Here is a 40,959-nt window from a genome sequence, read left to right as displayed (position 1 = left end):
CGCACCGAACTCCACGACGCCTTCGTCTCCCTGGCCTGCAGCCTCATCTGCTGGAGACGCCTCAACAAGCCCGAATCATGATCGTGTTACGAGCTCTTAGCGGGTCGGTCGGTCACCAAGGGCGCCATGATGACCCGTCCGGTGCGGCGGAGATGAGGAGCCGCTCCTCCAAGGCCGAAGGCCGGCCGCCTGGTCCCCGCCTGCTGACCGATGTCCGCCGGCCCTGCTGCGCCGGAGAACTCGCCGAAGCGGCATCGCTCAACCTGCCGTACGTCTCCAGGCTGCTTGGCGACTCTGTCAGCTTCGACAGCCCTTCGCGGCGGCGACCCGCGCTCGCCGGACCTCGAACGTCTCGTCCAGGACACGGGCGGGGCGCTGGGCGACTCGCCCCTCGCCATCGTTGATGGGCTGTTCGCCCGCCACGTCGTACTGCGGAAGGCGACCATGCGTTTCGATGTCTTCGTCGAGCTTTCCTGCCGACTTCCGCCGCGAGCGCAGGTGCCTACGGGACGGCTTCCCTCTTGAAGCCCTCATCTACCTCGACCACGACCACCGGCGGGCTGCTCACGACCAGCACATCGAACCCCTACGCGACGCCTGTGGCATGGTCGTGGACGAGGGCCTTCCCCGCCGAGGTGCTTGCACATCAGGTCTAGCGATGGCCGACAAAGAACGACCCCACAACTCGTGACCGGGCAGCTGCTCGGCCTCGACGAACCGCCCACGCCGGGTGCGCTCCTGTTATGTGGTCAAACCGTGACAGGGATCACGGTGATCAGCCCCACCGAGTTCGAGGCAGCCCACTACGCTGACACAGAACCAGGAGCCGACTGATCACCGGCCAGCAAAGCACCGGCAGGAAAGTCGGAACGGTTCACCACCTGACACGATGCGCGTATGTTCGATTTTGGCATTGAGGGATACCGGCCGCTCTGGCTGAACGGCCCCGGTCTGGTGGCGCGGACGCACGGGCCTCGCCTCCACGCGCTGAGAGGCCGTCCCCTGACGAGGGTCTGGACGGTGTGGGACCTCGCGGACGACGAATGGTTCCCTGACTGCCCAGTGCTGCTGGACTTCGATGGCGTGCAAGTGGAGGTCAATCACCAGAAATTCGATGACCTCTCCCTGACATGGAACACGATCACCCCCTCCCGTCCGGTCAGCTGGACCGGATTCGACCTGGAGTGGCGCCCTGATGCACTGCCCGACCTGCAGGCGATCCGCGGTATGACTCTGCAGGGTGCCGAACTGCTCGAATGGATCCTGGACAACGTCGCAGGCAGCACCACGGACGTGAGCTTCGTCTTCCCCAACGCCCGACTGACAGTGTTCAACGCCCTCGATGAGAACGGCCTGACCTTCGCTCCCCCTGGCCCGGACCAGCGGGTGCGCGCTTCGCCCTGAAGTACCAACGCCTTGCGGCTCGACGGCGGCCCCGACATCAGAGCAATGTGAATGTGCTCAAGGACGTACGGGCGAACGGGCTCTGTCGCAGAACGTGTGACGCCGTGGATCTCGTGGCCCTCGGCGCTGGGCAACGGTGGCGTCGACGTACGCGTCGTCCACAGCACGATGGCGTTGAGGACCAGGTGTCGGCGTATTCAGGACCACTGCTGGCGGTGCGGAGATTCCGTCCAGGGCTACCCGGACCACGAGGGCGAAGAAGTCGTCCTCGACGTTCGTGAAGCACCCACCCACCTCGTACCCGAAGAACTCCGCTGGAGACGTTGAGGCACAGCACCTCGTCGGCCCGTGCGGCGGACTCGTAGAGCATCTTCCACTGCGTCTTCTCCCGCAGCGTGACGTCGAGGCGCCACAAAGCGGCGATCTGGTTCTCCGCGAGGGCCTTGGTGCGGCCGGGGGGCGCCGGCCGCCGCTCGATGCCGATCGTCGGGTCGCCTTCGATCCAGCCCTGGCGCTGCCACCAGCCGATCGCCTTGCGCGTAATGGAAGGCTCCCGGTTGACGGTGTCGGCGTCCATCTCGTCCGCCCGCGCCGCCGCCAGCTCGGCCAGCACCTCCTGCAGTGTCACGATTTCGAGCACGAGGGAGTACGCACACGACGCACCCCGGACTTTCTGGCGGTGATGCCTGGCGGAGGCTGGTGGTTGCTCGACGTCCGCCCGGAGCGGCTGATCGGGCCGCTCGACGCTTTGATGTTCGCGGCGGCCCGGCACGTGGCCGAGGCCGTCGGATGGCGGTACTCCGTGGTGGCCGGCTGGCGTCCGCACGTCCACAGCGATCTGGACTTGTCGTCCCAGCGACGCCCGCAGTCGTCGGCAGCACTGGCTACAGCGGCGGCGCGGGCTGGGGCTGGGGCCAGCGTTACCGACCCCCAACACCGCTGACGACGAACTCCACCTCGCCGAACAGCTCCTCACCGGCCTCGACCTCGGCGCCACCAGCTTCACAGTGAGGATCGCTGGGCTCGTCTGTGACGCGGGCGTCCTCTACAAGATGCGACGGACTTCCTCATAGACAGCCAGTCGATCCTCTCGACTGACTTCCGGCATGACGTAGCGGTGAGAGCGAACCTGCTGAAGGAATTCATCAGGGAGTGAAAGGTGGTAAGTGGCCACATAGAACCACAAATCTCCGCGCCACACCCATTCCCCGTCAGTGAGAATGTTGTCCCCGCCCAGGATTCGCTCATCGGATCCGAGCACATCATTCACCGATCCCATGAAGGATAGGATCTCGTAGCCGCCATCGAGGTATTCGAGGAGGGCGGACTCGTCAGCCTCGCCAGACTCTCGAACGAGATCCCGAACACTCGCCTTCGATTCACCTGCCTTCGCCGACCAAAACTCGTCACAGAAACCGAGGATCTTCATATTTATTCCCACCTTCCGTTTTCACTGGGTCATCGGGAGGAACGTGCGCCAGTACCCTCCATCAAAAATTTCAGGCTCCTGGCCAGGTCCGAGGTCCCTGCTGACGCCCACCTTGTTGGTGGGTGCCTTCACTGGCACACCGAGTTCGTTTGCCACGCTTTGAGCAGCGGCCACCTCTGTCAACTCTGGCCGGATGGTTCCTGTGTGACATGATATGAGACGAATGGGGCCGCCGTCATAGTGTGGATTGTTTCGGATGGCTTCAGCGATATGAGTGGGGCTCGTGTCTCCTGCTGAGAATCCCTTGCCCGCAGCGTTCACCCGGCCCGGCTCGAAATATCCGCCGTTGTTTCCATGGATAACCACATCATGGTAGCCGGGTTTCGGCTTGACGAGGTCGAAGTTTACCAAAGTGCTCGAGTCGTATCCTATGGCCGTCGATCCCTGTCGGTAGTAAACAGGGTCTCCAGTTGCCATGTAGGAATCGCCGGGTATTTCGGGAGCTACTGGCTTGGTTGACTTGGGCGAGTTCCATGCCCGCCAGTCCTTCCGCGTGGCCATGGCCTCGCCAAAGGTTTTCCCGGCGCCAGCCCTGGCCATTCTAGATCCGGCAACAATCCCCTTGGGTCCGATGAATTCGGGGAAGAGGCGGCCGATGCCTTCGCTGAAGTCGCCCTTGAGGCCTTCGATGATGCCTGCGGGGATGCGTTCGGGGTGGGCAGCGGTGGAGACCAAACCCGCCAGGGTCATGTTGAGGTGCTGCTGGTACTCGGCGGGGTGGGTCAGGTTGTACGGGTCGGCGGGGTTGAGGCCTCGGCCGAAGTTGAGGATGCCCGCGGTGCCTTTGAGCGCTCCGCCCAGGACGTGGGTGAGCTCCAGCGCCTGGGAGCCCTCGTAGTCCATGAACTCGGCCATGATCTGGCGTGCCGTCGACGGCTTGGCCGGGGCGTGTTCCGTGGCGGCGGTGATCGCCCGCTCGGCGGCACGGGCGGCATCGTCGCGCTGGCGACGCGCCTCATCGAGGATCTCCCGGGCCCGTGTGCGGGCTGCCTCGCCCGGGTCGGCGCCAGGCGTAGGGCAGGGGCCTGGGTTCTGACCGGCCTTGACGGCCGCCTCGTACGCCTCGGTTCTGGTCTTGTAGGCCTCGGTGGCTTCTTTGGACGCCTTCATGCCCTGCTGGTAGAGCTCGATGGCCGCTTGAGCCTGAAGCTGAGCCCACATCAGCGTCTCTGCGTAGGCGCCCAGCGTGTTGCCTGCGGCCTCGCACGCGTCGGCGGCGTGGAACCAGTCGGTGGGATGCATCGCGAACTTCTCGCGGAACGCGTCGGCCGCGGCCCCCTTCCAGTGACCGGAGTCGAGGGCCTTCATGCCCTGTCCGACCCGGTTGAAGGCGGCCTGGAAGTCCCTGAGATGGGCCGCCGACTCCCAGATTGCGTCAGGCTTGCCGTGCAGCAGCTCGGCAGCTTCCTGGGTCTGGCCGAGCTGTTTCTCAGGCATGGCGCCCAGGCGGTAGGCGACATCGTCGCCGAAGTCCTCGACCTCGTCCGCCCAGTCGTTCGCACCCACGTAGTCCAGGCCGGCACCAATCCCGTCGGTGGCCACATCGACGCCATGGCCGATGGCCCTCTTGGCGGAGTCCACGCCATGGCCGAGCTTGTCCATGCCCTGGTTGAGCAGCCGGCCGAGGTCGGTCATCAGCGCTCACCGCCGGTCTGGGGCTTGGGTGCCGGGCCGGCGATGTCCTCGACGGTCCGGTCCATTTCATCGCGCAGGCCGACGGCGTCGATGATCTGGTTCGACAGGAGGATGTCAGAGCTGTTCACATCGTGGATGGCGCTCTTCCAAGCGTCCTTGCTCTCATGAGAAGCGTGCTCGTAGGACTCCTTGCTGTGGTCCGCGTCCCGGATCTGGGTATACGGGTTGTCGGCCAGGACCTCGCCCCAGCCCTTACCAGTGATGTCGCCCTCAGAGGCGTAGGGGTTGCCCCAAGCCGCGTTGGTCACCACCTTGAAGGCGCCCTGCGCGTACTGATCCTGCTCGTGCAAAACACCAGCTGACAGGCCGACGTTCTCGGCGAAGTCATTGCCTTGCTGGACAAGGGAGCGCACGCCCCATTCCCACCGTTCACAAAACGTGCCGAAGGCGGACGACAGGCCGTCGTACCCCGTGTCCATCCCCGACAGTGCGATCTTGGCGAAGCCCCGGCCCATGCTGGCCGTGCCCACCATCCCGAGCTCTTTCAGCTCACCCAGCGTCTCCGTGATGCCCTGCGCAATCTGTCCAAGCGCTTCCTTCGAGACATCAAGATCCGGCTGCTCCCCGCTCACGCCGCCACCTGCCCATCCAGCGCCGCCGTATCCGGCACGATGCCCCGAACCGGCGGAAACACCGCACCCTCAGAACCAGCTGCGTTCAACGCAACACCGCACGGGAAGTCGAGAGCCGGCACCAACTCGTCCAGCAACCGCGCCCCGACCACACGCCGGTAGGTCCACTCGTGGCCCGCTTCGCCGCGTGCCTCGGCGAAGCGGGCCAGCTCTTCCTCGCCGGAGAACGCGCAGATCCAGTCCAGACCACCGAGTTGAGCCGTCCACAAACCGCCCGCTTCATCCAGCGGCACGAGCACCACCCGCCCACGGAAATCCGCCAGCCGCAACCGCGCCGCCTCCCGGGCCTCCTCGAGCGGATCACCATCGACTGGTGGGGGAATCACCACCACGGCCGACGGCATCGCCGTGCCTGAGGCCACACGTCCGGCTGCCTCCGCCCGCAGCCGACCCCACTCCTCGTCAAACCCCACCCAAACTCCCCAAACCACGCCGTCACACGCCCACGGCCGCGCGACGACATCCCCTCAAACGCTGATCGAACGTACTTTTGCACGCTGCGAGAGAGACGACCAACTTTGCACGGCCCAGGCGAAGACCGGCCACCGTCACATGGCACGCGTAGCCCCCTCTCGTTGCCGACTGCGGTTTGTCCGGGGTGCCAAAAGACGGCAGCGGCAGGAGGGCGAGGGGCGGCCCGGGCACGCTGGGCCGTCAATTCCGCCGGAGGCGGGCGGGTGCCGTGCTCCCGCCGTCGCGCATGACGGGCGCGTGAGGAGACCGCACCGCCAACTGTGGCCTAGCGGGAGCAGCAGCTGCCGCGATGCGTTGCCGACCGCCCTCGTCGCCGCCCGGGGTGCGGAGCTATCGATGCTGCGGGCCGAGGGGAAGAGCACCACCGCCTCCGCGCTATAGCCGGTGGCAGGCGTCCACGTCCCGCGGCGAGCCCAGGTGCTCGGCGGTGCTGATCCGCAGGAGGGGGTCATCCCCGCGTGCGCGGGGAGCAGAGGGCGATCCGCTCGTCCCCGTACGGGGCGACGGGGTCATCCCCGCGTGCGCGGGGAGCAGTGTGTGGCGATCAGGCCCTTGCCGTGGGCCAGGTTGGTCGCGGGGTCATCCCCGCGTGCGCGGGGAGCAGTTCACGCTCAACGGGGCTGGCGCCGACAACCAGGGGTCATGCCCGCGTGCGCGGGGAGCAGGATTTGCCGCACGACCGGCCCCTGCACCGGGTGGGGTCATCCCCGCGTGCGCGGGGAGCAGGGCCCGATTTTCGGGTTCGTGGGCAGCGCCCAGGGGTCATCCCCGCGTGCGCGGGGAGCAGCTGTCACCGTCACCATCGGGGGTGACGGGCAGGGGGTCATCCCCGCGTGCGCGGGGAGCAGATCACGGTGGAGCACTCCAGCCAGTAGTTCTCGGGGTCATCCCCGGGTGCGCGGGGAGCAGGGCCACGTGTACCTCGCCCGCCGCATCTACGCGGGGTCATCCCCGCGTGCGCGGGGAGCAGTGCTACCTCGGCGTGTACGACTCGGGCGGCACGGGGTCATCCCCGCGTGCGCGGGGAGCAGGAGATCGTCACCGACCCGATCGCAGTCCAGACGGGGTCATCCCCGCGTGCGCGGGGAGCAGAGCTCGCGCGCTTGGTCAAGCAGGCGCGGACGGGGTCATCCCCGCGTGCGCGGGGAGCAGGCTTGCTGAGCAGCTAGTTTAGGCAAGCCGGGACGCGCTCTGGAGTACTTTCACCGATCACGACCTTTCAGGTAAACCGTCAACCGTCCCATATCCGATCCGCGCACGCGGGGATGACCCGGAGGCCGGCTTCACCATGCTCTGGTCCGGTCGCCTGTTCTGGCGGTACTCCCCGGGCAGCGACACACCAGTCTGACCTTCGAGGTGGGCCAGCTCTGCCGGGTTCAAAGGGTCCTCGAGGAAGAACCTGGGCCCTATCGCGCCAAAAGCGCGGTGGGGTCATCCCCGCGTGCGCAGGGAGCAGCTCGTAGGCGTTGACCTGGCAGTACAGGCCGAAGGGGTCATCCGCGCGTGCGCGGGAGCAGCCGTGTCGGTGTGAGGTCTCAGGAGATGCTTGACCGTTTGTCCTCTGGACATGGTTGACACGTTCGGCTGAACGTTCGTCATCTCCCGACGACCGGTGCGGCAGTGGTGCTTCCGTCGGTGGCGTGGACGTACAGCAGTTGGCCGAGTACCGCTACCGAGCCGTCCGTGAGGTGCTCGGCGGGTCTCCGATCGGTGAGGTCGCAGCTCGGTACGGCACCTCGCGTCAGACTCTCTACAGCTGGCGACGGCGGTTCGAGCAGGAAGGCAGGCCCGGCCTGCTGGACCGCTCCCGGCGCCCGCGGAACAGCCCCACCCGCCTGTCCGCCGAGGTGGAAGCCGAGATCTGCGAGCTTCGTCGTCGGCATCCCCGGTGGGGTGCCCGCCGGATCTCCCACGAGTTGGCTGGCCGCGGGCTGGAGCTGGCGCCGTCGCGGGCCACGGTCCACCGGGTGCTGTCCCGCAACGGCCTGGTCCGCACCCAGGAACAGCAGCACCCGCGCAAGTACCGCCGCTGGCAGCGCGAAGCGCCCATGCACCTGTGGCAGATGGACCTGGTCGGAGGGGTTCCGCTGGCCGACGGGCGGGAGTGCAAGATGGTCACCGGTATCGACGACCACTCCCGGTTCGTCGTGATCGCCTCCGTCGTGGCCGTGCCCAGCGCCCGCGCTGTGTGCTCGGCTTTCACCGCCGCGATGCGCCGCTACGGGGTGCCCTTCGAGGTGCTGACGGACAACGGCAAGCAGTTCACCGGCCGTCATACCCGCCCCCAGCCGGTGGAGGTGCTTTTCGAGCGGATCTGCCGGGAGAACGGCATCACCCAGCGGCTGACCAAGCCGCGTTCACCCACCACCACGGGCAAGATCGAGCGCTTTCACCGCACCCTGCGTGAGGAGTTCCTCGATCACGTGGTGCCGTTCGAGTCGCTGGCCGCGGCCCAGGAAGCGATCGATGGCTGGGTGCACGCCTACAACCACCAGCGCCCGCATCAGGCCCTGACTATGGCCACCCCGGTCAGTCTCTTCCGCCCCCATTCTCCCGTTCGCGACGGTGACAAGCATCCTGAACAAGTTGTTCAGCCGGAGTTGTCCATCGAGGTCGTTGAACCGCCGGTTCTGCCGCCGCAGGGGACCGCGGTCGAGTTCGAAGTGCGGGTGCCGCCCAGCGGTGAGATCACCCTGGTGACGGGCAGGCAGCGAGTCGGCATCCACCAGGCACTGGCTGGCAGGACGCTGACCGTCTGGGCGAACCATCGCAGCGTCCACTTCCTCCTCGAAGGGCACCTGGTCACGACGGTCCCGTCCCGGCTGCGGCCGGAGGATCTCGCCTACCTGACCATGCGCTACGGCGCCCGCCCGGCCGGTCCCGAACCCGTCACGTCTGCCCTGCTCAGGGCACGGAGCGGTAAGGCCATCTTGGCCGCCGGCGAGCCGGTCGAGGTCGAGCGAAAGGTCCAGCGGGACGGACTCGTCGGCTTGGCAGGCGGCCGATACCAGGTCGGGTTCGCCCTGGCGGGCCGCACCATCACGCTCCTCCTGGACGGGCACCTCATGCATGCCATCGCCGACAACGCTCTGATGGGGACGTGGCCCTGCCCCGTTCCGGCCGACCGTCTGGGGCAGATCCACGGGGCCCGGACGGCGACGTCACCGTTGCCTCCTCCGCCTCTACCGACCGGTGCCATCCGGGCCCAGCGCAAGGTGCATGCAAGCGGCCGTTTCATGATCAATGGCCAGTTCATCAAGCTCGGCCCGCGGCATGCCGGGAAGATCGTCACCGTCGTCATCGAGGACACCCACTTCCGGATCCTGCACGGCGAAGACGAACTCGCCGTCAGGCCCCGCAAGAACCCCAGACCGATCACCAGGCTCTACGTCAAAGGCATGGGCACCCAGAGAGACCGTCAAGGATCTCCTGACGACAAACCGTCAAGGAAGTCCTGAGACCTCACACCGACACAGCCGCGCATCCACGCGACGGCCTCGCTCGCCTCGGGGTCATCCCCGCATGCGCGGGGAGCAGCGACGTACCGTCACCGGGACCGTAGACGACCTGGGGTCATCCCCGCATGCGCGGGGAGCAGTTCGCATGGGTCACCGCCCACACGTCCGGCTTGGGGTCATCCCCGCATGCGCGGGGAGCAGGTCGGGAGCCGGCACCGCGGGCGGCGGCAGCGGGGGTCATCCCCGCATGCGCGGGGAGCAGTCGGGGAACCGGGTCACGGCCGTCACGCGGCAGGGGTCATCCCCGCATGCGCGGGGAGCAGTGCTGATGTACTGCGTGGTGCCCATCGCGGGCGGGGGTCATCCCCGCATGCGCGGGGAGCAGTCGGCGGGACCGGCTCCAGAAGGATCGAAAACGGGGTCATCCCCGCATGCGCGGGGAGCAGTGGTACCTGTGCCGGGCGGGGAGGGCTCCGTGGGGGTCATCCCCGCATGCGCGGGGAGCAGCGGAGCTGCTCGCGCGTGAACTTCCAGGGCCCGGGGTCATCCCCGCATGCGCGGGGAGCAGCGGTCCCCGTTCGCGGCTGCTTCGTCCACGCGGGGGTCATCCCCGCATGCGCGGGGAGCAGCATCACAGTCAGTATCGAGCAACGGATCGAAGCGGGGTCATCCCCGCATGCGCGGGGAGCAGCACGGAGCGGTGCCTACCAGGGGGACGGCGCTGGGGGTCATCCCCGCATGCGCGGGGAGCAGTGCGGAGCGCGCACTTCGCCTTCCGGCCGCCGGGGGTCATCCCCGCATGCGCGGGGAGCAGTACCTGGTGCTCACCGAGGAGGACGGGGAGCCGGGGTCATCCCCGCATGCGCGGGGAGCAGCTGCTCCCAGACCGGCAGGACGGACGGGACCTGGGGTCATCCCCGCATGCGCGGGGAGCAGACGCACATCACCGTGTCGCACGCGTCCGGGTCGGGGTCATCCCCGCATGCGCGGGGAGCAGAGCACTGAGCAGTGTGCAGATCTAAGCGTGGGGGGTCATCCCCGCATGCGCGGGGAGCAGGCCCCTTCTGGCGGCGCGTTGCTGGCGTTGGCGGGGTCATCCCCGCATGCGCGGGGAGCAGGTCCCGCTGCTGTTCGGGGTGTACGGCGCGCTGGGGTCATCCCCGCATGCGCGGGGAGCAGTGCTCTTCCAGTCGCACGCGGCGAACATGGGTCGGGTCATCCCCGCATGCGCGGGGAGCAGCAGACCCCCTATCCCCAGATCTGTGCAGCGGCGGGGTCATCCCCGCATGCGCGGGGAGCAGCAGACCATGTTCGACAGTAATGAGTCGACCTTGGGGTCATCCCCGCATGCGCGGGGAGCAGGTCTTCATGGACAGCTGCCGGGTGCCGATCGCGGGGTCATCCCCGCATGCGCGGGGAGCAGTCGTGACGCCGCTGAACGTACCGGGCGGGACGGGGGTCATCCCCGCATGCGCGGGGAGCAGTGCGACAGCCACGACCGGGAGCGGCCGAGGACGGGGTCATCCCCGCATGCGCGGGGAGCAGCACGGTGGGCGTGGTGAGCGAGTGCCACCCGTGGGGTCATCCCCGCATGCGCGGGGAGCAGAAGGACAAGCGAATTGTTTTCGCCGACGAGCTGGGGTCATCCCCGCATGCGCGGGGAGCAGCGAAGCCCCCCGGCCCGGCACCAGCGTCCGCTAGGGTCATCCCCGCATGCGCGGGGAGCAGCGGGCGACGAGTCGGGCGGCTCGCTCGGTCGGGGGGTCATCCCCGCATGCGCGGGGAGCAGCTCGGATGCCATTCCCTGAACATGCACATGGTGGGGTCATCCCCGCATGCGCGGGGAGCAGAGCGCCTCGGGCGAAGTCACCATCGGCGACATGGGGTCATCCCCGCATGCGCGGGGAGCAGGCTTCCTGAGCAGCCAGTTTAGGCAAGCCGGGACGCGTTCTGGAGTACTTTCACCGATCACGACCTTTCAGGTAAACCGTCGCATATCCGGCTCTCCGTCGGCTTATGAGAGGCGTTCCAGCGCGTCGACCAGCTGGCTTACAGACACAGCACCGGTCTCGGGGAGGCCGGCCTCCGACCATGCCCGCTGCGCGACGGCCATATCGCCCTCAGCAGCCGCCAGGACGTTCTGCTTCGCACTGTTCTCGTGGGCCGGGTCGGTATCGAGACCATTCCACGACCGGCGGCCGGTGTCGGGCGGCGTCCGTGCGTACTCGTTCGGCCTGCTCCAGCACGGCGATTCGCTCGCGGGTCTTCGCGAGGAGCACGGTAAGGAGGGTCTCCACGGTCCGCAGCCGGTCCAGGTCCGGGGGAGCCAGGCCGGCCCGCCACCGATATCCATGACTATCCCTGTACGTCCGTAGCGGAGGCTCGCTTGGGGGCCATCCGCGCTGCCACGACCTGGCCACGCTCCACTGTCGACCAGAACGGGTGATCGCTCGGTCCGTCGCCCGGCTGGCCACTATGGTGGCGCGCCGTGAGCAGCAAGTACGCCGACCTCGGCCGCTTGGGCCACTGCTGGCGGTGCGGAGATTCCGTCCAGGGCTACCCGGACCACGACGGCGAAGAAGTCGTCCTCGACGTTCGTGAAGCACCCACCCACCTCGTACCCGAAGAACTCCGCTGGAGAGTCAACGGCAACGGCATCGCCCTCCCGCTCGGCTGGACGGACCCCACCGACACCGTCCGCATCCGCCACGAACCCGTCTGCACCGCCAGCGCCCGCCCCGGCCCCAAACCCCTGCGCAACCACCTCAACCGCGCCCATCCCATCGCCCAAGGGGCTGACCACGGCCTTCCAGCTCTGAGACACCGTGTACGGAGGTCCGCGCACCGATTACCCGGCCTCGTGGGCGCCGCCCGGCGAGGCACGTACGGTCATCCCCCGAGACCGCCTGACCGACGGAAGCCAGGACGCCTGGCGTGCCCGCACCAGCGACGGCCAGCTGACCGGCCCCTACACGCAGTGGTGCTACTTCCGCGTGGACCACATCCCGCCGACGGCGGACATGACCACGGACGCGACACCCAAGAAGGCCGGAGAGGAGGCCGTGTTCACGCTGCACGGGTCCGACACCGACACCGGCTCGGGCATCGTCTGCGCCCGCTGGAGTACGAACGGGACCCCGAGCGCCGGCTGGCGCTGCTCGGACGAGGCGACCGACGCCCACATCGTCCGCCTCACCGACGGCACGCTCGACATCAAGCTCAAGCCCGCCACCTGGGGCAGCCAGTCCGTCTACCTCGAGACGATGGACCCGCGGGGAACGTCTCCCAGCCTGCCCGCCTGGACTACTACGCCCAGCCGGCCGCCGCACCCGCATCCTTCGGCGACATCGACGCCGACGGCAAGCCGGACGTCCTGGTCCCCGACGCGGACGGCAACCTGCGCAAGCCCGGCTCCGACCCGCGGGACACCCCCAGTGCGCGTCGCTTGGCCGCCCCCGAGGACATTGGCAGCTGGGCAGGAATCCAGTACACCCACCGGGGAAGCCTGAGCGGCGACCAGGTCGACGACCTGATCGCCCATTCCCCAAGCGGATACGGCCTGTACTTGTTCCGCAACGACGGAGGGGGCCGGTTCACCGAGCAGGGCCCAAAGCTCCTCTGGAAGCCCGAGACCTGCCAGAACACTTCAGGCGCGTTCATAGACTGCGCACAGCACGGCTTCCGCACGGACTGAACGCAGGTCACACAGATCGCGGCGTATGGATCCCCCCGGGGGGACACCGCAGTGGGCGGCATCCTCCCGCATACCTCCCGGCTGTCCATTGAGAATGGCCGCCTGTGGCTGACCCGGAGTGACAGCATCGGCCTGGCCTGGGAGTCCACCCTCCTCTCGCCCAATGACGACAGGTGTGCCGGGTACGAGCACTCACCCCGGGCCCGCGCAGGGGAGCGCGTTCCCGACCCTGTGGACCCGCTCCACGGCAGATGGTGCGATCCGCGCCTTCTCCGTCAGCGGCACCGCCGACGCACCCGACTTCTCCGCCTTCAACGACCCGACGGCGGGGACTGTCCTGGCCACCGTGCCCGCTGCCACGCACCTGCGGATCGGCTCGGACGGCGACCTCACCGGTGACGGCCTGCCCGACTTGTGGTCCGCCGACGCCTCCGGCAAGATCACCGTCTTCCCCGGCACCGGCACCACCGGCCCGCACCCAACGGTGACCGGCTTCGCCCCGATCTCCTGACCGCTGCGCGCCCTCCGACGCCCAACAGCGTTGGAGGGCGCCACGATTGAGCGCCCGACGTTGAGCCGCAGTGGTCCAGCCGACCTCTGACAGCTGGGCCGCCTGCTCGACCACCATCCGCTCAGAGCCGGGCAAGTAGTGGAACAGGACCCCGACGGGGCCGCCAGTAGCTGCAGGCCGTCCAGCGCGGCGATGCGCTGCGCCTGCACGGACGCGGCCTGACGGACGGCCCGCCCGGGCGCTCACCGCCCTTCGGTCACAGCCCGGGCAGAGCTTGCCGGACATGACAGATCGGCAAGCTCTGCAGTGTTCCCTGACACCCCTGTGTTTCGGGACGGCAGCGGCCGCTTCCCCCGACTTCGGAGAGGCGGCCGCTGCGTTGACGCAGGTGAGGGCGTCTACGCGCTCGGGGCGGGAAGAGGCGCCGTGCCGAGGGTGGGGATGGTCCAGCGCTGGGCGGGGCTGCCGTTGCAGTCGAACAGCCAGAGAGGGGTTCCGGGACGGGTGTCGAAGTTGCCGAGGTCGAGGCAACGGCCGGACACCGGGTTGTAGATGCTGTTGTCGGCGCGGGGAAGGAATCGCTGGCTCGAGGCCGCGCTGTCGCAGGTTCGGAGTTCGATGAGTGTGTTGTTCTTCGTTCCCGCGTTCGTGGCGTTGAGGCACTTGCCCTGCGTACGGATGGTGCCGTCGCCGCGGATCTGGAACTTCTGTGCGCCGGAGTCGTTGCAGGCGGCGATCTGGATCTTGTTGCCGTCGTCGGGGCGGTTGAAGTCGTTGTCGACGCAGTTGGCGGCCGAAGCCGTCAGAGCAATCGGGCCGACGGCGTCCGGGGCGGTGGGGGCGACGGAGTACGGGTAGACCGCGAAGTCGCTGATGCCGCCGTCAAGGGCGTCCGCGCTGGCTCCGTCGGCCTTGAACCGGCCGAGTACGAGAGGCCCACTGGCGGCAGGGCTCGTGGAGGGCTGGTGCTGCGCGGTGCCGGCGAGGACCCCGTTGACGTAGAGGCTCATGAGGCCGGTGTCGGCGTTGTAGACGGCCGTCAGGCGGGCCCACGTGTTCGGGGTGAACCGGGCGGCGTCGTTGGCGATGTCGGTGTAGTCGAACGGCCATCCGTCGGCATCGGCGTGAGCCAGGGCGAAGCGCCAGTGCGAGGAGTCGGCATACAAGATGAAGGAACTCGTCCGATTGCCGTCCTGGCTGGCGATGAGCCTCCTCTCGGCCCCGGCCTTGGCCCAGGTGCTGATGGTGAAGCTCTTCGTCGTGTCGACGGCCGAACGGGCGGCCGTGATGTTCGCTTGAGACTCTGAGCCCTTGAAAGCGGCGTAGGTGGCTGCGCGGCCGCCGATCGTGTCGGGCGAGAACGTGATGCCGGTCGTGGTGGCGTCGTTGGTGCCGACCGAATCCCGGGTGATGGTGCCGTTCTGCCCGGTCAGCTTCCACTGCGCGGTCGGCATGTTGAGGTTGCCCATGAAGATCGGGGTCACATCAACGTCGGTAACCGTGGGGTGTGGGACGGTGCCGCCATTCGGGGCGGTACCCGTGCCTTTGAACGCGACGAGTTGCTGGCCTCCATCTACAGCCCACAGGTCGGGGAGGCCGTCGCCGGTGAGGTCGCCGTCGGAGCCGACCCGCGGGTAGCGGGCAGGTTCGAACTTGCCGCCGATCGTGCCTGCAGACGGGTCGGTGAAGCCGCTGAGGTCGGGTTCCTGCGTCGTGCCCCTGACCGGGAAGGCGTGCAGAGTGCCGTCGGCCTTGGATCGCGCCCAGAGAGTTGGCAGGTCTGTGCCCTGTGCACGCCCGGGAGTGATCAACTCGTAGCCGTCCCATCGGGCGTCGTTGGCCGAAAGCAGGATGGATCGGGGCCCGAGCTTGTTTACAGTTCCGGCCGCGGCGAGCCAGAGCCGCCCGTTCTCGACGAAGAGCAGGGAAGTACGCCCCAATGCCCCGTCCTTTGCGGTGTCCCCGGACAGTGAGCCGAAGGCCGCGATCTGCGTCGCCTTGGACCAGTCGGTGCCGTAGCCGTGAGCGGTGCAGTCGATTGCTGCCCCGGCGGGTGTGGCACAGCTGCCGGGCTTGGTCACGGTTACGGGTGCCGTGCCATCGAGACCGCCGGTCGCGTCGTTGAGGTAGACGTACAACTTGGGCTGGCCCGGCTGGTGGGCAAAGAGATCGTCAACGGATTTCTCACCCAGGCTGCCGCGGTGGGTGGTGTGGATGCCATTCCAGCCGTTCCAGCCGGGGGCCAGCTGCGGGCGGGCGCTGGGGGCCGCACCAGGGTCGCTGTCGCCCCCGACCAGGCGCAGCGTGCCGGCGCTGTCGGGCAGGACGATGTCCGCCCTCCTGTCGCCGGTGAGGTCGCCGAAGATCGGGGCAGGGCTGGTCGGGTTGGACGGCACGTAGTAGCTGTAGGCGACGGGCTGGGAGAGGTTGCCGGCGTTGTCCTGGGTCTGCAGGTAGAGGTAGTTGGTACCCCACCGCTGGGGGGTGACCTTGATGGTGGTCTTTCCGTCGGTGAGCTTGGCTATGCCGGTTTCGGTATCGGTGCACTTCCAGTTGACGGCCGCGGCCTTGACCGGGTCCGTGGTCCAGCGGGCGCAGGCCAGGCCCGAGGTGCGCCCGCCGGCTGCCGGTGCGGTATCGGTGCCTGAGAGGGTGAACGTTCCTTCTTCGCCCGCGCGCTTGGGGTGGGCGTCGATCGTGCCTGAGGCGGGGAAGTCGGTGGAGGTGACGGCTGCGGTGGGAGGGGTGCGGTCGACGCGCAGGAAGCACCATTCCGTGGCCGCGCTGGTCAGCGTCCCGTCCGTGGTGCGTGCTGCCCAGCCGTACTGGTGGCCGTCGGTCAGTGCGCCGATGTCGACGGTCGCGTCTCCGTAGTCGCCGTTCCAGCCGGTCTGGGCGTATTCGGTCTTGCCAGTGTCGTCGTCCCAGTATTGGAAGGTCGTCTGGAGCTGGCGCTTGGTGGCCGAGTACGTGGAGGTGGTGAGGGTGACGTTGTTGTTGGCGCCGACCCAGCCGGGGTTGTCCCAGGGGTTCGCGGTGCCGGGCGTGCGGCAGTCGGCGTACGAGGCCGAGTTCGCGAAGCCGGGAGTGGGACGGGTGCGGGGCCACCAGACGGTTGGCGTGATGTCGTACTCGACGACGATGTGCGGGGTGTTCTCGTACCGCTGCCGGTAGTACTTGTTGTACTCGTCGTCAGGGGCGAGGCCGACGGTGATGGTAGGCCACTGGTACCGGGAGGCGTTCTTCACCAGGTCCGTGACGTTGAAGTCGATCTGTCCGGTACCCGACATGCTGGTGTGCCCGACCTGGCTGCAACCCTTCATGGTGGAGCCCGTGCCGCAGGGCTGCCGGTTCCAGCTGGTCGGGTTGCCGATGGCGTTGGTGGAGTACAGGCCCATCGGTGTGCCGGTGCTCGGGCTGGACGAGGAGATCACGGTCGCGGAGAACGTCGCGTTGATGATCTCGGTGTTGTACAGCCTCGAGTCGACCCCGATCTGGAAGTAGGCGCGGGTGCGGCCGATTCCGGTGCACGGCGGGTTGCCGATGTTGTATCCGCAGTAGCCGGTGGCCGGCTTGTCCTGGCCGTACTCGGTGCCGTTGAACTCGTTCGTGTCCGGGTAGGCCTCCTGGACCTGCGCCCAGGCCTGGTTGGGGTTGTCCAGAACCGGATTCCAGCCCGGGTCGATGTACCAGGGGCCTGTGCCCTTGCCCAGCAGATCGGGATCGGGGACGAGCTCGATCCCCTTCGAGTCGGCCGTCGTCCTGACCGGCTTTACGGTGGCACCCGCGCCCGGGCCGTCCGCGGTGGAGGCCGCGGGCGGATCATCGGTGGCCGGGGCGGACTGCGGGGCGTCGGCGCCGGCCGACTTGCTCAGGCGCTGGACGGCGGCCGGAGCCGGTGCGGCGGCCGAGTCCCACATGAAGGAGCTCGGGCTGGTGAAGCGGGTCCGGCCCTTGGCGTCCTTGATGTCGAGGTTGCCTGCGCTGTCGCCGGCGACGGTCAGCCCGTCTGCCTCGACATCCAGCCGCAGCCTCCTGACCGCCGGGTTCGCGGCGGCCTGGGCGGTGCGGACGATCAGGACCTGGCTCCAGCCGCCCTGCCGGTCGGCGCTCAGTCGCAGGTCCACGTCCGGAAGGACGTTGCGATAGAGGGCGCTGTCCGTGACGAGTGCGGGCTTGGGGAGCGCGAACGGGGTCTTGAAGGCGACTTTCCGACCGTCGGCCGTAGCCATGGAGACCATGGGGCCCGTGCCGCCGCCGGAGAAGCTGAGCTTCGAGGAGACCGCGGCCGGTACGACCGCACCGTCTGCGGCGGCGTGGAGCGTGGCGTCGAGGGCGCGCCACTGCCCGTCCGTGCCCTTCGTGCGCTCCGGTAGGGCAGTGGCATCGGTGGTCAGCGTGCCGCTGGGATTGGCGAACGTCTGCGAGCCCGCGGTGGTCAGGTCGGCGACGGCCACCCGCTTTCCGCTGCTCCTGGCCTCGGCGAGGGCCTTGGTGATGGCCGTTTCCTGCGCGCTCGGCGCGGGTTTGGGCGGAGGCGCGGGCCAGGCGGACTGCCCTGGTCCGTGGCCCCGCGAGCCGTCGGCCGCTGCGGGCGGAGCGGCGATCAGGCCAGCTCCGAGCGAGAGTACGGCTGCTCCGGCAACGGGCAGCATCGAGACGCGCAAGGCCCGCCGAGTGCGGCTCCCCATCCTTGGTGTCCGCAATGCTGAAAATGACGATCTCACGTGAAAGCCCCCCTGAGCTGTGAGACGGACAGAAGTCAGCCGCACGATGTCTTCACGTCTGCAATTCTGTCAACGCTTTATGAGATTCCGCTGTCCGCTTTGGGTGGTGAACGCCCGAGGCGCACCTCAAGTGACATGAGTCACGCGTGAGGAATATGAGACTCCGCTGATAAATCGAACGTGCATTTCGTAAGGTGCCTCTGATCTGGGCCTTGCCGGTCCGGGTTCACGCTTCCTGTGTCCTGTGGGGGGATTCGGTTGTCTCGTAGAGGTGGCTCCACTGCACGCTCGCGCACCAGACGGTCGCGCATCGCGGTCGTCGCTGCGCTGTCAGTTCTCTTCTCCGGCCTCGGCCTTCCGGTAGTCGAAGCGGCCGACAAGCCGCCGAAGGTGTGGGTTCCACCCAATACACCGCTGCCGGATGCGAAACCCGTCAAGGGGGCTAATGCCAAGCCTTCGGCCAAGCAGGCGCCGGCTGGCCGGAAATGGTCCCCCGAATCGAACAGCAAGATTCCGGCCGGCGCGGCAAACGTCACCTTGGGTCCCAAGGAAACGGCTCGAGGCGTCACCGGCCCCGGGGCCCTCCAGGCCGGCGAACTTCCTGTCTGGATTGCGCCCGCGAATGGCGTGAATCATTCGGCGAATTTATCTTCTCTCGCCGTTGGAGGATCGGCCACACAATCCGGCCAGGACAGCACACTGCGTGTCGAGGTGAAGGAGACAGCCAAGACCCGGGCCGCCGGAGTCAACGGCGCACTCATCGCCCTCAGCAGCACCGCCGGCACCGGCCCCGCCGGCAAGGTGGAAGTCGGTCTCGACGTCTCGGCATGGGCCAAGGCCGCCGGAGCCAACTGGGCCGACCGCGCCCGTCTCGTTCAGCTGCCCACCTGTGCGCTGACCACTCCCGGCGCCACCGGCTGTACGACCCGTACGCCCCTCGCCTCGCACCGGGACGCCTCCGGGCGCCTGGTCGCCGAGGTGGACGTGCCCAAGAGCTCCTCTGGCTTCGCCGCCGCGCCGAAGAAGAACCAGCCCGGCGGCACCAAGTCGGCATCGCCGACAGCCCCGCAGGTGCTCGCCGCCCAGGACGTGGCGCTCGCGCTGGAGCCGGGCCCCAAGGGCGCCAGCGGTGACTACACCGCCAGCCCGCTGCAGCCGTCCGCCTCCTGGCAGGCCGGGGCGAACGCCGCGAACTTCACCTATGGCTACACCGTCGAGGTACCCAACGGCATCGCCGGAGCCGGGCCGGGAATCTCCCTCGGCTACGACTCCTCCTCCGTCGACGGCCGCACCGCGTCGACGAACGCACAGGCAGGCCTGTTCGGAGAGGGCTGGGACTGGAGCCCCGGCTCGATCTCGCGCTCGTACAAGGGGTGCAAGGACGCGGGCATCAAGGACTCGGGCGACGAGTGCTGGGCCGGAGACATCCTCTCGCTGAACCTGGCCGGCCACGCCGGGCAGATCGTCCGGGACGACACCGCCTGCGTGTACCGCCTCCAGGGCGACGACGGCACCAAGATCGAGCGCCTGACCGATCAGCGCAACGCCGCCTGGAAGGGCGAAGGCTTCAAGGTCACCACGACCGACGGCACCCAGTACTACTTCGGCTCCAACCGCCTGCCCGGCGGCGACGGCACCGACCCCGAGGCCAAGTCCGTCTCCACGGTCCCCGTCTACTTCAACAGCGGCCAGGACAAATGCCTGGGCGCCCAGACCCCGGCCAACGGCACGTGGCAGCAGCTGGGCTGGCAGTGGAACCTCGACTACGTCGTGGACCCGCACCAGAATCTCGTCTCCTACCGCTACGAACAGGAAGACAACTACTACGGGCGCGGCGGCGGCCAGAACAACGGCACCGGCACCAACACGCGGTACCAGCGCGCCAGCTACCCGACCTGGATCGGCTACGGCCAGCGCCTGCCGGAGCAGATCGCGGCCAAGGGCGCGGCCAAGCCCGCCGCCCAGGTGTGGCTTCGCACCACGGAGCGCTGCTTCCCCGATGACGCCCCCGCCTGCGCCCCGGCCCAGCGCACCAAGGCCAACGCGAACTCCTGGCCCGACACACCCGTCGACCAGGAATGCCCGGCCTCCGGCCAGTGCCTGAACCTCTCGCCGACCTACTTCTCCTCCAAGCGCATCAAGCGGATCGACACCGAGGTCCTGGCCGGCACCGGCTACCGCCCCGTCGACTCCTACTTCCTCAACCAGTCCTTCGAGAACCCGGGCGACGGCACCTCCCCGACGCTCTGGCTCGACTCGATCGTGCGCAAGGCGTCCAACGGCCAGCCCGAGAAGGAACTGCCCGCGGTGTCGTTCCAGCCGCGGCAGATCCCCAACCGCGTCGACGGCGTGGTACGGCGCCCAGACGGTACGGACGCCTCGGCACCGAAGTACTACCGCCCGCGCATCGAGAAGATCACCACAGAGACCGGCGGCCTGATCAACGTCGTCTACAAGGAGCCGGAGTGCTCGAGGGTCAAGGGCACCATGCCCTCCTCCGAGGACGCCAACACGATGGCCTGCATGCCGGTCAAGTGGTACCTGCCCAAACAGTCCTACGCGGACCCGGTCAACGACTGGTTCAACAAGATCGTCGTCCAGTCCGTCACCCAGCAGGACATGGTCGCCGGCCAGGTCACCACGGTGACCGACTACGAGTACGGCGGCGGTATCGCCTGGCACCGCAACGACTCCGAGTTCGCCGACCCCAAGACCCGTACGTGGGACCAGTTCCGCGGCTTCGCCACGGTCACCACCCGCACGGGCAACGGCAACGTGGCCGAGGCCCCGCGCACCAAGAGCGTGGCCACCTATCTGCGTGGCATGGACGGCGACGTCCTTGCCAACGGCACCAAGCGCAGCGTCACCGTGCCCGACGCGCAGGGCGGCACCATGAAGGACGAGAACATCCTGTCCGGCCGGGTGCGCCAGACCGAGACGTACGACCGCGACGGCGGAACCGTGGTGGCCGACGAGGTCACCACCCCCTGGGTCGGCAAGGTCACCGCGACCCGCGCCCAGTCCGGAGACCTGCCCGCCATCACCGCCCGCGCCCAGAACACGGCCAAGGTCACCAGCCGCGCGAAGCTGGCGGACGGGAAAACCTGGCGCATCAGCGAGCGCACCTCCGAGTACGACGACACCCTCCTCTCGCGACCGACCAAGGTCGACGACAAAAGCGACCTGTCCCGCCCCGACCAGCGCCTGTGCACCACGTTCGACTACGCCGCCGGCCCCGGCGGCGCCCTCACCCAGCTGGCCTCCCGCACCCTGGTCCTGTCGGGTGCCTGCGGGCAGACGCCGACGGCCGCGAACACCGTCGGCGACACCCTCGCCTCCTTCGACAACCAGCCCGCCGGACAGGCCGGCGCCGCCGGGGACCAGACCGGCACCTCGGTCCTCGAGAAGTACGACGACGCGGGCAAGCCGGTGTACCGGCTCAACTCCACCTCGACGTACGACGCGTACGGCCGCGTCACGAGCAACACCAACAAGATCCGCAAGGACGCCGCTCACCTCGACGGGGCGGTGACCACCACCGAGTACAAGCCGGCCACCGGCTCAGTACCGAGCGAAGTCACCCACACCAACCCGCTCGGCTGGAAGACGACCACCACCCTCGACATCGGCCGCTCGCTGCCGCTGAAGACGACGGACGAGAACCAGCACGTCGCCGAACGCGAGTACGACCAGTTCGGCCGCGTCACCTCCATCTGGCAGCCCGGCCAGGAACGGGCGAAGGGCGCCCTGCCCGTACGCAAGTACTCCTATGCGATGAACGGCACCAACGCGCCGTCCAGCGTCCTGAGCCAAGCGCTCATGAACGACGACTCGTACACGTCCAGCTACACGGTCTACGACGGACTCGGGCGCACCCGCCAGACACAGGCGAACCCTGTTTCCGGTACCCGCGGACGCCTGATCACGGACGCGCTGTTCGACTCACACGGCTGGCAGGTCAAGACCAGCTCCGCCTACTACAACGACGAAGCCGGTCCGTCGGGCACCCTGTTCCTGCCCAACGGCGGAGTCAACCCCGACAGCAAGCTCCCCGCGCAGACTGTCTCCGTTTTCGACGGCCTGGGCCGCAAGACGGCCTCCGTCTTCCAGTCGTACGGCGTGGAACAGTGGCGCTCGAAGACCGAGTACCCGGGCGCCGACGAGGTCCGCACCATCCCGCCGAACGGCGGCTATGCCACCGCGACCATCACCAACGGCACCACCTCGCTCCTGCGCCAGTACAAGTCGAACACGCCCACTGGTCCCTACGACGAGACGACCTACGAGACCAACACGCAAGGCCAGGAGCTGCGGCGCAAGGACTCCGCAGGCAACGAGTGGACCTTCACCTACGACCTCCTCGGCCGCAACGTGAAGACCACCGACCCGGACGCCGGAACCAGCACCACCGTCTACGACGACAGTAAAAACCTCACCACCGTCACCGACGGCAGGAACAAGAGCGCCACCACCGTCACCGACCTCCTCGGCCGCGCCACCGCGACCTACGAGGGCAAGGCCGTCGACCCGGCCAAGCAGGTCGGCGCCTTCACCTACGACACCAAAGCCCTGGGCAAGCCCTCCACGAGCACCCGCTACATCGGCGGAGCCGGCGGCAGCGCCTACATCTCCGAAGTCACCGGCTACGACGGCGGCTACCGCCCTCGCGGCACGAAGACCACCATCCCGGCGGTCGAGAAGGGGCTTGCGGGGACCTACGAGACCAAGAACACCTACGATACGTACGGCCAGTTGGCGAGCACCGAGCTTCCGGGCGTTCCGCAGGCGGGTCTGGGCGTCGAGACGATGACGTTCTCCATGGATGCGGCGGGCAACCTCGCGGCGTTCGACGGCACCATCGGCACGACCCGCTCGCCTTACGTCGTGGACCTGCGGCGTGACCCCTACGGTCACGTCATCCGCACCACGGTTGGCAAGAGCGCCAAGCAGGTCGTCTCAACGATCGGCTACGACATCGCGACCGGGCGGCAGATCCGCTCGACCTTGGACAAGCAGACCGCGGCGACCTCGAGTGTCGACGTAGTCGACTACACCTACAACCAGGTCGGCCAGCTGACCTCGATCGGCAACACGCAGGATGGGTCCACCCGTGACCTGCAGTGCTTCACGCACGACTACCTGGGCCGGCTGACCCAAGCGTGGACCGACACCGGGAGCCAGAGCACCGCTCCCCAGCCCAGCGTCCCCGGCGTCGGCGGCTGCACCAACTCCGGCGGCCCGGCCGTCGAAGGCACCGGCAAGCCCAGCGTGGGCGGACCCGCCCCGTACTGGCAGCAGTACGAGTACGACCTCCTCGGCAACCGCACCAAGCTGGTCAAGAAGGACGTCACCGGCAACGCGGCCAAGGACACCACCGTCACTCAGACCTTCGGCGGCCGCCAGAACACCCCCTCCACCGACCCGAAGACCGGCGGCGGCACGGGCGGCCCGCACGCACTGATGACCTCCACGGAAACCGGCCCGTCCGGCACCAAGGTCACGTCCTATACCTACGACGCGGGCGGCAACACCACCTCGATCACCAGCACCCCTGGCACCAAGAACCTGACCTGGAACGACCAGGGCAAGCTCGACAAGATCACCGGAACCGGTGAGAGCGCCGGCACCAGCTACCTGTACGACACGGGCGGCAACCAGCTCATCCGCCGGGACCCGGGCAGCACGACGCTCAACCTCGGCACCGACCAGGTCACCCTGGACACCGCCACCGGCAAGGTCAGCAACGTCCGCACCTACGCAGCTTCCGGCGGCCTGTCCGTCACCCGCACCACCACCGGCGGTACCTCCACCCTCACCTACCAAAGCTCCGACCACCACGGCACGGGCGGCGTCCAGTTCAACGCGAACGACCTCGCCCACGTCCGCCGCGCGTCCGACCCCTTCGGCAACGAACGCGGCACTCAGCCCGCCCCGGGCGCCTGGGCCGGCGACAAGGGCTTCATCGGCGGCACCAAGGAGAAGTCCACCGGCCTCACCCTGCTGGGCGCCCGCGAGTACGACCCGACAACCGGCCGCTTCATCAGCCCAGACCCCATCCTCGACGCCGGCGACCCGCAGCAGTGGAACGCGTACGCGTACTCCAACAACGATCCGATCAACAAGTCCGACCCCAGCGGCCTCGCATACAAGTGCGAGCAGGGTGAATGCGGCGGAAGCTCGTACATCAAGACGCAGACCCTCTCCGAACACAAGGGCAAAACCCCCGACCCCGACGGGGAACTCAAGAGCGCCACTACGCAGCTCCACAAGACCAAGCAGAGGCGAGACCACCTGATCCACGAGGTCGTCGACCTCATCGGCGACCTGATCGGCTACAACGACGCCCGGGACTGCTTCACCAAGGGCGATGTCATGGCCTGCATCAACACAGCCCTCAACTTCGTCCCGTGGGGCAAAATCGCCAAGGCCATCAAGGTCGGCATCAAGGCATTCAAGATCTACAAAGAGCTGAACAAGGCGTACGACGCCGTCCACGAAGCCGAACGCGGAGTCTCACGCGCAGCAGCAGCCATGAGCCGCGCCAAGACCGCAGCCAAGGAAGCCGGCGAAGCCGAGGCGAAGGCGGCCAAATCGGGTGCGGAGAAAGCAGGCAAGGAAACCGCTACCGACAGCGCAAGCACGGAAAGCAAAGCCGCTCGAGAAGGATCCGACGCCGAGGCGAGCGCAGGGTCCGCCGAATCGCACAGCAGCGGCGGCGCAGACGCTGACACCGCCGTGGCATGCAAGCTCAACAGCTTCCCCACGGGTACCCGCGTCCAGATGGCCGACGGCACCACCAAGGAGATCCAGAACGTCCGTGTCGGCGACACCGTCCTCGCCACCGACCCCCAGACCGGCGAGACCCGTCCCCAGCAGGTGACGGCCACCATCACCACCCCGGACGACAAGGACTTCACCGACCTCACCCTCACCGACGAGGCAAACCCCCGCGCCCCGCCCGTCCAGCTGACCTCCACCCTCCACCACCCGCACTGGAACGAGACCCGCCACCAGTGGGTCGACGCGGGCGAATTCAACCCGGGCGAACAGCTCCGCCGCCCCGACGGCACCACCCTCACCGTCCACTCCAAGCGCAACTACCCGTACGCAGTTACCACGCACAACCTCACCGTCAACGACTTCCATACGTACTATGTGCTGGCAGGCGCCGCACCGGTTCTCGTCCACAACTGTCCTTCTGGAACCCGAGGTCCACAGGGAAAGTTCAAGCCCACACTGGTAGTGGACCGTGCTCAGGGAAACTGGGACATGGAAGCGAGGATCTCGGATGCCAGCGCTCTTCGTGACCAGGTTGCGGGAGCGGCGACGGGGGCGGCGAAGTCACGCACTTACACAGCAGCCGTGCATAGGAGGACTGGTGATATCGCTGTCAGTTGTTCCGGGAATGGAAGCTGTGCGGAGCCGAACATCCTGAATGCAACTGGGTGGGCAGCGAGTGATGTGATCTTTACCCGAGCCATGAGAAGAGAGGATGTCGGTGACGGTTTGGGAAAGACACTGCAGGAGAAGGAAATATGCACTGTTTGCCAGGGGAATTACGGACCGGATAATTTCGTTCCGGGTGTTTTGTCTGATCCCGCTGGATCTTGGATGTTGGGGGCAAGGTGAGGGCTGCTATTATCGAGCTGGAGCGCCATGATTGGGCTTCGCTGCGATGTGGATGTGGAAAGTCTGGCGTTCATATTCCGTCCTCGTTCGCTACTCTTCTCGGGGCTCGCACTCTAGAGGAGACCGTCGGACATACGCTCGATGGTCACCTGGAGCGAGAGGCCATGCTGTTTCAGGTGGCGCCGTACGCGACTCCCGTAATTCTCGCCGCGCTGACCGAGGAGCTACCTTCGTTCATCAGGTCCCATTTCCTGAACATTCTCTGGTATCTGGTTACTGGAGAGTCCCATGCAACCGAAGTGGAAGCAGGGCTGCCAGATCTGGAAATAGAGTGTCGCTCTGCGGTGGGGGAAGGGATCTGGCTGATCTATAAAGAGGCGACATCGGGAGACAGTGAGACGGCCCTGGATATCTTGGAATTCGCGGATCCGGATCCTGTGCGATTTGAGAATTTCCGTTCGATCATTGCCGCGAGGTCGAAGGGGAAGCGTCGATTCTAGGTGTTGCACGACTTCGGGATGCTGGCAGCGAAGCTTAGACGTTATTTCAACCGTCGTGCGTGATGATTGAAGATAGTACGCACCAGGTCAAATGTGGGTGATCAACACTGAAGAACGTCTGGGGTAGGAGCAAGTAAGCTATTTGAACGGCTAAAGAAGCCCCGCCGGAATGCCTTCCCAGCGGGGCTCTTATCCGCGCTGACGGCAACGCTCACGACAACGTCAGCGGACGACGGCTGCGGTGCACGGGTCGTCAGGGTTGTCGTCCTGGCCGAGGGCGTGGCCCAGGGTTTCGATGGCCTGGCGTTGGATCCGCCGCACGGTTGACTTTGGGGGAACCTGGGCAAGCGTTGCGGGCGGGTGAGATGAAGGAGGTATCTGCAAGTGAACTGCTAGCCGCATTCGGGTTCGACTCTGAGGCCAGCAGTCGGGCCAAAAAAGCACTACTTTCTGGAGCGCATTTCAACATCTGATTCGAGCCCATTCCAGCGACGAGGCTCCTGAACATCTGCCGCGCGAGGATGAGCAACTTGCGGCGGCGCGGCAAGCCGACTGTCGGTGCCGCGGAATGCCTTACGGGTCTTGCTAAAATGGGCCAGAGGGGCCTCCTTGTGGCCTACGTGGATGATCGCAAACGAGCTGGATACTACTTTCGACTCTACCCCGACCCACACCCGCTTAAAGAAATCGGATGCTTCGGAGTCAACATCTCCCCCGAAGATGTCCCCATCACTGGTCCCGTATAAGGGGCGGGCAGGCGAAGGTGCGCTCTAGATTTCCGCTCTGCACGGAATGAAGCATTGTCGACCGTCGCATCCTCACAGCTCCCCAGCGGCCCCACCGGATCTGTTCCGGTGGGGCCGCGGTACGTCGCCGTCGTGCACGGTCGCGCCACTCGGCGGTTCAGGGCACCCCGGCTGTTGTAGTTGCGGTTGGTGTTCGCCGGCGCGGCCTTGTTCTTCAAGCGCTCCGCCGTGGCCGGGGACACCTCGAAGTCCCGGCGCGTGTACGTCGGGGTATCGGCCTCGGTGGGTACCGCGTCGCCTGGGTGGAGGATCGTGTGCCGCTCAAGCAGCGGGCGAGGCGCGGCTGCCGGCGGGACGGTGGCGGGCAGCAGGTCCTCATCAACGAGCTCGGCTTCGAGCACCTCGGCGCCCTCGACAGGCGCTTCCATCGTCGGCTCCCCCGTCCGCCCCTGATGCTCGCTCATGGGGCTCTCCCCTGACGATCCTTCCTGGGCAATCTCCCTTGTATAAGGGAATTTATACGAGGGTATGGGGGAGCCTGCCCCAGACTTTGAGGTACGAGTGGTCGCGGCACCAGGCCCAGGCCCCACGCCAGGGAGGTGTACGAGCGGGGCCGTCCGCTGCTGCGGTCAGCCTGACCCGGGGACGACGAGGCCCGCTGGCCGGTGGGTTGCCTGGCACGAGGGCTGAACGGCGCCCCGCCGCGATACCACTGGACCAAGCCATCCCCACGGGCGCAGGGAGGAGGATGCGCCGTGCGGCGGCGTGCCAGGTCGAGGGGGGGGCATCCCCGGACGCGGGGGAGCATGCCTGGTGGGCTCTGCTCGTCGGGCACACCTGGGGTTCATCCCCGCGGGTGCGGGGAGCAGGCCAACATGTTCCAGATCTTTAGGTCTATGTCGGGTTCATCCCCACGTAGGCGGGGAACAGCAGGCCGCTTATCACCACCATCTGCTCGGTGTAGGGGTCATCCCCCCGTGCGCGGGGAGCAGGTCTTCGTCGTCCTGCCGCCCGTTGTCTCTATGGGGTCATCCCTGCGTGGGCGGGGACAGTACAGGTCTGGCAGGTCCTCGATGCGGCACACGGGGTCATCCCCGCGTGCGCGGGGAGCAGCAAGTCCCGTTTCAGACAGCAGTAGTTCGACAGGGGTCATCCCCGCGTACGCGGGAAGTAGGCTTGCTGAGCAGCTAGTTTAGGCAAGCCGGGACGCGTTCTGGAGTACTTTCACCGATCACGACCTTTCAGGTAAATCGTCGCATATCCGATCCGCGCACGCGGGGATGACCCCGAGGACGGCTTCACCATGGCGCGGGTAGCCAGGAACGGGCTCGATCGTGCAGTTCGACGACCCCGGCCGCCGACGTGAGAAACAGCGTTACCTTCCCGCCTGCTGTCATCCCGTCCGTCTGGACTCGCCAACCCTTAGGAACAGGACCCCCGCCGTGAGCAACGCCCTTGCCCGTCTTCTCGAAATCATCCCGGCGCCGAGCCAGCCCCGCCACAAGGATTGGGGCGACGTCGAACGTACCCTCGCGGTCGGGCTTCCCGACGACTACAAGGAGCTCATCGGCGTCTATGGGGGGAGTAACTGGGCCGACTACCTCTACGTCCTGGAGCCCGATGGCCCCAACAAGCACTACGACCTCCTCAAGTGGGCCAAGTACCAGTTCGAGGACCTGGAAGACCTGTGGACAGTCGAGAAGAAGCCTGCAGAACTGGAGACCGAGGGATCCGTGGTCATCCCATGGGCGACCACGGACAACGGAGAAGTCCTGTACTGGCTCGTTCTTCCGGGCGTTGAGCCGAACAAGTGGACCGTCATAGTGAACGAGGTGCGCGGCCCCCGATGGGAACATCACTCCGTATCGTGCACGCAATTCCTCACGTCCGCCCTCACCGGAGAGTTGCGGTCGAACATCCTCTCGTCGTTGTTCCCCCTGGCCACCCATGAATTCCGCCGCCTCGGTCCGGTGTAACGATGCGGCGCGCTGTGCCGACCTCAACGGACTCGACACGGTCCGACGGTACAAGCAGGCGATCGAAACCCGCGAACCGGGAAGTCCGCGGCCTGGAGATCGTGACGAACGGCAAGGACAACGCGGCGTACTGGCAGTCCAGGATGGCGATCACGGGCACCACCTGCTCAACGCGCTACGTGACGTAAGGCAAAGGGAACTCTGTGGCTACCGAACGGAACATCCGCACCAACTTCGCCTTCTACCCGCCCGAAGGGGACGAGGGGGCATGGGGCGCCGGCCTGGAAGACCTGGAGGGGGCTCTGCGGCAGGCGTTCCCGGACACTGTCGTCGAATACAGGGTCTCAGGCGTCCACGACGTCGCTGTCCTCGACTTCGAGATCGAGCTGGCGCCAGGCGTGTGGATCGATGGGAAAGCAGCGATGCCCAAGCCCGACTCCGCCTTCATCACCCTGACCAACGTCACCGCCGACGAAGCGGCAGTCTTCGCGCGGTGGCTCCGGGACTCCTTCGTCCCGCCACCCCGTCTGCTGCGCTTCGCCAGCAGCCTCGCCATGGCCAGCGGTGAGCAGGACCCATGGCCACTGCCGGCAGACGGCGGCGACCAAGAGACCGTCACCGAGCTGAGGCGACACCTCGCTTCCCTCGACGGCACGCAGCACGCGCCGGGCCGCCAGACGCCGCACGAAAGGGCCGCCCCGCTGACAGCGTGGCCCACGCAACTTCCGGGTCGTACCCCGTGGGGGCAAGCTCCCGGCTGCTTCGGGCGCTGGCTGGAATGGCCCGTCTCGACGGCTACAGAGGCCGCTACGTGATCCACTGCCACAATCTCGAGCCGACTTCGACGGTTCCATCACGGAACTCTGCCGCTGAACCCGGTCGCGTTGCAGAGGCGAAACGGACCAGGTCGCTTGAGACACGGGCCACATCGGCAGACATGGGAGAGCAACGTATCCGGCGACCCTTTTCGGACAACGTCCTGTCGCAGTGAAGGGGGCCCATAGGAACACAGTTGCCAGTGCTGGTTCAGGTCGGCTGAGACATCGGCACTGTCCTCGTCTCAGTCAGCGGAGCCAGGCCAAGGAGGCGGCCGGTGCGGTTTCGCGGACGCGCAGGCGGCCAACGTGCGGCCTTTGCAGCAGCCCCAGTGGTGACTTCCTGGGCGGCAATCATCGTCATGGGTCAGCTCCCGCGCAATGAAGTGATCCAGCCGATGTACCGAGCCCACCTTCCCAACCCTCTCTCGGCTGCGGCTGACGCACCTTCACCAGCCCCTGAGACGTTGGCCGACCCTGCGCAGCAGCCGATACGGTGCCTGTGATCGGATAGAGGGAGGGGACAGCCTTCCCCCGAAAACCAAACAGGCCCGGAACGGGCCTGTCGGTCCGTCATCCGGGTGGCCGCCCGGGCCGACGGACGCACACCTGGACCAACGACGGAGAGGTGCGCTCATGGCCAGCGTACGGGGTGTGGCACCGCTGCCGCACCGTCCAAGGCCCCCTGACCGGGGCGGCGGTCTCCACACCGCCCGAGAGGCCGGCCCGCAAAACCAGCCTCTCCTCTGACATATCTGCGGCCGCTCTCCTTTTGCAGAAGGAACGGCCGCCGACTCTCGCCCGAGTCATTGCTCCCCCAGCGATGAACCCAAACCCACTCGCTGTGGATGCTCCAGCCGGCGTGCGCAACCGCGTCGGCTCTGTCACGGGTACGACGCGAGGCCGACATCCGCATTCCGGAGCGGCCGCGCTGCGCCGTACCCGCGCATGGTGCATCCCCACGCGTTCGCCCTAAGGGGGAATGCCCTCGTGCAGCGCCCGTACTCCAGCACATCCATCCACCTCGCCTTGCCCGCTCTCGCCGGCCACACCAGCGCGCCCACCCGAGCCGGGGTGAGCCAGTGAAGAAGCGCAGCGGCCGGCCGGCACGGTTCGCGGCAGTCCCCAACGACACCATCGACGACGCCGTGGCCATGGACCTCGAGGCCCTGGGACTGCTGGCGGTCCTGATCCGGCACCAGGACGGGTGGGACATCCAGTTGGCGACGATCGCCCGGAAGTACGGCTACGGCCGTGACGGGCTCGCGGGCGCCATGGGACAGCTCCAGGTGTCCCGGTACGTCGTCAAGATCCGCATCATGGCCTGGAAAGGCAACGCATGGTCCACCGAAGTGGTGGTGTACGACACCCCGGCCACGGACGCGGAGGTGTCGGCGCTGCTGGAGTCGGTCGAACGAGAGCCCGATGTCCGGCAGGTGCAGCTGATCGAGCCGACGCCCAAGGCCCTGGCCGCGGCCGCCAAGCGGCGGGCGAAGCTGGCGGCGGGGAAGCCTGCGGGCAAGCTCAACATCACCGTTCCCCGACTCCCGGATTCCCGGGAGTCGGGGCTGACCTGCGAGAACGATTCAATTGACCAGGTCGCTCCCGACTCCCGGGATTCCCGGGTGTCGGGGAACGCGGGAGTCATTAAGAAGACTGTCAGCCAGAAGACAACAGAAGACGATCAAGCGCCTGCGGCGCGAGCCGCTGGTGACGCCCGTAGGGCTGGTGCGGGTAGTAGCGCGCGGGCGAGCGCGGGCGGCTCAGCCGCGTCCTGCGGCGCTGGCGCGCCGACCCCGGCGGCTCGGTCGGCGAAGGGCACGAGGACCGGCCGCACCCGTATGTCGGCCGAGCAAACCGCCTCGGTGGCCGAAGTCGAGGCTGCCTGGCCCGAGGCCCTGGCCGGGCTGCTCCCGAAGCACCGCCCGGCCGTGCTCCGGGACACCATCCTGGCCGCCTTGGACGGCGGCCGGACCGCCGAGCAGCTGGCAGACCGGGTGCGGCGCCGGTGGTGGAACCACGGCTACGCCATGGACGCGGCCCGCGGAGGCAAGGGGATCTCCTCCGCGGTCGGCGTGGCGGTCGGCCTGGTCCGGCCGTCCACGGACTGCCCGGACCCTATGTGTGAGGACGGCGCCCGGATCCACCTGGGCCCTCAGGACGTCTGCCCCAAGTGCGAGGAACGCCGGGCTGGGCACCGGGCCTCCCGACGGCAGGGGGTCGTTCCCGGCCCCCGGGCGGCTGCGCCCGCCGCGGTGTGGTGGGAGTGCGAGGGCACCGACGACAGGGGCCGGCCGTGTGAGGCGACCGGAAAGGGCACCCGTCCCGAGGACGGCCTGTGCTGGAAGTGCCATGCCCAGGCCGAGGGCGAGGCCGAGGGGATCGAACGGGCCGTGGCCGGCCTGCGGGCCGAGATGGCGGCGGAGTACGCCGCCCAGGCCGATCGGCTCCGGGCGGCAGCCCGTTGGGACACGATGCTGGCCGACGCGTACGCCGAGCACGCCGGCCGGGAAGCGGCCGGTGCCGCGCAGCGGCAGGCCTGGCAGGCGGCTGAGGAGGAGAGCACTCGGCGCCTGCATGAACAGCAGGCCGTGAACCACCCCGCGCCGGCAGGCCCACAGCAGTCCGACCCACCGGCCGCAGCAGACCCTGTCTAGCGCCTGCTTTCCCCGATGCGTACTTCGCATCCCACCCCCGGGAGCCATGGAAGGCGCCACCCGGCTCCTCGGCAACCTGCATGGAAGACTCGACCTTGTGTAGCAACGAAGGGCAAGAAATGGATGACGACTTCTGCCTGCGCGAGAACATAGGCAGCACGCCGCTCGCGGGAGACCACAGGATCACCTCGGACCGCGTCCAAGAGCACCAGGACGCGACCCTGGAAAACGCCCATTGCCAGGAGTTGAACCACCCCCCTCTCGGAGCATTCACGGAGGTGCCTGATCGCCGTGGCACCGTGATCGAGAGGTGGACCCGTCGCCTCGTGAAATCCGAGCCGACGCCGTTTCACGCCCTTCTCGTGATGGACGGCTCACCGGTCGACGCCCGTTTCGTCGACCCGCTGACCGGCATGCCCGTCCTGCGCAGCCGTGTCTATCCCGTCCCCTGTGGCTCTTCCGAACAGCTGGCCTGGCACCGCTGGGGAGGAAAACCAGTTCAGACCGCGGCTGTCATCGACGCGCTGCTTGACGATCTCGGGGCCACGGTTGACTCCGTCAAGCATCACGCTGTCCCCAAGGGCCTGTCCGAGCTGCTCGGCAGAGATCACATGTACCGCGTGGAGCTCGGTCGTGACGTGCTGCTGGAGGCACGCCGGTCTCCGACGGCCTAGCGCAGCTTGAACGTCAAGCCCTGATGCAGCCGCAGGCCGACCGGCCTGCACTCAGCCCTTAAACAGAGAGGTCTACTCCCACCGTGACGCTGAGCTCCGCGGACCGCCTGAAACTACGCTCGATCGCTGACGACATCATCGGCTGTGCCGCTCTGCGGGAGTACCGCATGGTGGACATGCTGATGGGCGAGGTTGCCCGAAATTGGGGCGAGGACGGCGAAGAGCACGTGACGTTCCTGATGGCACAGGACATCGTCGAGAACGCGGCTCCATCCGCCCGCAACGCGTACGCGAAGGTGACCGCGGGCACCGCCCTGACACCCGAGGACCGGAAGGAGCTTGAAAAGCGCATCCATCGGCAACTCGAGGGCCGTGAGGACATGGAGATGCTCTACGCCCTCACCGAGGATTTCCTGAACGCCGTCTGGCGGGACGAGCCGTCGGACCGCAAACGCGCCGTGTCCGCAGCGCGGGCGTACGGCGGTGCCAGGGCGCTACGAACGATCCTGCTGGCGATAGCGGTCAATCATGCGCCAGAGGCGCAAAGCGGGCCCACTCCCCCGCCGGCCTGACCCGGGGGTTGCGCATTCAAGCGGAAGCATGAGCCTGCTTGGTGCATTTGCTCGGATCGCCCCACTGGATCGAGCCATGCTCATGCCGCATGATCGCGAGTCGAGGTGCAGAAACGGGTGTGAAGCCTGTGCCACGCGGCGCAGGCCTTCGTCGCCCGCGACAGAGGAGCCCCCACTCGTGATTGCCGTCCCGCCCTTGTTCTCCCCCATACCGCCTGCCATCCACCCCTGTCACGCAGAAGTCAACGCACAGACCGCCGACTGGGCGGAGACGTTCGAGATAGGGTCCGTCGACCTGCGCCGCAGGCTGGTGCGGCACGAGATCGGCGTTTTCGCGGCCCGGATACTGCCGCATGGGCGCGAGGAAGTGGTCAGGGTCATCGCGGATTTCGTGATGTGGCTGTTCGGCGTCGACGACGGCTACTGCGAGGAAGGCCCTCTCGGCCAGCGTCCAGGAGACCTTGCAGGAACGATGCATCGGCTGCTGCGGGTGGCACAGAATCCCGAGGCTCCTCTGCTGCTCGACGATCCGCTGGCAAGCGGGTTGCGGGACCTGCGGGCCCGCGTGGACATGTACGGGACGGACAGTCAGGCCGCCCGCTGGGTCGCCAACTTGCGCGAGTACGCCCTGTCCGTCGTCTGGGAGGCGTCCCATCGCCGTGCGAACACGGTCCCGGCCCTGTCGGACTACACCCTGATGCGGCTGTACGACGGTGCGACGACGGTCATCTTCCCGCTGTTGGAGATGGGGCACGGATACGAGCTGCCGCTCAGCGAGCGGGACGACAAGTGCGTCCGGGCCGCCGAGGAGATGGCGTCCTTCGTGATCACGTGGGACAACGACATTGTCTCCGACCACAAGGAGAGGTCGGCGGACGGCTACCACCTGAACGTTCTGCGGGTCCTGGAGGAGGAGGGGCTCGGCCCGCAGGAGGCGATGGCCCGGGCCATCGCCCAGCGTGACCGTGTCCTGGGCGCCTTCATGCGCCTCACCGACCACCTCTCCGCAGTGGGCAGTCCGCAGATGCGGCAGTACACGGCCGGCCTGCGGAGCTTCGTCCGGGGGTCTCTGGACTGGGGCGTCACATCGGTCCGGTACACCACCCCGGACGACCCCGCCGATCTCCCCACGGCCTTCGCCAGGAGACCGACGGACGACAGCCCTGAGCCCTTGGGGATCGACGCGGTGTCGTGGTGGTGGGACGTGGTGCCGGCCGGCCGGCCCCTGCGAGCGGCTCAGCCGCTCGGCCTCTCCGGTATGCGGGGCTGACCGGACAGCAGAGCCCGCCGGCCGGAAGCTCGACGGGAGACTCTTGCCGGCACGTCACTCGCGGGCGACCACAGTCATGGGAATGGAGTCCGCGTGTGCCACGGCTGAGGCGACCTCCCGCGGCGTGTGCCCGGCGACCGGGACCAGCTTCCAGCGGTCCAGGATCGTCGCGATGGCGATCGTCGCCTCTGTCCATACGAACAGGTCGCCGATGCACTTGCGGTTGCCCGCCCCGAACGGGATGTAGGCGCGGCGGCCCGGCCCGGCGGCCTGCCGTTCGGGAAGCCAGCGGTCAGGGTCGAACCGGTCGGGGTTCTCGTACAGGCCGGGATCGCGGTGCAGCGCGTACAGGCTGAAGGCCACCTCGGTACCGCGCGGCAGGGCGACTCCCGCCAGGGTCACCGGCTCGGTCGTCCGCCTCATCAGAAGCGTGACGCCGTGCAGCCGGATCACCTCGTCGATGACGCGGCGCAGCACCTCCAGCCGGGGCACGTGCAGTGCGGTGACGGGGCCGCCACCGACGACCTCGCGGATCTCGGCAACGACCTCCTCTTCCACGTCGGGTCGGGAGGCGAGCTCGTGGAAGGTCCAGGCGAGGGTGGCGGCGGTGGTCTCCGCACCCGCGAAAAGAATCGTGGCCAGCTCGTCCCGCGCCTCCTGGTCCGACAGCCTCGTACCGCTGTCGGGGTCCTGGGCCGTCAGCAGCAGCGACAGCAGGTCGTCGCGGCCCGTGGGATCTGCCGCACGTGCGCGGGTGACCACCTCGTCGATGACCGCGCGGAGTTCGGCGGCCGCACGGTCGAATTCCCTGTTGGCACGTATGGGGAGCCGGTCGAGGATCTTCGGGGAGGCCGCGCGGACCAGGAGGTTCGTGAGCAGGACGGGCAGGTGCTCGCGGACCGCGTTGACGGCCGGAAGGCCAATCTCGGAGGAGAACAGCGTCCGGGACAGGGTCTCCACGGCGTAGCCCGCCATGGCCGGCTCCAGGTCGATGACATCGCCGGGTTTCCAGGACTCGGCGAGTGCCAGGGCACTGCTGCTCATGATCTCGGAGTAGCCGGCGATGCGGTCACGGGTGAACATCGGCTGGATCATGCGGCGGTGGGTGCGGTGGAACTCGCCGTCGGAGTTGGCGAGGCCGTTGCCGGCCAGCGGCCTCAGCCTGTCGAAGAAGCGGCCCTTCTCAAAGCTGTTCACCTGCCGGACAGTGACCTCGTGCACCAGCTCGGGTGTGGTCACCACGTACATCGGCATGGTTCCCAGGTTGACCCGCACGAGCTCTCCGTGGCCTCGCAGTGAGGAGAGGAAGCCGAGCGGGTCTCTCCACAAGGCCAGAGCGTGACCGAGGAGGGGCATGGCTCCAGGGGCACACGGAACGGACGTGAGGGATGTGACGGACTGCTCTTCGGATACTGACGACATGCCAAGTGGTCCTTCCTGCCGGGGGCTACGCGGACCAGGATCCCCCTGCCGTACGCCCGAGAGCCCAGCGGCTTCCGTGAATCAGCACCAAGGCCTTCCCCGCAAGATCATTCTCAGCCAAGTGCGCAACCGCTTGTCCTACTTGAGGCGGAGACCGGCGCTCCGGTGGGGCGCCACTCGACGGTATGCTGCACGTCGCTGACTCCTCGTCACTCTCAGTGGGGGCTCACCCCAAGCCTTCCAGAGCCCCGCCCCTGCCCGGAGGCAACGCGACCATGCAATCCCCCGATACGACCACCGCCTCGGCCGCTGCCGCTCGCGGCTGCCCCATGCACGCCGCAGCCTCTGACGGCGTGCGCCGGCTCTACGGCGCCGAGGCGGAAGCACAGCCGTACGCCCTGTACGAACAGCTCCGAGCCGAGCATGGCGAGGTGGCTCCCGTACGCCTGTACGGAGACGTGCCCGCCTGGCTGGTACTGGGGCACCGGGAGAACCTCGAGGTGATGCGCTCCAGGAACTTCTCCTCCGACTCCCGCAACTGGCACGCGATCCGGAACGGAACTCTCGCCCCTGATTCGCCCCTGCAGCCCATCACGGCGTGGCAGCCGCTGGTGGCGCTCACCGACGGGACGGAGCACTCCCGCCTGCGGGAAGCGGTGACGGAGAGCCTGGCCGGGGTGAACCGGCATCGCCTGCGCCGCTACATCACCCGGTACGCGGTACGCCTCATCGACGGTTTCGCCGGGAGAGGCAAGGCCGACCTCGTCGCCGACTTCGCGCGGAAGCTGCCCGCGTTCGTGGTCGCCCACCAGCTGGGCATACCCGAGTCCGCCGCCCTGTCGGTGGGAGCGGCCGTTTCCGACATGATCAGTGGTGGCGAGGCCGCTCTGGCCGGCAACCAGCTGGTGGTCGAGACCGTGCACGACCTGGTGGAGAGCCGGAAACTGCAACCCGGCGACGACCTGGCCAGCCGACTGCTGGCCCACCCGCAGGGCCTGACCGACGAGGAGGTCCGCCAGCACTTGCGGCTGATCCTGGTCGGTGCGCTGGAGCCCACGGCCAACCTGATCGCGAACACACTGCGGATGGTCCTGACCGACTCCCGTTTCCGCGGCAACCTCTCGGGCGGCCAGATGACGCTGCCGGACGCGCTGGAGCAGGTCCTGTGGGACCACCCCCCGCTCGCCGTCGTCCCGACCCGCTGGGCGACATGCGACATCGAGATCGGCGGCACCCAGATCGCCGCGGGTGACATGGTGATGCTCGGCCTCGCCGCCGGGAACGTCGATCCGGTGATCCGCAACGACCCCGACAAGCCCGTTCACGGCAACCGCTCACACCTGTCCTTCGGCGCCGGCGCCCACGAGTGCCCCGGCCAGGACCTGGGCCGGGCCATCGCCGAGACCGGCATCGACCTGCTGCTGGAGCGCGTCCCGGATGCGACCCTGTCCATCCCCGATGACCAGCTGCAGGTGGTCGGCACGTGGATGTCCCGCCGGCTGACCAGCCTGCCCGTCGAATTCAAGCCCCGCCGGCAGGCGGCTCCTCCGGCGGCCGCTCCGCAGGCCCCCAGGGAGCCGGTTCAGCCCGAGGCCGCTCCTGCGCCCGCACCGGCACAGCGCCGGTCCTGGCGGTTCTGGCGCCGCTAGCCGGCCGAGTCCGGCGCGCCCGGCCACCTCGCCGGTGCGCGGACGGGGGCAGGCACGGACAAGTGCAGGGCCCGGTCGTTGCCGGGATCGACACCGGTCTCGGACATCGGCCGGGCGAACTGCCCCGTCGGAGCGGAGCGCGACTGCTCCGGCGGCGTCCGGTCGAGAAGCCCACCAAGGCGAAGTCGTTCCGACTCACGCACTGTCTCTCTCCAGATAACGGTGGGACAGCTGCTGGTGGTACCAACGCTCATGCTCGGCGTCGCGGAACTCGAGCTTGCACCAGCGGGCGTCCTGATAGCCAGGTGCAGAGCGCCAGTAGCCGGCGAGGACACACAGACGGTTCCAATCGTCCCGTAGGCGATCCAACCGCATCTCCGCTCGCACCTGGCGCTCCACCTCAGTGGACATCGGGGGCATCGGAACCCCGACCGGGATACGGATACGGCCGGGCGCTTCGCCGGTGATGGACCACTCCAAGGTGAGAACCAACGTGGCTACCGCCTCTGCGAGCGCCGAGGCCGTGATGCACTCCTCGCTGTATGACGGGTGAGCACGTGCCGCTCGCTCCAGTCGGGGAATCAGGAAGTCGCCGATCTCCCATACGACGTCGGCCGTCAGCTCATCGGCGTACCTCGGTCCATCCCCCGCCCGATCGACGTCGCTCGTCAAATCGCCCCCTCTGGTTCGGCCGGCCATGGCCGCGACTGCCGCGCCGACCTGGGACCCCGCAGGTCGAGCGGCGCGGCCGTGCGTGCCGCGCTGCGTCCGGCTCGTTCTGCGGCGAAGCGTTCCTCTCGACAGACTGCGGTTCGTTCTTGTCGAGGTCCAACAGCGCCGCTGTGGAGCAGCAGTCGCACATCAAGGCGCCGCAACGGGGCCGCGCGCCGGCTGCGGCATGCCCTAACGCGCCTGCAGGGGCGGGTTTTGGGGCCGGTGATCGTCTCCGGACCCATACTATCCACCATGTACACCGCAAGCTGCAACTACCGATGTGTAAATTGCAGCTTGGAATGTACACATCGCTTGTGCCAGACTCTGACCACTTCGGAAGGGGGAAAGTTGGCTACGCCGAAAGCGACCACAACACTTCAGTCAGTCCTGGCGAAGCGCCTTACGGACTGGCGCATGCAGGCTGCCCCGCGGATCAGCCGGTCCGATGCGGCCCAGGCCGTCGGTGTCACGCCACACACTGTGCGCCGCTGGGAGATCGGCGAGTCCAACCCTCCGCGGACGACGATCGAAAAACTGCTCGACCTGTACGGAGCCACTGCGGAAGAGATCACAGGCTTCCTCGCAGAGGTAGAGCAGGCCAAGCAACCGTCCTGGTGGGCGTCCTATCCCGCCGAAGTCCTGCCCAGGAACCTGCACCGGTTCCTGAGCCTGGAGAGTGCGGCCACCGTCATCCGCGCGTTCGAGCCATACCTGGTGCCCGCACTGCTGCGCACCGAGGACTACGCGCGCGCCGCCCTGAGTGCCTGTCACCCGGGAATCGGGACAGACCTTCTCGACCGTCACATTGACCTGCTGCAGGAACGGCAGCGCCGGATCCTCGGCACGCGCCCCGGCACACCGGAAGCCGCGGGGACGACGCGCCCGATTCTATGGGTGGTCCTCGACGAAAGCGCCCTGCGTCGCAGCGTGGGCGGCCCGCAGGTGATGCACCAGCAGATCGAACATCTCCAGGCCATGGCGCAGCAGCCGGAAATCAAGATCCAGATCGTCCCTCAGCACCTCGGCGCCTACCCGGGAACAGAGGCGGGGCCGTTCCACCTCTTCCGGTTCGCCGAACCCGAACTGCCCGACATCGTCTACCGGAGCAGCTTCGACGGCGGCGAGTACCTGCACCAGAAGACGAGTCGCCATCTGCAGGGTTTCGACACGATGTGCGCGGTATACGCCGCGCCGATCCGCGACACACCGGCGATCTTGGGGGAGATCGCCAGAGAAACATTGCCCCGATGACCGGCACCGCAGCTGCCCGGGCCGGGGCAATGATCAAGGAGGGGGAGTACATGGGTGCGAAGTACAAGACGTTCACGCCAGGGCACATCGATGCCAGCCAGCCGCACCCCGGGAGGGTGTACAACGCCCTCCTGGGCGGAAAAGATCACTACGAGGTGGATGCCGCTGTAGCTGCGGCCATTGGGAAGGTCCACCCGAACAGCCGAGCCACGGCCTGGGCGGCCCGGCACTGCATGGAACGCATGGCGACGTTCATGGCCCGCGAGGGCATCACCCAGTTCCTGGACCTCGGGTGCGGTTCTTCCATCGAACCAGACCTGGACCAGATCGTGCGGAGCATCGCACCGGATGCCCGGGTGGTGTCCGTCGACAGCGACCCGATCGTGGCCCGGCGCTCTGAGGCGTTCATGTCCGCGCCCCAGTCCGCGGAGGGCCGTTCCGTCTTCCTCCAAGCCGACCTGTGCGACCCGTCCTCAGTGCTGGACTCGCCCGAGGTCCGCAACACCCTGGACCTCACGCAGCCAGTCGGCCTCTGCTTCAACAACGTGCTGTGCTTCATCGACGACGCGCGCCGGCCGCATGATGCGGTGGCTGCGTATGTCGAAGCCGTGGCACCGGGCAGCTTGATGAGCGTCATCCACCCGACGGCCGACTTCAAGGACTTGAGTGAGCTCGTCGTCGCCTACAACTCCGAGGACGGCAGCGGCCCTCTCCGGCTCCGCGGCCGAGCCGAGATCCTGCGGTTCTTCACCGGTCTCGAGCTCATCGAACCGGGGCTCGACACCTCCCGCGGCTGGCGGTCCGACATCGCTGTTCCCCAGGTCGGCGTCAGCAACATCGCCGTCGTCGACACCTCGACCCTCACCGATGAGGAGGACTCGAAGTACGCAGCCGTCGCCCGTAAGAGCCGGTAACAGGATCTTGTTGAGATGTGCTGGTCGGGCGTAACCGGTGCGATGATTCGGCCGTTCGTGGTGGTGTGAGTACTCGGCCGTGGATC

25 protein-coding genes, 1 pseudogene and 2 CRISPR repeat arrays are annotated in these 40,959 nt (G+C 67.6%); of the genes and pseudogenes, 17 read left to right on the top strand and 9 right to left on the bottom strand.

Annotated elements, in window-relative coordinates; genetic code table 11:
- Positions 1 to 897: 897 nt before the first annotated feature.
- Positions 898 to 1,404 (top strand): hypothetical protein, encoded by a 507-nt coding sequence (locus IF09_RS0134955; protein ID WP_030302816.1) that lies wholly within the window; start codon positions 898 to 900, stop codon positions 1,402 to 1,404.
- Between the two features lie 51 nt (positions 1,405 to 1,455).
- Positions 1,456 to 1,731: a DUF6083 domain-containing protein gene (locus IF09_RS48660; protein ID WP_418953096.1), complete on the top strand. Its 276-nt coding sequence runs from the start codon at positions 1,456 to 1,458 to the stop codon at positions 1,729 to 1,731.
- A 718-nt stretch (positions 1,732 to 2,449) separates the two neighbouring features.
- Here the strand turns inward: IF09_RS48660 and IF09_RS0134940 are convergent.
- Genes IF09_RS0134940 through IF09_RS0134925 form a run of 4 tightly spaced genes read right to left on the bottom strand, consistent with a single transcriptional unit; the run spans position 2,450 to position 5,633 of the window.
- A complete protein-coding gene (locus tag IF09_RS0134940) occupies positions 2,450 to 2,833 on the bottom strand; it encodes a hypothetical protein (RefSeq protein ID WP_030302810.1) in 384 nt (127 codons plus the stop codon).
- A 21-nt stretch (positions 2,834 to 2,854) separates the two neighbouring features.
- The gene (locus tag IF09_RS47625) at positions 2,855 to 4,528 is read right to left on the bottom strand and encodes a putative T7SS-secreted protein (RefSeq protein WP_030302808.1); all 1,674 of its coding nucleotides are present in this window, start codon (positions 4,526 to 4,528) and stop codon (positions 2,855 to 2,857) included.
- Positions 4,528 to 5,160: a hypothetical protein gene (locus IF09_RS0134930; protein WP_030302806.1), complete on the bottom strand. Its 633-nt coding sequence runs from the start codon at positions 5,158 to 5,160 to the stop codon at positions 4,528 to 4,530. Before IF09_RS0134930 ends, IF09_RS47625 begins: the two co-directional genes overlap by 1 nt.
- On the bottom strand, positions 5,157 to 5,633 hold the full coding sequence (locus IF09_RS0134925) for a hypothetical protein (RefSeq protein ID WP_030302804.1): 477 nt from the start codon (positions 5,631 to 5,633) through the stop codon (positions 5,157 to 5,159). The genes IF09_RS0134930 and IF09_RS0134925 overlap by 4 nt, the downstream gene beginning before the upstream one ends.
- Before the next feature lie 505 nt (positions 5,634 to 6,138).
- Positions 6,139 to 6,846: direct repeats of the CRISPR family, unit length 29 nt; unit sequence GGGGTCATCCCCGCGTGCGCGGGGAGCAG.
- Between the two features lie 488 nt (positions 6,847 to 7,334).
- Here IF09_RS0134925 and IF09_RS0134920 point away from each other — a divergent pair.
- Both IF09_RS0134920 and IF09_RS48655 read left to right on the top strand, forming a co-directional pair.
- On the top strand, positions 7,335 to 9,152 hold the full coding sequence (locus IF09_RS0134920) for an IS481 family transposase (RefSeq protein WP_030302802.1): 1,818 nt from the start codon (positions 7,335 to 7,337) through the stop codon (positions 9,150 to 9,152).
- 50 nt (positions 9,153 to 9,202) lie between these two features.
- A CRISPR array of direct repeats spans positions 9,203 to 11,063; the repeat unit is 29 nt; unit sequence GGGGTCATCCCCGCATGCGCGGGGAGCAG.
- Between the two features lie 577 nt (positions 11,064 to 11,640).
- Positions 11,641 to 11,910, top strand: a pseudogene (locus IF09_RS48655) (DUF6083 domain-containing protein); the annotation flags it as partial.
- Between the two features lie 225 nt (positions 11,911 to 12,135).
- On the opposite strand, the gene IF09_RS0134905 reads toward IF09_RS48655, so the two are convergent.
- Positions 12,136 to 12,375: a hypothetical protein gene (locus tag IF09_RS0134905; RefSeq protein ID WP_158710139.1), complete on the bottom strand. Its 240-nt coding sequence runs from the start codon at positions 12,373 to 12,375 to the stop codon at positions 12,136 to 12,138.
- A 634-nt stretch (positions 12,376 to 13,009) separates the two neighbouring features.
- Here IF09_RS0134905 and IF09_RS0134895 point away from each other — a divergent pair.
- Positions 13,010 to 13,357, top strand: coding sequence for a hypothetical protein (locus IF09_RS0134895; protein WP_158710138.1), 348 nt, complete (start codon positions 13,010 to 13,012; stop codon positions 13,355 to 13,357).
- Between the two features lie 398 nt (positions 13,358 to 13,755).
- Here IF09_RS0134895 and IF09_RS0134890 read toward each other — a convergent pair whose 3' ends face one another.
- A complete protein-coding gene (locus IF09_RS0134890; RefSeq protein ID WP_078613652.1) occupies positions 13,756 to 18,048 on the bottom strand; it encodes a ricin-type beta-trefoil lectin domain protein in 4,293 nt (1,430 codons plus the stop codon).
- 747 nt (positions 18,049 to 18,795) lie between these two features.
- Here IF09_RS0134890 and IF09_RS0134885 point away from each other — a divergent pair.
- Both IF09_RS0134885 and IF09_RS0134880 read left to right on the top strand, forming a co-directional pair.
- Complete coding sequence (locus IF09_RS0134885) at positions 18,796 to 25,713, top strand: RHS repeat-associated core domain-containing protein (protein ID WP_051833454.1); 6,918 nt, start codon at positions 18,796 to 18,798, stop codon at positions 25,711 to 25,713.
- Positions 25,714 to 25,877: 164 nt separating this feature from the next.
- Complete coding sequence (locus IF09_RS0134880) at positions 25,878 to 26,213, top strand: hypothetical protein (RefSeq protein ID WP_030302788.1); 336 nt, start codon at positions 25,878 to 25,880, stop codon at positions 26,211 to 26,213.
- Positions 26,214 to 26,871: 658 nt separating this feature from the next.
- Here IF09_RS0134880 and IF09_RS46050 read toward each other — a convergent pair.
- Positions 26,872 to 27,423 carry a hypothetical protein gene (locus IF09_RS46050; protein WP_158710136.1) on the bottom strand — a complete coding sequence of 184 codons (552 nt, stop codon included), beginning with the start codon at positions 27,421 to 27,423 and terminating at the stop codon, positions 26,872 to 26,874.
- Positions 27,424 to 28,293: 870 nt separating this feature from the next.
- Between IF09_RS46050 and IF09_RS0134865 the strand changes: the two genes are divergently transcribed.
- The 7 genes from IF09_RS0134865 to IF09_RS0134830 all read left to right on the top strand — a co-directional run bounded on the left by IF09_RS0134865 (position 28,294) and on the right by IF09_RS0134830 (position 34,923).
- Positions 28,294 to 28,935, top strand: a complete 642-nt coding sequence (locus IF09_RS0134865) for an SMI1/KNR4 family protein (RefSeq protein WP_234321266.1) — start codon at positions 28,294 to 28,296, stop codon at positions 28,933 to 28,935.
- Positions 28,936 to 28,937: 2 nt separating this feature from the next.
- Complete coding sequence (locus tag IF09_RS48650) at positions 28,938 to 29,123, top strand: restriction endonuclease fold toxin-2 domain-containing protein (protein WP_418953095.1); 186 nt, start codon at positions 28,938 to 28,940, stop codon at positions 29,121 to 29,123.
- Between the two features lie 15 nt (positions 29,124 to 29,138).
- Positions 29,139 to 29,750 (top strand): hypothetical protein, encoded by a 612-nt coding sequence (locus IF09_RS0134855; RefSeq protein ID WP_030302784.1) that lies wholly within the window; start codon positions 29,139 to 29,141, stop codon positions 29,748 to 29,750.
- Between the two features lie 1,082 nt (positions 29,751 to 30,832).
- Complete coding sequence (locus IF09_RS0134845; RefSeq protein ID WP_030302782.1) at positions 30,833 to 32,407, top strand: hypothetical protein; 1,575 nt, start codon at positions 30,833 to 30,835, stop codon at positions 32,405 to 32,407.
- 119 nt (positions 32,408 to 32,526) lie between these two features.
- Complete coding sequence (locus tag IF09_RS0134840) at positions 32,527 to 33,081, top strand: hypothetical protein (RefSeq protein ID WP_030302780.1); 555 nt, start codon at positions 32,527 to 32,529, stop codon at positions 33,079 to 33,081.
- Between the two features lie 83 nt (positions 33,082 to 33,164).
- Positions 33,165 to 33,653, top strand: a complete 489-nt coding sequence (locus IF09_RS0134835) for a hypothetical protein (protein WP_030302778.1) — start codon at positions 33,165 to 33,167, stop codon at positions 33,651 to 33,653.
- Positions 33,654 to 33,834: 181 nt separating this feature from the next.
- Positions 33,835 to 34,923 (top strand): selina-4(15),7(11)-diene synthase, encoded by a 1,089-nt coding sequence (locus IF09_RS0134830; protein ID WP_030302777.1) that lies wholly within the window; start codon positions 33,835 to 33,837, stop codon positions 34,921 to 34,923.
- 54 nt (positions 34,924 to 34,977) lie between these two features.
- Here the strand turns inward: IF09_RS0134830 and IF09_RS0134825 are convergent, their stop codons facing one another.
- Complete coding sequence (locus IF09_RS0134825) at positions 34,978 to 36,279, bottom strand: cytochrome P450 (RefSeq protein WP_030302774.1); 1,302 nt, start codon at positions 36,277 to 36,279, stop codon at positions 34,978 to 34,980.
- A 341-nt stretch (positions 36,280 to 36,620) separates the two neighbouring features.
- Between IF09_RS0134825 and IF09_RS0134820 the strand changes: the two genes are divergently transcribed.
- A complete protein-coding gene (locus tag IF09_RS0134820; protein ID WP_030302772.1) occupies positions 36,621 to 37,994 on the top strand; it encodes a cytochrome P450 in 1,374 nt (457 codons plus the stop codon).
- A 195-nt stretch (positions 37,995 to 38,189) separates the two neighbouring features.
- Here the strand turns inward: IF09_RS0134820 and IF09_RS0134815 are convergent, their stop codons facing one another.
- Positions 38,190 to 38,666, bottom strand: coding sequence for a hypothetical protein (locus IF09_RS0134815; protein ID WP_030302770.1), 477 nt, complete (start codon positions 38,664 to 38,666; stop codon positions 38,190 to 38,192).
- Positions 38,667 to 38,960: 294 nt separating this feature from the next.
- On the opposite strand from IF09_RS0134815, the gene IF09_RS0134810 reads away from it, so the two are divergent.
- Both IF09_RS0134810 and IF09_RS0134805 read left to right on the top strand, forming a co-directional pair.
- Positions 38,961 to 39,959: a helix-turn-helix domain-containing protein gene (locus IF09_RS0134810; protein WP_078613651.1), complete on the top strand. Its 999-nt coding sequence runs from the start codon at positions 38,961 to 38,963 to the stop codon at positions 39,957 to 39,959.
- A complete protein-coding gene (locus IF09_RS0134805) occupies positions 39,956 to 40,873 on the top strand; it encodes an SAM-dependent methyltransferase (RefSeq protein ID WP_158710135.1) in 918 nt (305 codons plus the stop codon). Before IF09_RS0134810 ends, IF09_RS0134805 begins: the two co-directional genes overlap by 4 nt.
- Positions 40,874 to 40,959 lie beyond the last annotated feature (86 nt).

The sequence above is a fragment of the Streptomyces katrae genome (assembly GCF_000717655.1).
In the GTDB taxonomy this organism is placed as follows: Bacteria; Actinomycetota; Actinomycetes; order Streptomycetales; family Streptomycetaceae; genus Streptomyces; species Streptomyces katrae_B.
Note: the sequence above shows the minus strand (reverse complement) of the source record. Positions and strands in the feature narration are given on the sequence as shown.

What these genes read in the sequence shown, in the direction of transcription:
- IF09_RS0134955 (WP_030302816.1), top strand. Translation starts at nt 898, where the DNA reads ATGTTCGATTTTGGCATTGAGGGATACCGGCCGCTCTGGCTGAACGGC.
- IF09_RS48660 (WP_418953096.1), top strand. Translation starts at nt 1,456, where the DNA reads ATGTGCTCAAGGACGTACGGGCGAACGGGCTCTGTCGCAGAACGTGTG.
- IF09_RS0134940 (WP_030302810.1), bottom strand. Translation starts at nt 2,833, where the DNA reads ATGAAGATCCTCGGTTTCTGTGACGAGTTTTGGTCGGCGAAGGCAGGT.
- IF09_RS47625 (WP_030302808.1), bottom strand. Translation starts at nt 4,528, where the DNA reads ATGACCGACCTCGGCCGGCTGCTCAACCAGGGCATGGACAAGCTCGGC.
- IF09_RS0134895 (WP_158710138.1), top strand. Translation starts at nt 13,010, where the DNA reads ATGACGACAGGTGTGCCGGGTACGAGCACTCACCCCGGGCCCGCGCAG.
- IF09_RS0134890 (WP_078613652.1), bottom strand. Translation starts at nt 18,048, where the DNA reads ATGGGGAGCCGCACTCGGCGGGCCTTGCGCGTCTCGATGCTGCCCGTT.
- IF09_RS0134880 (WP_030302788.1), top strand. Translation starts at nt 25,878, where the DNA reads ATGCTGTTTCAGGTGGCGCCGTACGCGACTCCCGTAATTCTCGCCGCG.
- IF09_RS46050 (WP_158710136.1), bottom strand. Translation starts at nt 27,423, where the DNA reads ATGAGCGAGCATCAGGGGCGGACGGGGGAGCCGACGATGGAAGCGCCT.
- IF09_RS48650 (WP_418953095.1), top strand. Translation starts at nt 28,938, where the DNA reads ATGCGGCGCGCTGTGCCGACCTCAACGGACTCGACACGGTCCGACGGT.
- IF09_RS0134840 (WP_030302780.1), top strand. Translation starts at nt 32,527, where the DNA reads ATGGATGACGACTTCTGCCTGCGCGAGAACATAGGCAGCACGCCGCTC.
- IF09_RS0134825 (WP_030302774.1), bottom strand. Translation starts at nt 36,279, where the DNA reads ATGCCCCTCCTCGGTCACGCTCTGGCCTTGTGGAGAGACCCGCTCGGC.
- IF09_RS0134820 (WP_030302772.1), top strand. Translation starts at nt 36,621, where the DNA reads ATGCAATCCCCCGATACGACCACCGCCTCGGCCGCTGCCGCTCGCGGC.
- IF09_RS0134810 (WP_078613651.1), top strand. Translation starts at nt 38,961, where the DNA reads ATGTACACCGCAAGCTGCAACTACCGATGTGTAAATTGCAGCTTGGAA.
- IF09_RS0134805 (WP_158710135.1), top strand. Translation starts at nt 39,956, where the DNA reads ATGACCGGCACCGCAGCTGCCCGGGCCGGGGCAATGATCAAGGAGGGG.